Source organism: Kibdelosporangium banguiense (assembly GCF_017876405.1).
Taxonomy (GTDB): Bacteria; Actinomycetota; Actinomycetes; order Mycobacteriales; family Pseudonocardiaceae; genus Kibdelosporangium; species Kibdelosporangium banguiense.
Genome location: NZ_JAGINW010000001.1, coordinates 12627126 through 12684410, shown reverse-complemented (window position 1 = coordinate 12684410; position 57285 = coordinate 12627126). Strand labels below are relative to the sequence as shown.

55 protein-coding genes (2 of these 55 running past the window's edge) are annotated in these 57285 nt (G+C 66.9%); 32 read left to right on the top strand and 23 right to left on the bottom strand.

Features of this window, described 5'->3' with window-relative positions:
* The 4 genes from cobU to JOF56_RS56825 all read left to right on the top strand — a co-directional run.
* Positions 1–516 carry the 3' portion of a bifunctional adenosylcobinamide kinase/adenosylcobinamide-phosphate guanylyltransferase gene (gene cobU / locus JOF56_RS56840; protein ID WP_209647789.1) on the top strand. It extends 12 nt beyond the left edge of the window, so only the last 516 of its 528 coding nucleotides appear in the window; its start codon lies beyond the left edge, outside the window; its stop codon occupies positions 514–516.
* Between the two features lie 18 nt (positions 517–534).
* Positions 535–1575: a nicotinate-nucleotide--dimethylbenzimidazole phosphoribosyltransferase gene (gene cobT, locus JOF56_RS56835; RefSeq protein WP_307855752.1), complete on the top strand. Its 1041-nt coding sequence runs from the start codon at positions 535–537 to the stop codon at positions 1573–1575.
* On the top strand, positions 1575–2285 hold the full coding sequence (locus tag JOF56_RS56830) for an adenosylcobinamide-GDP ribazoletransferase (protein ID WP_209647788.1): 711 nt from the start codon (positions 1575–1577) through the stop codon (positions 2283–2285). Before cobT ends, JOF56_RS56830 begins: the two co-directional genes overlap by 1 nt.
* A 97-nt stretch (positions 2286–2382) precedes the next feature.
* Positions 2383–3369 (top strand): aldo/keto reductase family protein, encoded by a 987-nt coding sequence (locus JOF56_RS56825; RefSeq protein ID WP_209647787.1) that lies wholly within the window; start codon positions 2383–2385, stop codon positions 3367–3369.
* Positions 3370–3415: 46 nt separating this feature from the next.
* Here the strand turns inward: JOF56_RS56825 and JOF56_RS56820 are convergent, their stop codons facing one another.
* On the bottom strand, positions 3416–4057 hold the full coding sequence (locus tag JOF56_RS56820; RefSeq protein ID WP_209647786.1) for a DUF3043 domain-containing protein: 642 nt from the start codon (positions 4055–4057) through the stop codon (positions 3416–3418).
* Positions 4058–4112: 55 nt separating this feature from the next.
* On the opposite strand from JOF56_RS56820, the gene JOF56_RS56815 reads away from it, so the two are divergent.
* Together JOF56_RS56815 and JOF56_RS56810 are read left to right on the top strand one after the other, a co-directional pair.
* A complete protein-coding gene (locus tag JOF56_RS56815) occupies positions 4113–5123 on the top strand; it encodes a glycerate kinase family protein (protein WP_209647785.1) in 1011 nt (336 codons plus the stop codon).
* 91 nt (positions 5124–5214) lie between these two features.
* Positions 5215–5580: a HesB/IscA family protein gene (locus tag JOF56_RS56810; protein WP_209647784.1), complete on the top strand. Its 366-nt coding sequence runs from the start codon at positions 5215–5217 to the stop codon at positions 5578–5580.
* 62 nt (positions 5581–5642) lie between these two features.
* Here JOF56_RS56810 and JOF56_RS56805 read toward each other — a convergent pair whose 3' ends face one another.
* Entirely contained in the window at positions 5643–5813 is a 171-nt protein-coding gene (locus JOF56_RS56805; protein WP_209647783.1) for a hypothetical protein, read from the bottom strand.
* A gap of 180 nt (positions 5814–5993) precedes the next feature.
* Between JOF56_RS56805 and JOF56_RS56800 the strand changes: the two genes are divergently transcribed.
* Together JOF56_RS56800 and JOF56_RS56795 are read left to right on the top strand one after the other, a co-directional pair.
* Positions 5994–6926, top strand: coding sequence for a carbohydrate kinase family protein (locus tag JOF56_RS56800; protein ID WP_209649115.1), 933 nt, complete (start codon positions 5994–5996; stop codon positions 6924–6926).
* The gene (locus tag JOF56_RS56795) at positions 6923–7390 is read left to right on the top strand and encodes an XdhC family protein (protein ID WP_209647782.1); all 468 of its coding nucleotides are present in this window, start codon (positions 6923–6925) and stop codon (positions 7388–7390) included. The genes JOF56_RS56800 and JOF56_RS56795 overlap by 4 nt, the downstream gene beginning before the upstream one ends.
* 118 nt (positions 7391–7508) lie before the next feature.
* On the opposite strand, the gene asnB is transcribed toward JOF56_RS56795, so the two are convergent.
* Complete coding sequence (gene asnB, locus JOF56_RS56790) at positions 7509–9434, bottom strand: asparagine synthase (glutamine-hydrolyzing) (RefSeq protein ID WP_209647781.1); 1926 nt, start codon at positions 9432–9434, stop codon at positions 7509–7511.
* A gap of 152 nt (positions 9435–9586) precedes the next feature.
* Between asnB and ctaC the strand changes: the two genes are divergently transcribed.
* Positions 9587–10525 carry an aa3-type cytochrome oxidase subunit II gene (gene ctaC, locus JOF56_RS56785; protein WP_209647780.1) on the top strand — a complete coding sequence of 313 codons (939 nt, stop codon included), beginning with the start codon at positions 9587–9589 and terminating at the stop codon, positions 10523–10525.
* 14 nt (positions 10526–10539) lie between these two features.
* On the top strand, positions 10540–10938 hold the full coding sequence (locus JOF56_RS56780) for a cytochrome c oxidase subunit 4 (RefSeq protein WP_209647779.1): 399 nt from the start codon (positions 10540–10542) through the stop codon (positions 10936–10938).
* A gap of 126 nt (positions 10939–11064) precedes the next feature.
* On the opposite strand, the gene trpD is transcribed toward JOF56_RS56780, so the two are convergent.
* The gene (gene trpD / locus JOF56_RS56775) at positions 11065–12114 is read right to left on the bottom strand and encodes an anthranilate phosphoribosyltransferase (RefSeq protein WP_209649114.1); all 1050 of its coding nucleotides are present in this window, start codon (positions 12112–12114) and stop codon (positions 11065–11067) included.
* A gap of 14 nt (positions 12115–12128) precedes the next feature.
* Complete coding sequence (locus JOF56_RS56770; RefSeq protein ID WP_209647778.1) at positions 12129–12539, bottom strand: response regulator transcription factor; 411 nt, start codon at positions 12537–12539, stop codon at positions 12129–12131.
* A gap of 130 nt (positions 12540–12669) precedes the next feature.
* On the opposite strand from JOF56_RS56770, the gene ctaE reads away from it, so the two are divergent.
* The 5 genes from ctaE (at position 12670) to qcrB (JOF56_RS56745) (ending at position 18763) form a co-directional block, all read left to right on the top strand.
* Positions 12670–13299: an aa3-type cytochrome oxidase subunit III gene (gene ctaE, locus JOF56_RS56765; RefSeq protein WP_209647777.1), complete on the top strand. Its 630-nt coding sequence runs from the start codon at positions 12670–12672 to the stop codon at positions 13297–13299.
* A gap of 60 nt (positions 13300–13359) precedes the next feature.
* Positions 13360–14235, top strand: a complete 876-nt coding sequence (qcrC, locus tag JOF56_RS56760; RefSeq protein ID WP_209647776.1) for a cytochrome bc1 complex diheme cytochrome c subunit — start codon at positions 13360–13362, stop codon at positions 14233–14235.
* A gap of 47 nt (positions 14236–14282) precedes the next feature.
* Positions 14283–15422 (top strand): cytochrome bc1 complex Rieske iron-sulfur subunit, encoded by a 1140-nt coding sequence (gene qcrA, locus JOF56_RS56755; protein WP_209649113.1) that lies wholly within the window; start codon positions 14283–14285, stop codon positions 15420–15422.
* Positions 15419–17071, top strand: a complete 1653-nt coding sequence (qcrB, locus tag JOF56_RS56750) for a cytochrome bc1 complex cytochrome b subunit (protein ID WP_209647775.1) — start codon at positions 15419–15421, stop codon at positions 17069–17071. The genes qcrA and qcrB (JOF56_RS56750) overlap by 4 nt, the downstream gene beginning before the upstream one ends.
* A gap of 135 nt (positions 17072–17206) precedes the next feature.
* Positions 17207–18763: a cytochrome bc1 complex cytochrome b subunit gene (qcrB, locus tag JOF56_RS56745; RefSeq protein WP_209647774.1), complete on the top strand. Its 1557-nt coding sequence runs from the start codon at positions 17207–17209 to the stop codon at positions 18761–18763.
* A 4-nt stretch (positions 18764–18767) separates the two neighbouring features.
* Here qcrB (JOF56_RS56745) and JOF56_RS56740 read toward each other — a convergent pair whose 3' ends face one another.
* The 3 genes from JOF56_RS56740 to JOF56_RS56730 all read right to left on the bottom strand — a co-directional run bounded on the left by JOF56_RS56740 (position 18768) and on the right by JOF56_RS56730 (position 21156).
* Complete coding sequence (locus tag JOF56_RS56740; protein WP_209649112.1) at positions 18768–19055, bottom strand: Lrp/AsnC family transcriptional regulator; 288 nt, start codon at positions 19053–19055, stop codon at positions 18768–18770.
* 153 nt (positions 19056–19208) lie between these two features.
* Complete coding sequence (locus tag JOF56_RS56735) at positions 19209–19358, bottom strand: hypothetical protein (RefSeq protein WP_209647773.1); 150 nt, start codon at positions 19356–19358, stop codon at positions 19209–19211.
* Positions 19359–19452: 94 nt separating this feature from the next.
* The gene (locus JOF56_RS56730; RefSeq protein WP_209647772.1) at positions 19453–21156 is read right to left on the bottom strand and encodes a DEDD exonuclease domain-containing protein; all 1704 of its coding nucleotides are present in this window, start codon (positions 21154–21156) and stop codon (positions 19453–19455) included.
* Positions 21157–21215: 59 nt separating this feature from the next.
* Between JOF56_RS56730 and JOF56_RS56725 the strand changes: the two genes are divergently transcribed.
* The 4 genes from JOF56_RS56725 to JOF56_RS56710 all read left to right on the top strand — a co-directional run bounded on the left by JOF56_RS56725 (position 21216) and on the right by JOF56_RS56710 (position 28241).
* Positions 21216–22547 carry an NYN domain-containing protein gene (locus JOF56_RS56725; protein ID WP_372448354.1) on the top strand — a complete coding sequence of 444 codons (1332 nt, stop codon included), beginning with the start codon at positions 21216–21218 and terminating at the stop codon, positions 22545–22547.
* A gap of 161 nt (positions 22548–22708) precedes the next feature.
* A complete protein-coding gene (locus tag JOF56_RS56720; protein WP_209647771.1) occupies positions 22709–25462 on the top strand; it encodes a glycosyl hydrolase family 95 catalytic domain-containing protein in 2754 nt (917 codons plus the stop codon).
* 36 nt (positions 25463–25498) lie between these two features.
* Positions 25499–26272, top strand: coding sequence for a Tat pathway signal sequence domain protein (locus tag JOF56_RS56715; RefSeq protein WP_209647770.1), 774 nt, complete (start codon positions 25499–25501; stop codon positions 26270–26272).
* Positions 26273–26282: 10 nt separating this feature from the next.
* Positions 26283–28241, top strand: a complete 1959-nt coding sequence (locus tag JOF56_RS56710) for an NPCBM/NEW2 domain-containing protein (protein WP_307855750.1) — start codon at positions 26283–26285, stop codon at positions 28239–28241.
* On the opposite strand, the gene JOF56_RS56705 is transcribed toward JOF56_RS56710, so the two are convergent.
* The 6 genes from JOF56_RS56705 to JOF56_RS56680 all read right to left on the bottom strand — a co-directional run bounded on the left by JOF56_RS56705 (position 28238) and on the right by JOF56_RS56680 (position 36859).
* The gene (locus JOF56_RS56705; RefSeq protein WP_209647769.1) at positions 28238–30811 is read right to left on the bottom strand and encodes an HET-C-related protein; all 2574 of its coding nucleotides are present in this window, start codon (positions 30809–30811) and stop codon (positions 28238–28240) included. The two genes, JOF56_RS56710 and JOF56_RS56705, sit on opposite strands and share 4 nt — an antisense overlap.
* Before the next feature lie 118 nt (positions 30812–30929).
* Positions 30930–32552, bottom strand: coding sequence for a glycoside hydrolase family 13 protein (locus tag JOF56_RS56700; RefSeq protein WP_209647768.1), 1623 nt, complete (start codon positions 32550–32552; stop codon positions 30930–30932).
* 16 nt (positions 32553–32568) lie between these two features.
* Entirely contained in the window at positions 32569–33438 is an 870-nt protein-coding gene (locus tag JOF56_RS56695) for a carbohydrate ABC transporter permease (protein WP_209647767.1), read from the bottom strand.
* Entirely contained in the window at positions 33439–34413 is a 975-nt protein-coding gene (locus tag JOF56_RS56690; protein WP_372448353.1) for a carbohydrate ABC transporter permease, read from the bottom strand. It abuts the gene before it with no gap.
* Entirely contained in the window at positions 34391–35740 is a 1350-nt protein-coding gene (locus JOF56_RS56685) for an ABC transporter substrate-binding protein (protein ID WP_209647766.1), read from the bottom strand. The genes JOF56_RS56690 and JOF56_RS56685 overlap by 23 nt, the downstream gene beginning before the upstream one ends.
* 111 nt (positions 35741–35851) lie before the next feature.
* Entirely contained in the window at positions 35852–36859 is a 1008-nt protein-coding gene (locus JOF56_RS56680; RefSeq protein ID WP_209647765.1) for a LacI family DNA-binding transcriptional regulator, read from the bottom strand.
* A gap of 233 nt (positions 36860–37092) precedes the next feature.
* Between JOF56_RS56680 and JOF56_RS60625 the strand changes: the two genes are divergently transcribed.
* The 6 genes from JOF56_RS60625 (at position 37093) to JOF56_RS56650 (ending at position 44993) form a co-directional block, all read left to right on the top strand.
* Positions 37093–38601 carry a D-alanyl-D-alanine carboxypeptidase family protein gene (locus JOF56_RS60625; RefSeq protein WP_307855749.1) on the top strand — a complete coding sequence of 503 codons (1509 nt, stop codon included), beginning with the start codon at positions 37093–37095 and terminating at the stop codon, positions 38599–38601.
* A gap of 57 nt (positions 38602–38658) precedes the next feature.
* Positions 38659–40638, top strand: coding sequence for a HelD family protein (locus tag JOF56_RS56670; RefSeq protein ID WP_209647763.1), 1980 nt, complete (start codon positions 38659–38661; stop codon positions 40636–40638).
* A 158-nt stretch (positions 40639–40796) separates the two neighbouring features.
* Positions 40797–40955 (top strand): hypothetical protein, encoded by a 159-nt coding sequence (locus tag JOF56_RS56665; RefSeq protein ID WP_372448352.1) that lies wholly within the window; start codon positions 40797–40799, stop codon positions 40953–40955.
* Between the two features lie 366 nt (positions 40956–41321).
* Positions 41322–42401 carry an NlpC/P60 family protein gene (locus JOF56_RS56660; RefSeq protein WP_245378825.1) on the top strand — a complete coding sequence of 360 codons (1080 nt, stop codon included), beginning with the start codon at positions 41322–41324 and terminating at the stop codon, positions 42399–42401.
* A gap of 93 nt (positions 42402–42494) precedes the next feature.
* Positions 42495–43829 (top strand): hypothetical protein, encoded by a 1335-nt coding sequence (locus JOF56_RS56655; protein WP_209647761.1) that lies wholly within the window; start codon positions 42495–42497, stop codon positions 43827–43829.
* A 9-nt stretch (positions 43830–43838) separates the two neighbouring features.
* A complete protein-coding gene (locus JOF56_RS56650) occupies positions 43839–44993 on the top strand; it encodes a glycosyltransferase family 4 protein (protein WP_209647760.1) in 1155 nt (384 codons plus the stop codon).
* 292 nt (positions 44994–45285) lie between these two features.
* Here the strand turns inward: JOF56_RS56650 and JOF56_RS56645 are convergent, their stop codons facing one another.
* From JOF56_RS56645 to JOF56_RS56620, 6 genes are read right to left on the bottom strand one after another with little or no spacing between them, the layout of a single operon-like run.
* Entirely contained in the window at positions 45286–46242 is a 957-nt protein-coding gene (locus tag JOF56_RS56645) for an ROK family glucokinase (RefSeq protein ID WP_209647759.1), read from the bottom strand.
* Entirely contained in the window at positions 46236–46613 is a 378-nt protein-coding gene (locus tag JOF56_RS56640; protein ID WP_209647758.1) for a hypothetical protein, read from the bottom strand. Before JOF56_RS56640 ends, JOF56_RS56645 begins: the two co-directional genes overlap by 7 nt.
* On the bottom strand, positions 46610–47788 hold the full coding sequence (locus JOF56_RS56635) for an ArsA family ATPase (RefSeq protein WP_209647757.1): 1179 nt from the start codon (positions 47786–47788) through the stop codon (positions 46610–46612). The genes JOF56_RS56640 and JOF56_RS56635 overlap by 4 nt, the downstream gene beginning before the upstream one ends.
* An 8-nt stretch (positions 47789–47796) precedes the next feature.
* Positions 47797–48234 (bottom strand): SRPBCC family protein, encoded by a 438-nt coding sequence (locus JOF56_RS56630; protein ID WP_209647756.1) that lies wholly within the window; start codon positions 48232–48234, stop codon positions 47797–47799.
* Between the two features lie 23 nt (positions 48235–48257).
* On the bottom strand, positions 48258–49046 hold the full coding sequence (locus tag JOF56_RS56625; RefSeq protein WP_209647755.1) for a metallophosphoesterase family protein: 789 nt from the start codon (positions 49044–49046) through the stop codon (positions 48258–48260).
* A 10-nt stretch (positions 49047–49056) separates the two neighbouring features.
* Positions 49057–49437, bottom strand: a complete 381-nt coding sequence (locus JOF56_RS56620) for a polyketide cyclase / dehydrase and lipid transport (RefSeq protein WP_209647754.1) — start codon at positions 49435–49437, stop codon at positions 49057–49059.
* A gap of 33 nt (positions 49438–49470) precedes the next feature.
* Between JOF56_RS56620 and JOF56_RS56615 the strand changes: the two genes are divergently transcribed.
* A complete protein-coding gene (locus JOF56_RS56615) occupies positions 49471–51270 on the top strand; it encodes an AMP-dependent synthetase/ligase (RefSeq protein ID WP_209649107.1) in 1800 nt (599 codons plus the stop codon).
* Between the two features lie 134 nt (positions 51271–51404).
* Here JOF56_RS56615 and JOF56_RS56610 read toward each other — a convergent pair whose 3' ends face one another.
* Positions 51405–52022 (bottom strand): hypothetical protein, encoded by a 618-nt coding sequence (locus JOF56_RS56610; protein ID WP_209647753.1) that lies wholly within the window; start codon positions 52020–52022, stop codon positions 51405–51407.
* Between the two features lie 151 nt (positions 52023–52173).
* Here JOF56_RS56610 and JOF56_RS56605 point away from each other — a divergent pair, with 151 nt between their 5' ends.
* Genes JOF56_RS56605 through JOF56_RS56595 form a run of 3 tightly spaced genes read left to right on the top strand, consistent with a single transcriptional unit; the run spans position 52174 to position 54518 of the window.
* Positions 52174–52920: a lysophospholipid acyltransferase family protein gene (locus JOF56_RS56605; RefSeq protein WP_209647752.1), complete on the top strand. Its 747-nt coding sequence runs from the start codon at positions 52174–52176 to the stop codon at positions 52918–52920.
* Positions 52921–52940: 20 nt separating this feature from the next.
* A complete protein-coding gene (locus tag JOF56_RS56600; RefSeq protein WP_209647751.1) occupies positions 52941–53444 on the top strand; it encodes a polyadenylate-specific 3'-exoribonuclease AS in 504 nt (167 codons plus the stop codon).
* Positions 53445–53492: 48 nt separating this feature from the next.
* Entirely contained in the window at positions 53493–54518 is a 1026-nt protein-coding gene (locus tag JOF56_RS56595) for a 6-phosphofructokinase (RefSeq protein WP_209647750.1), read from the top strand.
* 65 nt (positions 54519–54583) lie between these two features.
* Here JOF56_RS56595 and map read toward each other — a convergent pair whose 3' ends face one another.
* On the bottom strand, positions 54584–55351 hold the full coding sequence (map, locus tag JOF56_RS56590; RefSeq protein WP_209647749.1) for a type I methionyl aminopeptidase: 768 nt from the start codon (positions 55349–55351) through the stop codon (positions 54584–54586).
* Between the two features lie 60 nt (positions 55352–55411).
* Between map and JOF56_RS56585 the strand changes: the two genes are divergently transcribed.
* The 3 genes from JOF56_RS56585 to JOF56_RS59340 are packed head-to-tail and all read left to right on the top strand — an operon-like array spanning position 55412 to position 56972.
* Positions 55412–55642: a helix-turn-helix domain-containing protein gene (locus tag JOF56_RS56585; protein WP_209647748.1), complete on the top strand. Its 231-nt coding sequence runs from the start codon at positions 55412–55414 to the stop codon at positions 55640–55642.
* The gene (locus JOF56_RS56580) at positions 55639–56379 is read left to right on the top strand and encodes an aminoglycoside phosphotransferase family protein (RefSeq protein ID WP_209647747.1); all 741 of its coding nucleotides are present in this window, start codon (positions 55639–55641) and stop codon (positions 56377–56379) included. The genes JOF56_RS56585 and JOF56_RS56580 overlap by 4 nt, the downstream gene beginning before the upstream one ends.
* Positions 56376–56972 (top strand): pentapeptide repeat-containing protein, encoded by a 597-nt coding sequence (locus JOF56_RS59340; RefSeq protein WP_209647746.1) that lies wholly within the window; start codon positions 56376–56378, stop codon positions 56970–56972. The genes JOF56_RS56580 and JOF56_RS59340 overlap by 4 nt, the downstream gene beginning before the upstream one ends.
* Here the strand turns inward: JOF56_RS59340 and JOF56_RS60620 are convergent.
* Positions 56969–57285: the final stretch of a group II truncated hemoglobin gene (locus JOF56_RS60620; protein WP_209647745.1), read on the bottom strand. 427 nt of this gene lie beyond the right edge of the window; only the last 317 of its 744 coding nucleotides appear in the window; the start codon falls outside the window, past its right edge; its stop codon occupies positions 56969–56971. The two genes, JOF56_RS59340 and JOF56_RS60620, sit on opposite strands and share 4 nt — an antisense overlap.

The window sequence follows — 57285 nt, the reverse complement described above, 5'->3', positions numbered from 1 at the left end:
ACATTGGTGCTGGGCGGTGCCCGGTCTGGCAAGTCGGCACACGCCGAAGGACTGCTGCCGGCCGACGAGGAAGTCATGTACGTGGCCACCGGCCGCCGCGACCCGACCGATCCAGAGTGGACGGCCCGGATCGATGCGCACATAGCGCGTCGTCCGCACACGTGGCGCACGGTCGAAGCGTCGCGTGAGCTGGCCGACGTGGTGCGCGCGGCCAAGGGCGCGACGCTCGTCGACGACGTGGCAACGTGGCTCACCGGAGTCATGGACGCCGCGGGTGCGTGGGAAGGCGCAGGGCTCGATTTAGTCCGCCGGGAAGGCGCGATGCTCGTCGAGGCCGTAGCCGCGACGGAGGCCCGTGTCGTGCTTGTGTCGTCCGAAGTCGGCCTGGGCGTCGTGCCCCACACGCGCTCTGGCAGGCTCTTCCGCGACGAGCTCGGCGCCCTCAACGCCGCGTTGGCGCAACGCTGCGACGAGGTCCTTCTGCTCGTAGCCGGTATTCCGATGCGGTTGCGTTAGATCTTCGGAGGTTCTGGGGTGTTCCCCTACGTTTCCCCACCTGACGAGTCGGCCAAGCGGGACGCACTGGCCCGGCAGGACCAGCTGACCAAGCCGTCCGGAGCACTCGGCCGGCTCGAGGACCTCGGCGTGTGGGTGGCCTCATGCCAGGGCGTGTGCCCGCCGAAGCCGTTCACCCGGCCCCGGGTGGTGATCTTCGCGGGGGACCACGGAGTCGCGGCCAACGGCGTGTCGGCGTACCCCTCCGAGGTCACCGCGCAGATGGTGGCCAACTTCCTGGCCGGTGGCGCGGCGGTGAACGTGCTCGCGGCGACCGCGGGCGCGACCGTGCGTGTGGTCGACATGTCGGTGGCGGGCGAGCTCTCCGCGCCGGAGCAGGTCACCGAGTTCAAGGTCCGGCAGAGCTCCGGCTCGATCGACCGCGAGGACGCGCTGACCGAGGACGAGCTGAAGGCCGCGGTCGAAGCCGGCAAAACCATCGCCGACCAGGAGGTCGACGGCGGCGCGGACGTCCTGATCGCCGGCGACATGGGCATCGGCAACACCACTCCGGCGGCGGTGCTCGTGGCCGCGCTGACCGGCGCGGAGCCGGTCGCCGTCGTCGGCCGTGGCACCGGAATCGACGACAGGACCTGGATGCGCAAGACAGCCGCGATCCGGGACGCGCTGCGTCGCGCCCGCCAGGTCAGCGCCGACCCACTCGCATTGCTGCGGACGTCCGCCGGTGCCGACATCGCCGCCATGGCAGCGTTTCTGGCACAGGCAGCGGTTCGTAAGACGCCGGTCATCCTGGACGGGGTCGTATCCACGGCGGCTGCCCTGGTGGCCGAGGAACTCGCGCCGGGCGCCCGGCTGTGGTGGGTCGCCGGGCACCAGTCGACCGAGCCGTCCCACAAACTGGCGCTGGAGCAGCTGGGGCTGGAGCCGATGCTGGACATGAAGATGCGCCTGGGCGAGGGCTCCGGCGCGGTGGCCGCGTTGCCGCTGCTGGCGATGGCGACCCGCGTGCTGGCCGAGATGGCGACCTTCCAGGACGCCGGGATCTCCGGACCGGAGTAATGCGCCTCGCCCTCTCCTGGCTGACAGTGCTGCCGATCGGCTCAGGCCAGGTCGACCGGCGAACCGCGAGCAACGCGATAGCCCTCGCCCCACTGGTCGGCCTGCTCCTGGGCCTGGCGGCCGCAGGACTGTTACAGGGAGCCCACGGCCTGCTCGGCGGCTTCCTGTGCGTCGGCCTCATGGCGCTGGCAACCCGCGGCATGCACCTCGACGGCCTCGCCGACACAGCCGACGGCCTGGGCTGTTACGGCCCGCCCGAGCGAGCTCTGGCCGTGATGAAGGATGGCGGTGTCGGGGCTTTCGCTGTGGTGGCGTTGATCGTTGTGCTTGGGCTGCAAGCGGTTTCGATCGGGTCTGTCCATTGGGGAGCGGTCGTTCTCGCGTTTGTCGTGGGGCGTGCGGCTTTCTCGTGGTGCTGCCGTAGCGGCGTTCCTGCGGCGCGCCCTGACGGACTCGGCGCTTTGGTGGCCAGCACGCAGCCTGTGTACGTGCCCGCCGGCTGGTTCTTCTTCCTGGTCTTCGCCGCAGTCCCGGTGGTGCCCGGCAAACTCTGGGCGGGCCCCGTCTCGGTGATCGTTGCCGCCGTGGTGCTGATGCTCTTCACGTGGCACATCCGGCGCAGGCTGGGCGGGGTGACGGGCGACGTGCTGGGCGCCGCCTGTGAGCTCACCACCACCGTTGTCCTCGTGGTCTGTGCCATGGCCGGCTAGGAGAACCTCCGTAGGCTTGAAGCCCACGTTCGTCGTACCTGATTGCGGCTATTCCAGTAGTTAGCCCCGCAAAGGACCTTCGGGCTAGGTTGTGCGCATGGAGTTTCGGAGACTTGGCCGCAGTGGGCTGTCGGTCAGTGAGATCTCGTACGGCAACTGGATCACGCATGGATCCCAGGTCGAGGAGGATCAGGCGCATGCCTGTGTCCGGGCGGCGCTGGATGCCGGGATCACGACGTTCGACACGGCCGATGTGTATGCCAACACCAGGGCCGAGGAGGTGCTCGGCCGGGCGCTGGCCGGGCAGCGGCGGGAGAGCCTGGAGATCCTGACCAAGGTCTACTGGCCGACCGGGCCGGGCGGCCCCAACGACCGGGGCCTTGGGCGTAAGCACATCCTTGAGTCCGCGCATGGGTCGCTCAGGCGGCTGCAGACCGACTACATCGACGTCTACCAGGCGCACCGGTTCGACCGCACTGTCCCGCTCGAGGAGACGATGCTGGCGTTCGCCGACCTCGTCCGGCAGGGCAAGGTGCTCTACATCGGGGTCTCCGAGTGGACGGGTGAGCAGATCACCCGGGGTGCGGCGCTGGCCCGTGAGCTGAACGTGCCGTTCATCTCCAACCAGCCGCAGTACTCCATGCTGTGGCGGGTCATCGAGTCGCAGGTTGTGCCCGCGTCCGAGCGGGAGGGCATCAGCCAGGTCGTGTTCTCGCCGATCGCGCAGGGTGTGCTGACCGGCAAGTACCTGCCTGGGCAGCCGGTTCCGGCCGGGTCGCGGGCGACCGACGAGTCGGGCAAGAACTTCGTGCAGCGCTGGTTGCGTGACGACGTGCTCGAGCGGGTACAGCAGCTCAAGCCGATCGCCGATGAGGCTGGGCTCAGCCTGGCGCAGCTCGCGGTCGCGTGGGTGCTGCAGAACAAGAACGTCGCCTCGGCGATCATCGGCGCCTCCCGGCCCGAGCAGGTCACCGAGAACGTCAAGGCGTCCGGCAAGGTCCTTGAGTCCGACCTGCTCGACAAGATCGACGCCGTGCTCGACGACGCGGTCATCACCGACCCGCGGCTGACGCACACGCCGTGAACGCCAAAGGGGCGCCTCGCGGGAGGCGCCCCTTTGGGGAAAACCACTAGTTCGGGATCGGATCCCCGGGCCGCAGGCGCGGCTTGGGCACGCGCAGCTTGCGGATCTGGCTGCCGCGCACGAACGCGTACCAGCCGATCGACGCGCCCTTGATGGTCTCCTTCGGGAACTTCTCGCGCGCCAGCTTCGCCACCCGGCGGCCGTTGAGGAACCCTTCGAAGATCATCATCAACAGCATCGCCAGGCACAGCAGCGTGGCGTAGTTCTGCACCAGCGGGTTCGGGATCAGCAGGGCCACGAACACCACGATCGCCAGCGGCATGAACAGGCCGAGCAGGTTGCGGCGCGAGTCCACCAGGTCCCGTACGTACGCCTTGACCGGTCCACGGTCACGCGGCATCAAGTACTTGTCGTCGCCGGCCATCATGCGCTCACGGCGCTCCCTGGCCGCCTCGCGACGATCTTCCTTCGACCCGCGCGTGGCACGGGCCCGCTTCATCGCCTCACGCGTGGTTTTCGGCGCGGGTGCGACCGGACCGCGCCTGCGGGCCTCGGCCTCACGCCGCTTCGGCGTCGGTTTCCCTTTGCCGGCAGTGAAAGCCTTGTGCGTGGGCTCCTCGACGTCCGCTGGCGTCTCCTCGACGGCGGCGTCGTTGTTCTCGGCTGAGTTGCGGCGAAGGAACCTCACTTCTATAGGTTATGGCAAGCCCTGATCGGGTGGTTCGCCGGATACGCTGCGATCCGTGCGCGTACTGATCGCTCCTGATTGTTTCGGCGGCACGCTGACCGCCCCTGAGGCCGCGCAGGCGATGGCCGACGGGTGGCACGCGTCCGCGCCCGGCGACGAGCTGGTGCTACGGCCGCTCACCGACGGTGGACCAGGTTTCGTAGACGTGCTGCACACCGTGCTCGGCGGCACCTTGCACACCATGGAGGTAACCGGCCCTCTCGGCGCGCCCGTGACGGCCACATGGCTCGAGCACGACGGCACTGCCTACGTCGAATCGGCGCAGGCGAACGGCCTGCATCTGGTACCGAAAGCCGACCGCCGCCCGCTGGACGCCACCACGCGTGGCGTCGGCGAGCTGATGGTCGCCGCGCGCGACGCAGGCGTTGACAGGATCGTTGTCGGTCTCGGCGGGTCCGCCACGACCGACGGCGGCAAAGGCATGCTGGAGGTCACGGCGGGCGACTGGCCCAAGCTGATCGCGGCGACCGACGTGGAAAACCCCCTGCTCGGGCCGCACGGCGCGGCTCACACGTTCGGACCGCAGAAGGGTGCGTCCCCGCAGGACGTGCAAGAGCTGGAACGCCGGCTGGAGGCGTTCTCCGCTGACAAGAACGTGGAGCTGAGAGACGAACCGGGAGCAGGCGCGGCGGGCGGTCTGGGATACGGACTGTTCCTGCTCGGCGCCACGCGGGTGTCCGGCGCCGGTCTGGTGCGGGACCTGACAGGGCTGGACAAGGCCATGGCCGACGCCCAGCTCGTGCTCACCGGTGAGGGAAGCTTCGACTGGCAGTCGCTGCGCGGCAAACTTGTGACGTCCGTCGCATCTGCCGCGGCCGAACGCGGCCTGCCTTGTCTCGTTCTGGCCGGTCAGGTCAGCGTGGGCCGCCGGGAAGCGGCCGCGGCGGGCATCGAGGCTGCGTTCGCCGTGGTCGAGCACGCCGGATCGGTCGAGGCGGCGTTCGCCGACCCTGCCGGCACGCTGGCCGAGCTCGCGCGCTCGGTGGCGTCCCAGTGGTCGGCGTGACAGTTGGCCGCCCCGGCATATGTGTCAACATGGAATAAGACAAGACGGCAGTGTGTTCGCACGGCTGTAGTCGGATCTTCAAGGGAGTGCCATGACGACCGCGCAGGAGAACACGACCGAAGCGGCGACCACGCACGGTGTGACGCTGACCGAGACTGCCGCGAGCAAGGCCAAGGCGCTGCTCGAGCAGGAGGGCCGCGACGACATGCACCTGCGGATCGCCGTCCAGCCTGGTGGCTGCGCCGGTCTGCGGTACCAGCTGTTCTTCGACGAGCGCTCGCTCGACGGTGACCTCTACCGGGACTTCGGTGGCCTGAAGGTGGCCGTGGACCGGATGAGCGCGCCGTACGTGGAGAACGCGGTTATCGACTTCGTGGACACGATCGAGAAGCAGGGTTTCACGATCGACAACCCGAACGCCACGGGCTCGTGTGCCTGCGGGGACTCGTTCCACTGAGCTGAGCCACAACGCAGGAAGGGCCGCCCAGCCGGGCGGCCCTTTTTCGTGGTCGCTGCTGATCAGACGTATTCGTCGAGATCCGCCACCTGGGCCTGAAGGCCTTCGGTGACCTCCCAGGCCGGCGCGAGCCTGGGCAGCGGGGCGTGCGGCGAGCTCTCACGCACGGATTGCGGGATGTGGGCGCAGTCGGCGATCAGCTCGTCGATCGAATCGGCCTCGGTGATGTGCACTCGCGTCACGTTATTGAGCGACGTTTGAGGTGCATAGGGGTACCAACCGGTAGTGTGCTGAGGCAGCCGCTGAAACCACCCGGATGGGTGGCGGTGCTGGCTGCCCGACTTGTTGTCCCGCGAGACAGGAGGGCCGCTGTGCCCGTTGCCGTGTCCGGAAGCATCGCCAGCGATCACCTCATGCACTTCCCCGGGCGGTTCGCCGAGCAGATCATTCCTGACCAGACCCACCGGCTGTCGTTGAGTTTCCTCGTCGACGACCTGCAGGTCCGCCGGGGCGGGATCGGCGCCAACATCGCGTTCGGGATGGGGGTGCTCGGCTGCCGGCCCGTGCTGGTGGGAGCCGCGGGGGCAGACTTCGCGGACTACCGTTCCTGGCTGGAACGCCACGGCGTGGACTGCCGTGGCGTACGCATCTCCGAAGTCGCCCAGACCGCGCGCTTCGTCTGCACAACCGACGAGGACATGTGCCAGATCGCCTCGTTCTACGCGGGCGCGATGTCCGAGTCGCGGATGATCGAGCTGAAGCCGATCGCCGACGTGGTGGGCGAACTCGACCTGGTGCTGATCAGCCCGGACGACCCCGAGGGCATGGTCCGGCACGCAGGCGAGTGCAGGCAGCGCGGATACACCTTCGCGGTGGACCCCTCCCAGCAGCTGGCCCGGATGAACGGCGAGCAGGTCCGTGAGTTCATCGTCGGCGCGAAATACCTCTTCAGCAACGACTACGAATGGGAGTTGCTGCTCAAGAAGACCGGCTGGACCGAAGCCGAAGTACTCGACAAAGTCGGCATGCGGATCACAACGCTGGGCGAGAAAGGCGCGGAGATCGTCGACAGCAAAGGCCCGGTCGTGCACGTCGCGGCCGTCCCCGAACTGTCGAAGACAGACCCGACCGGCGTCGGCGACGCATTCCGCGCGGGCTTCATCGCAGGTCTCGCCCACGGCCTCGACCTGGAACGAGCCGCCCAACTCGGCTCATACGTGGCAGTCCTGGTGCTGGAAACGGTCGGCACCCAGGAATGGCTCTTCGACACAGCGGAAGCCATCACCCGCATAACCGGCGCCTTCGGCGAAGAAGCCGCGAAAGACATCGCGGCCGTCCTGCCATGACCGACGCCTGCGACGTCGCCCACGGCGGCGCCCCCGTGGAGATCGAACACCGGACCCTCGTCGCGGTGTTCGACTCTCCGGTCGCCGGGTTCCTGGTCCGGTACGCCACAGATCTCGGTTATGCGGCCTCGATCTACGAACCCGGCGAGCCATTGCCAACCCTGGACAGTTCCTGCGACGTGGTGGTGACCGACCACCATCGCGAGGAACTCGGTGTGGTGCTCAAGGACGTACTCGCGTTCCCGGTCAGGTGGGTTGGCGTACTGGGAAATCCGCGTCACGAAGGCCCACATGTGCGCCTGCTGACCGAACTCGGCGTGTCCGAAGAGGACATCGCCCGAGTACATCGGCCAGTCGGCCTCAACATCGGCTCCCGCACCCCCGCCGAGATCGCCATAGCGACAATCGCCGGACTGATCGCCGACCGCAACTCGAGACCCGGCGGCTTCGAGTTCAAAGTCTGATCCGCAATCCGAGCCGCTTGCTGTCCCGCCGACGGGACAGCAAGCGGCTCGGATTGCGCCGCAACGTAACTCGAAGGTTGAGGACGCGCTTCACCCTGGAGAGGCGTGCCGGACCGGGTCAGAGGCGGACGGGGTAGTGGGGCTCGGGGATCTGGGGGCGGATTCGGCCTTCGATGAAGATTCCGTGCCAGAGCATGAAGACGATCAGGGCCCAGATTCGGCGGCTGTGGTCCAGGTCGCCGGTGCGGTGCTCGTCGAGCATGGCCATGATCGCGGCTTTGTCCAGCAGTTGGTCTGTGCCGGATTCGCGGATGATGGTCGCGGCCCACTCGTAGAGTTCTTCGCGCAGCCAGTGGCGGACTGGGACTGGGAAGCCGAGCTTGCGGCGATTCAGCACGTGCGCGGGGACGATGTCGCGCAGGGCCGCGCGCAACGCGAACTTGGTTGTCTCCTTGGTGATCTTCTGCTCGAGCGGGATCTTCGCGGCGATCTTGAAGACCTCGGGGTCCAGGAAGGGGACCCGCAGCTCGAGTGAGTTGGCCATGGTGACTTTGTCGGCCTTCACCAGGATGTCGCCGCGTAGCCAGGTGAAGAGGTCCACGTGCTGCATCCGGGTCACGGGGTCCCAGTCGGCGGAGACGCGGTAGTGCGGCGCGGTGATCTCCTGGTGCCCGACGCCCGGGGTGAACGTCCGCAGCACGCGCTTGATCTGGTCGTCGCGGAAGATCCGGGCGTTGCCGTAGTAGCGCTCCTCAAGCGACAGTGCCCCACGGCGCAGCAGGTCCTTGCCGCGCTGGCCTTCGGGGAGCTTCGTCGACAGGTTGCCCATCGCCTTGCGCAGGGCTCCGGGCACCTTTTCGAAGGCGGCCAACGAGATCGGCTCACGGTAGATCGTGTAGCCGCCGAAGAGTTCGTCGGCTCCTTCGCCGGAAAGCACCACTTTCACGTACTGCCGGGCTTCGCGGGCGATGAACCAGAGCGGCACCAGGGCGGGGTCGGCCACCGGGTCGTCCAGGTACCAGACGATCAGCGGCAGGTAGTCCATGATCTCCTGCGCGGTCACCGTCCGCACGACGTGCTTCACGCCGATCGCTGCCGCGGACTCCGCAGCCACGTCTACTTCGGAGTAGCCCTGACGATCAAAACCTGTGGTGAACGTGATCAGGTCCGGGTTGTGCTGTTTGGCCAGCGCCGCGATCGCGGTCGAGTCGATGCCGCCGGAGAGGAAGGAGCCGACGGTCACGTCCGCGCGCATGTGCTTGGCGACTGAGTCGCGCATCACGGCGGCGATGTCGGAGTGCAGCCTGCCCGACTCGTACTGACTCACCGAGAGTGGCCGGAAGGTCGGGTGGAAGTAGCGCTCGGTCGTCAGCTTGCCGTCCGGCGTCACCGTGAAGGATGTGCCGGACTCGATTCGCCGGATAGTGTCGTGCATGGTCTCGGGCTCAGGCACGTACTGCATCACCAAGTAGTGCTGCAGGGCCGTGCGGTCCAGGCGCGGGGCGTTGCCGATCGCGCGGGACAGCTGCAGCAGGCTCTTCTTCTCGCTGGCGAAGGCGACACCGCCCGGGCCCTGCGTGTAGAACAGCGGCTTGATGCCGAACGGGTCGCGGGCGCCGAAGAGCGTCTGACGGTGCGAGTCCCAGATCAGGAACGCGAACATGCCACGGAACTTGCTGACGATGCCGGGGCCGTAGAAGTGGTAGGCCGCCACCATCGCCTCGGCCTCGCCGTCGGTGGCGAACTTCAGGTTGAACTCGCGCTTGAGGTCCGCGCGCAGCTCCAGATAGTTGTAGACCTCGCCGTTGAACAGGATCGTGTACCTGTTCGGTGCGTCCACCGGGCCCCAGTGCAGGGGCTGGTGGGAATGCGCGATGTCCACGATCGACAGCCGGTTGAAGCCGAAGACCACCCCACGGTCGGCCCACGTGCCGCTCTCGTCGGGACCGCGGTGCCGCTGGCAGCGCAGGGCGGCGTCGACCGCGGTACGGGCCGCGTCGGCGTCGAGTTCAGATGGGCATACCAGGCCAAGCAGACCGCACACGCTCTCGGGAACCTTCCGGTCGAGGAGTGTTTGAAGGGCCAGTATGCCCGTTGCACGAAAGCCACCGGCGCGCCCCGGCCCCTGATCCGCGTCACATATGTCGCTGAGCTACGCTCCCGCAGGAGCGGATCGCCTGAGGAGGAGAGCGAACGGTGAGCCAAGAGGAGCGGTCGCGAAAGCGACGGCTGGCCAAGGTCGTCGGGCTGGTCGGCCTGGTCGCGTTCGCGGCGACCGGTTGCTCGACCGATGAGGTGCTGCGGTTCGGCTGGCCTGAGGGTGTCACCCCGCAGGCCGACGACATGCGCGCGCTGTGGACCGGTTCGGTGATCGCGTCACTGATCGTCGGTGTGTTCACGTGGGGCCTGATGCTGTGGCCGGTCGCGTTCCACCGCAAGAAGCCGGGCGACACCGCGCTGCCGCGCCAGACGCAGTACAACAACGTGCTCGAGGCGGTCTACACCGGCATCCCGGTGATCATCGTCGTGGTGTTGTTCGTCTTCACCGCGAGCACCGAGAACCGCGTGCTGGCCGAGACCGACAAGCCGGACGTCAAGGTCGAGGCGCTGGCCTTCCAGTGGAACTGGGACTTCAGTTACAAACAGGTCGGCGGCAGCACGCCCAAGACCCCCGACGGCGGCGAGATCCACACGGTCGGCAGCACGCGGGAGATCCCGCTGCTGGTCCTGCCCGCCGGCCGGACCATCGAGTACCAGCTGCGGTCGCGTGACGTGATCCACTCGTTCTACGTGCCTGAGATGCACTTCAAGCGGGACGTCTTCCCGTACCCGGAGAAGAACAACCAGGACAACACGTTCCAGAACAAGATCGACCGCCCGGGTTCGTTCGTCGGCCGCTGCGCCGAGCTGTGCGGCTCGTACCACGCGTTCATGAACTTCGAGGTGCGCGCACTGCCCGGTGAGCAGTTCGACCAGTTTGTGCGGCTGCGTACCCAGATCAACCCGACCAGTGGCAAGACGTACACCACGGCCGAGGCGCTGAGCCAGATGAACTGCGGCCAGCTCTGCACGCCGTACGCGGTGACCACATCTCCGTTCAACCCCGACCGCACCGCGCGGACGGCTTCGGGCTGAGGACAGGCGAAACGATGAAGGTCGAAGCCAAAATCTTCCACATCTGCACAGCGTTCTTCTTCTTTGCTGCGATCCTGTACGGCCTGTGGGCCAAGGAGGTCGTGGGCATCGTCGGGCTGACGCTGACCGGTGGGCTGTCGCTGATCATCGGCAGCTACTTCAGCTTCGTGTCCCGCCGTGTCGAGCAGCGGCCGGAGGACAACCCCGAGGCCGAGGTCAGTGACGGCGCCGGTGAGCTGGGCTTCTTCAGCCCGGGCAGCTACTGGCCGGTGGGCCTGGCCGCGTCGGCCGCGCTGACCGGGTTCGCGCTGGCGTTCTTCCACATCTGGCTGCTGGTGATCGGCATCGTCTGCATCCTGCTGACGGTCGGCGGCCTGGTGTTCGAGTACCACACCGCGCCCGACAAAGACTGAAAAGTTTTGCCCCCAATGTGGCATTCGTAGCATCAGATGCCCCCAATGTGGCATTGGGGGCACACCAAAACGCCCCCAAAGTGGCTTTGGGGGCGTTTTCGCGTGTGCGGGGTTGGGCTAGTTGGGCTAGGCCTCGGCGGCGGCGAGTTCGGTGGAGCGGGCCGCCCAGCGGGTAAGCAGGTCGGCCGCTGCGCCGCTGTCGATCGCTTCGGAGACCTGCTTGAGGCCAGCGGCCAGATCGGCCGTCAGATCGGCTGTGAAGCCCCGGTACGCGGCCGCTGCGCCGGCTGCGTTGAGGACCACCGCGTCCCGGATCGGGCCCTGCTCGCCCGCCATGATCCGGCGGACCACGTCCGCGTTGTGCTCTGCGTCGCCGCCCAGCAGGTCCGCGGAGGTCACGATCGGCAGGCCGAACGCCGCCGGGTCGATCCGGTCGGGCCGGACCTCACCGTTCTCCACGACCCATGCCGAGGTCAGGCCGCACGTCGTGATCTCGTCCAGGCCGTCCTCGCCACGGACCACGAGCACCGAGGCGCCCCGGCTCGCGAAGACCTCGGCCAGCACGGGCGCCAGCCGCTCGAACGCGCACCCGATCAGCCCACCGCTGGGCTGGCCTGGGTTGGTCAACGGGCCCAGCAGGTTGAACGCGGTCGGGATGCCCAGTTCACGGCGCGGCCCGGCGGCGTGCCGGAACGCCGGGTGGTACACCGGCGCGAAGCAGAACCCGATGCCCAGCTCCTCGACGCACTGCTCGACGCCCTCAGGGCCCAGCCCGATCGCCACGCCGAGCACTTCGAGCACGTCGGCGGTGCCCGCCTTCGACGAGGCCGACCGGTTGCCGTGCTTGACCACGGGAACACCCGCCGCCGCGGCGACGATCGCGCTCATCGTGGAGATGTTCACGCTGCCTGACCGGTCACCGCCGGTGCCGACGACGTCCACGGCGCGCTTGTCCACCGACACTCGGCGTGCGCGTGCCAGCATTCCCGCCGCGATACCGGCGACCTCGTCCGGCGTCTCGCCCTTGGCCCGCAGGCCGACCGCGAATCCGGCGATCTGGGCGGGTGTCGCGTTGCCGGACATGATCTCGCCCATCGCCCACGCGGTATCGTCGGCGGTCAGGTCACCGCCGTCGACTAAGTGGTTGAGCAGCGCAGGCCAGGTGTCGCGCCGCATAGGGTTCATCACTGTCACCCTCGGACGACGGGCAGCTGGCGGGATCGCAGCACGTCGGCGACGGTCTCGGCCGCGGTCAACGGGTCGAGCGGGTGCACGAGCACCGCGTCGGCCTGTGACCAGGTGGCGAGCCAGCGGTCGTCCTTGCGGCGGACCGCGATCACGATCGGCGGGCAGTCGTCCAGCTCGTTCTTGAGCTGACGGCACACGCCCATGCCGCCGGTGGGCTGCGCCTCGCCGTCCAGGATCGCGAGGTCGATCTCGCCGGCGTCCATGTGGTAGATCACGTCGGCCACGCCCGCGGCCTCGATGAACGTGACCCGGCCGAGATCTGCGGCGGGCCGGCGCCCGACGGCTGTGATGATGCTCTCGCGCACCTCCGGCCGGTGGCTGAAGACAAGGATCGTCAGCGGCTGCGTGCTCATCTTTTCCGCGCCCTCCGGCAGTCTCACTAGGCCTGATCACGACTAGTGGGATGCTATCGCCAAGGCGGTGAATGACACGCCACGGCCCAATCGAGACCCGACAAGGCGAGGCGGATAACCGCAAGCCATAATGCGTCGCGTGACAACAGCTACGCCTTCGATCAGCCAGCGTGTGCACTCGCTGAACCGGCCGAACATGGTCAGTGTGGGCACGATCGTGTGGCTGTCCAGTGAGCTGATGTTCTTCGCCGGGCTGTTCGCCATGTTCTTCACGGTGAAGGCGCAGAACTCCAGCGGGCACTGGCCGCCGCCACTTGTTCCGGGTGGCGAGCCGATCCACCTGAACCTGCCCTTCGCCACACCGTTCACCGTGATCCTGGTGGCGTCGTCGATCACCTGCCAGCTCGGTGTGTTCGCGGCCGAGAAGGGCGACGTGTTCGGGTTGCGCCGCTGGTACACGCTGACCCTGGTGATGGGCGCGATCTTCGTCGCCGGTCAGGGCATCGAGTACGTGAACCTGATCCACGAGGGCGTCACCATCCCGTCCGGCGGGTTCGGCACGGTGTTCTTCCTGACCACCGGCTTCCACGGGCTGCACGTGATCGGTGGTCTGATCGCGTTCGTGTACCTGCTGATCCGCACCAGGATGAGCAAGTTCACGCCGGCCCAGGCGACCGCGGCGATCGTGGTCTCGTACTACTGGCACTTCGTGGACATCGTGTGGATCGGCCTGTTCGCCGTCATCTACCTGGTGCCCTGACGCTTTGCCTGGTTGACACCAGAAACCCGAACTGACTTCTCCAGCAAGGTTGCCCATCACATGACGAGCAGTAAAGCCGAGGACCTGCCTGCCGGGTCGAGCGTCGGTACTGCGGACGCCGCCGGGGAGAGCAAGGCGGCGCGGAAACGAGCCCGCTCCTCCAAGCGCCGCCGGCGGATCTCCGGCCTGCTTGCGTTGGGCGTGGCGCTGATCGGGGTCGGCGCGTTGTACAGCGCGATCGCACCTGAGCCGCAGACCGCGAACGCCGCGCAGGACCCCGCGTTGATCCGCAAGGGCGAGCAGATCTACAACAACACCTGCATCACCTGCCATGGCGAGGGTGCCGAGGGTGTCAAGGACCGTGGTCCCAGCCTGATCGGCATCGGCGAGGCCTCGGTCTACTTCCAGACCTCGACCGGCCGGATGCCGCTGGCCGCGCAGACCGCGCAGGCCGAGCGCAAACCACCGAAGCTGTCCCCGGACGAGATCGACGCGGTCATCGCGTTCATCGAGTCCAAGGGCGCGGGCGGCCCCAAGCTGCCGTCCGAGACGGGCGCCCAGTTGCGCGGTGACAACCCCGCGCGTGGTGGCGAGCTGTTCCGGATGAACTGCGCCTCCTGTCACAACTTCACCGGCCGCGGCGGTGCGTTGTCCTCCGGCAAGTTCGCGCCGGAGCTCGACCCGGCGACCGAGGAGCAGCTTTACGCGGCGATGCTGTCCGGCCCGCAGAACATGCCCAAGTTCTCCGACCGCCAGCTCTCGCCGGAAGAGAAGAAGGACATCATCGCGTACGTCAAGTCGGTGACCGACGGGAACAACAACCCGGGTGGCGCGCCGCTGGGCGGGCTCGGGCCGCAGTCCGAAGGCCTGATCGCGTTCATCGTGGGGATGGCCGCGCTGGTGGGTATCACGTTGTGGATCGGAGCCAAGTCGTGAGCGGGCAAGAAAAAGAAGGCCTCCCGACCGAGGCCGAGCTTGCCGAGATGGACCGCGATCAGCTGCTGAAACTCGGCGGCAAGCTCGACGACGTCGAGCTGGTCGAGTACACCGAGCAGTGGCCGGTCAAGGGCACCAAGGCCGAGAAGCGGGCCGAGCGCTCGGTGGCGGCCTGGTTCACCCTGTCCGGCCTGTCGGGCCTGGCGTTCATCGGTGTGTTCATCTGGTGGCCGTGGCACTACGCCCCGGCCAACACCGACCGGCACCTGCTGTACCTGCTCTACACGCCGTTGCTCGGCCTCACCCTCGGCCTGGCGATCCTCGGCGTGGGTGTCGGCGTCGTGATGTACGCCAAGAAGTTCCTGCCGCACGAGGTCGCTGTCCAGCAGCGGCACGACGGCATGTCGCCGGAGATCGACCGGCAGACCTTCGTGGCGCACCTGGCCGACGCGGGCGACCGCAGCACCATCGCCCGCCGTTCGCTGATCAAGCGCACCGCGCTGTTCGGTGCGGGCACGTTCGGCCTGGCCGCGGCCGTGCTGCCGCTCGGCAGCATGATCAAGAACCCGCACGCCGACTCCACCAATGAGAACGGCCTCTGGCACACCGGGTGGCTCGCGCACGACGGCGAGCGCGTGTTCATGCGCCGCGACACCGGTGACGCACACGCGCTTGAGCTGGTCAAGCCGGAGGACCTGGACGCGGGCGCAATGGAGACGGTGTTCCCGTTCCACGCCCCGAAGACCGCATCGGGCGCCGTGGACTACGCCCGGCTCGAGAAGATCCTGGCCGGTGAGGAGCGGGTCGACGAGCACGAACTGCTCGAAGCCCTGCGCCGCTCGGACAACCCGGTCATGCTCATCCGCCTGCGTCCCGAGGACGCCAAGCGGGTGGTCAAGCACCAGGGCCAGGAGGACTTCAACTTCGGCGACTTCTACGCCTACACGAAGATCTGCAGCCACCTGGGCTGCCCGACTTCGCTGTACGAGCAGCGGACCAACCGGATCCTCTGCCCGTGCCACCAGTCGCAGTTCGACGCGTTGCACTACGCCAAGCCCATTTTCGGACCGGCGACCCGCAAGCTGGCCCAGTTGCCGATTCAGGTCGACGAGGAAACGGGTTACTTTTACGCGACGCACGACTTCAACGAAGCGGTCGGCCCGGCTTTCTGGGAGCGTAAGTCATGAGCGGCATCACGACCCCCACAAAGCAGCAGAACCCGGCGGCCAAAGCCGCCGCCGCTGCCGGCAACTGGGCGGACGAGCGCCTGCACGCCGCCGGTGGCCTGCGCAAACAGATGAACAAGGTCTTCCCGACGCACTGGTCGTTCCTGCTCGGTGAAGTCGCTCTGTACAGCTTCATCGTGCTGCTGCTGTCCGGTACGTACCTCGCGCTGTTCTTCGACCCGTCGATGCAGCACGTGGAGTACCAGGGTTCGTTTGTGAACCTGCGTGGCCTGGAGATGTCGCGGGCCTATGAGACGGCGCTGAACCTGTCGTTCGACGTGCGCGGTGGCCTCTTCGTCCGTCAGGTGCACCACTGGGCGGCGCTGCTGTTCATGGCCGCGATCGTGCTGCACATGTTCCGGGTGTTCTTCACCGGCGCGTTCCGCAAGCCGCGTGAGACCAACTGGGTCATCGGCATCCTGCTGTTCATGCTGGGCGCGCTCGAGGGCTTCGCGGGCTACTCGCTGCCGGACGACCTGCTCTCAGGTGCCGGCCTGCGGATCATGTCCGGCCTGATCCTCTCCCTGCCGGTGATCGGCACCTGGATCAACTGGTTGTTGTTCCGGGGCGAGTTCCCCGGCGAGGAAGTCATCCCGCTGCTGTACACCGCGCACATCCTGCTGTTGCCGGGCATCCTGCTCGCGCTGGTCGCGGTGCACCTCGGGCTGGTCTGGTACCAGAAGCACACGCAGTTCCCCGGCGTGATGAAAAAGGAGACCAACGTCATCGGCGTGCGGATCATGCCGTACTTCTCGCTGAAGGGCGGCGGCTTCTTCGCCATCGTCGTCGGCGTGATCGCCATGCTCGGCGGGCTCTTCCAGATCAACCCGATCTGGAACTTCGGCCCGTTCAACCCGGCGCACATCTCCGCGGGCACGGTGCCTGACTGGTACATGGGCTGGACGGACGGCTTGATCCGGCTCTGGCCGGCGTGGGAGGTCTACCTCGGGGACTACATGATCCCGGCGGCGTTCTTCCCGTTCATGCTCGGTTTGCCGCTGCTGACCGGTATCGCCGCGGTCTACCCGTGGATCGAGAAGAAGTTCACCAAGGACAACGCGCGGCACAACCTGCTGCAGCGGCCGCGGGACGTGCCGGTCCGGACGTCGCTCGGTGCCATGGCGATCACCTACTTCATGGTCTCGCTGCTCTCGGCCGCGAACGACGTGCTGGCGGAGAAGTTCGACATCTCGCTGAACGCCACCACGTGGATGGGCCGGATCGGCCTGCTCGTGCTGCCGCCGTTGGTCTACGCGATCACGTACCGCATCTGCCTCGGCTTGCAGCACGCCGACCGTGAGGTGCTCGCGCACGGTGTCGAGACCGGCATCATCAAGCGGCTGCCGCACGGCGAGTTCATCGAACTGCACCAGCCGCTCGGCCCGGTCGACGACCACGGTCACCCGATCCCGCTGGCCTACCAGGGTGCCGCTGTGCCGAAGAAGATGAACAAACTCGGCTCCGCGGGACGCCCGGTCGCCGGAACGCTGCTGAGCCCGGACCCGGTCGAGGAGACCCGGGCCCTGGAGGCAGGGCGTGCCGCCCAGCACAACGGGCACGGCAACGGCCACGGTCCCGACGCCCCCGGTGGCGGCGGTACGGCCGGCTGAGCCGGAGTAATACCCACCAGGACCCCCTTTCGGGCAACTCGCCCGGGAGGGGGTCCTGGTCTGTTCGGGACCTAGGTCCCTGGTCTGGTGCTTTCCGGGATCCAGAATGGAAGTGGGGGACCTGGGGAGGCGCCGATGAGTGGGTTGACCACACCGACAAAGGGACAGAACCGGGCCGCCAAGACCGCGGCCGCCGCAGGCGACTGGGCGGATGAGCGATTGCACGCGGCCGGTGGCCTGCGGCGTCAGTTGAACAAGGTCTTCCCGACGCACTGGTCGTTCCTGCTGGGTGAAGTCGCTCTGTACAGCTTCATCGTGTTGCTGTTGTCGGGGACGTATCTGGCTTTGTTCTTCGATCCGTCGATGCAGCATGTGGAGTATCAGGGTTCGTTTGTGAACCTGCGTGGCCTGGAGATGTCGCGGGCCTATGAGACGGCGTTGAACTTGTCGTTCGACGTGCGTGGCGGTTTGTTCGTGCGTCAGGTGCACCACTGGGCGGCGCTGCTGTTCATGGCATCTCTGGTGTTGCACATGTTCCGGGTGTTCTTCACGGGTGCGTTCCGCAAGCCGCGTGAGACGAACTGGGTCATCGGCATCCTGCTGTTCCTGCTCGGCACGATCGAGGGCCTGAGCGGTTATTCGCTGCCGGACGACCTGCTGTCGGGTGCGGGCCTGCGGGTCACGTCGGGTCTGATCATGTCGATTCCGGTGATCGGGACCTGGGTGAACTGGTTGTTGTTCCGGGGTGAGTTCCCCGGCGAGGAAGTCATCCCGCTGCTGTACACCGCGCACATCCTGCTGATCCCGGGCATCATCCTGGCCTTGATAGCGGTGCACGTCGGGCTGGTCTGGTACCAGAAACACACGCAGTTCCCTGGTGTGCTGAGAAAAGAGACCAACGTCGTCGGTGTGCGGATCATGCCGTACTTCTCACTGAAGGCCGGTGGGTTCTTCGCGATCGTGGTCGGCGTGATCGCGTTGCTGGGCGGGTTCTTCCAGATCAACCCGATCTGGAACTTCGGCCCCTTCAACACTTCACACGTCTCCGCGGGCACGGTGCCCGACTGGTACATGGGCTGGACCGACGGTTTGCTGAGGTTGTGGCCGGCATGGGAGATCTCTCTCGGGGACTACACGATCCCGGCGGCGTTCTTCCCGTTCATCCTGGGACTGCCTCTGCTGACAGGTATCGCCGCGGCCTACCCGTGGATCGAGCGAAGGTTCACAAAGGACTACGCACGGCACAACCTGTTGCAACGACCGCGTGATGTGCCTGTGCGGACGTCGTTGGGCGCCATGGCCATCACGTACTTCATGGTGTTGTTGCTGTCCGCGGCGAACGATGTGATCGCGGAGAAGTTCGACATCTCGTTGAACGCGACGACCTGGATGGGCCGGATCGGGCTGCTTGTGCTGCCGCCCTTGGTGTACGCGATCACGTACCGGATCTGCCTCGGTCTGCAGCACGCGGACCGTGAGGTGCTGGAGCACGGTGTGGAGACCGGCATCATCAAGCGGTTGCCGCACGGCGAGTTCATCGAGCTGCATCAGCCGCTCGGCACGGATTTGAAATATCAGGGCACAGCCGTGCCGAAGAAGATGAACAAGCTCGGTTCCGCGGGACGCCCGGTCGCCGGTTCGCTGCTCACTCCGGACCCGGTCGAAGAGACCCGGGCCCTGGAGCGGCAGTAGGTGTTCAGTCGCTGGATTCCGAGCCGATCGCGAACGCGGCCTCGGTGTCCTGGCGTGAGTAGGACCGGAATGCGATGTGCGTGTCGGTCGCGACCACGCCTGGGATCTTGCTGATCCGGCCGGGGATCAGGGATGCCAGCTGCTCGTGTTCGGTCACCTGCGCGATGGCGATCAGGTCGACGTCGCCGGCGCACGAGTACACCTCGGTGACGCCGTCGACGTCGGCGATGGCCTGTGCGGTCTCCGGGATGCTGTCCGCGTTGACCTGGATCATCACGATCGCCTTGATCACCTGGCTGTCCTGCTTCCTGATCATTGCTCATCGCGGAGCATTGGTCTGGATCTTTCGCTCTCCGCATCGGCAAGCCGGTACTGGAGTCCTGGTCCGGCAGTCTGGACCGTTGGTGGCCGTCCACTGTCCGCAGGATCGTGATGGTGTCGGCCATCACCTGCGGAATGTCGACCACACGCGCACATCCGCCTGCGGTGCCACCCCGCCACTCTGGCGGTAAAGCCAACCACCGCGGACGGTGACGTGCTTGCGAGGCATCACAAGCCAGATATGCGCGAACCCGAAACCTTCGGGTTCCGACACTTGGCCATCGTACCCAACAACAACCAGGTGTGATCCAGAACCCCGCTCCAGATCGCTCTTTCCTGACCGGTCGCTGCTGATCAATGTGGACGCCCTAGTCCGGCAGGCCGCCGACCAGGCTGCGAGCGGATTCGGCGCGGTCAAGCCACGGACGCCAGCTGGCCGCGGCGGCTGCGGGGACGGTCCAGGGGGTGGTGCAGCGGACCATTCGCGTTCCGGGGCGTTCGAGCCAGCGCAGGACTGCTCCGACCTCTTCGTGTGGGGCGCCGAAGAGCGGGCCGGGTTCGGGGATGACGGTCTCGGCGGAGGAGACGAGCATCTCGACGACGGGCATGGGGGAGACGCCGCGGGGTGCGCTGCCTGCGGAGGCGAGGCGCCCGTGGCGGACGACGGCGAAATCCCAGCCTCCGGTGCCGTCGGGGCGGGCAGCGACGAGCTCGGTGATCGCCGCGAGTGAGGCGAGGCGTTGGCCACGGTCCAAGGCGCGCACAAGCACTGCGAGGCGGTCACGGCCCTCGGCGGCCTGTTCGAAACGTTCGGCTTCGGACAGGTGTGAGAGGCGCCCGGCGACGCGCCACAAGGCGTCCACGCGGTGTCCTGCGACGAGCTCTTGCAGTGACGAGATGTACGGCCGGTACTCCTCGACGGTCTGGTGCCCGGCGCATGGGGCTGCGCAGCGACCTATCTCCGCCAAGACGCACGGCGTGCCCTTGGGGGAGCGGGCGGGGATGCGTTGCGAACACGGACGGATGCCCGTGCCCTCCTGCAAGGCCGCTGCGGCGCTCTCTGCTGAGCGGTGAGACCGGAACGGTCCGACCGCGCCGTCACGGGGCGTACGCACCACTGAGAGCCTGGGGAAGGCTTCCTCAGTGAGCGTCAGCCACCACGCTTCGTGCTTGTTGCGCGAGCGACGGTTGTACGCGGGCTTGTGCGCGGCTAGGAGACGTAACTCACGGACCTCCGCTTCGAGGGCGTGCGCGCAGGTGACGGAGTCGACGCGGATGGCTAGGGCGACCATTTCCCGCAGGCGACGCCTGGTCTCGCTGGCCGTGAAGTACTGGCGGACGCGTCGGCGCAGGTTGGATGCCGTGCCGACGTACAGCACCTCCTCCTTGGGGCCGCGGAACAAGTACACGCCAGGCGTGTCCGGCAGATCGGCCGCGAGGGTGCGCTTGCGGCGCTGCTCAGGCGTGACCTCGGGGATGAAGTCGAGCAGCTCCTCCAGCGACTGCACGCCGACCGAACCGACGCGTTCGAGCAGGCCGTGCAGCACGTCGACGGTCGCTTTCGCGTCGGCGAGGGCGCGGTGGATGGGCGTGGTGCCTGCCCGAAACAGCGTCGCCAAAGCCGACAGGCGGCAGCTGGGCGCCTCCTCACGGCTGAGCACGCGTCGCGCCAGACGCACCGTGCAGACGACTGCTGGGCGCGGCCAGTGGTAGCCGTAGCGCTGGCACGCGGCCTTGATGAAACCGACGTCGAAGCCCGAGTTGTGGGCCACGAGCACCGAGCCCGCGGCGAACTCCAGGAACGCCGGCAACACTGTTTCCAGCGTCGGCGCCTGGTAGACCATGGCGTCGGTGATCCCGGTGATCGCCACGATCTCCGGCGGGATGCCCCGGCCGGGGTCCACGAGCGTGGCGAACTCGCCGACCACCTCGCCGCCGCACACCTTCACCGCGCCGATCTCGGTGATCGCGTCCTGCTCGGCGCTGCCACCGGTCGTCTCCAGGTCGAAGACCACGAAAGTGGTGGTGCGCAGGGGCGTGCCCAGTTCGTCGAACGAAAGCTGCGTGCTCATCGAGCGGGACACTAAGGGTCCACACCGACAATTCCGCTCCGGCCAACTAACCTGGAGGGATGGCGCCGCAGGAGCAGGACGAAACCGACGAGCTCGTCGAGTCGTCCGAGATGGACTGGGACGGCATTCCGGATGCTGTCCGCTCCAGGCTGGCCGAAATAGGTGCCGAGGCGATCAGCGGCCTCAACAGGGTGGACATCCCGCAGTCGCTGCGCGCCGTGGCGAAGTTCGCGCCGGCCAAACGCGCCCGCCTCGGTGGGGCGTCCATCATGGTCGCGCTGCGTGACTCGACCAGCTTCCGTACGGCCGTCGTCGAGTGGTGCCGTGAGCACAGGCCCGGCGCGCTCGAAGTCAGCGGTGCCGAGCCTGTCTCCGCGGCGGCCGCAGCTGTGCTGATGGGCGACGAAACAGCCATCCACTACCTTGAGCTCGTCTCCCGCCGCGCCGGTGACGCGGTGTTGCGCGCCGAGCGCGACTCAGCATTGACGCGCGCCGACCGTCTGGAGAACGAACTCAAACAGACCCGCGGCGAACTCGAGATAGCCCAGGGCGCGGCCGACATCATCCGAGCCGACGCCGAAGTAGAGCTGGACCGTCTGCGCAAACGTCTGCGCGAACAAGGCGTCAAACTCCGCGAAGCCAAGGACGCAGCCGCGGCAGCCGCCGACGAGATGGAACGCCTCCGCACCGAGGTAGCAGCCCAGCTCGCCGACCTCACAGCCCAACGCGATCGCGAACGCGAGCGTGCGGAAACCGAACGCAAGAAGGCCCGCCGCGCGGAGTCCGATGCCGAAGTCGCTCGTCAATCCGCCCGCGAAGCCCGCCAGGCCGACGAAGTCCGTCTCGCCCTGCTGGTGGACACATTGGACGGAGCCGTCACCGGCCTTCGCCGCGAACTGGCCTTGGGCGGAGGCGGCCCACGCCCCGCAGACCTGGTCCGTGGCGCCACAGCAGCCCAGGGCACGGTCGGTCGCGTCGAAGACCCGGCCGCGTTGGACCGCTTGCTCGCGCTGCCGTCGGTGCACCTCGTGGTCGACGGCTACAACGTCACGAAGACCGGCTACCCAGACCTGCCTCTCGCCGATCAACGCGATCGTCTGACGCATCAACTGGCCTCGCTCGCCGCGCGCACATCAGCCGAGGTCACCCTCGTGTTCGACGGCGCCGGCGTGGTCGCTGTGCCTGCTGCGGCCCCTCGCGGAGTCCGGGTCTTGTTCAGCGACCCAGGTGTGCTGGCTGACGACGTCATCCGCGCTCTGGTCGCGGCCGAGCCCGAGGGCCGTCCGGTCGTCGTGGTGACGTCCGACCGCGCGGTGGCCGACTCGGTCCGGCGCCGGGGTGCTCACCCCGTGCCCTCGGCGGTGCTGCTGTCCCGCCTCGGCCGCGTGTGATTGCAAACGTGTACATCCGATCTTTTTAACGGGACTACCTGTGGGTTCATCCACGTGAAGTGCTGCTTGTTGGCGGGTTATTGACTGACCGAAAGCGTTTCCATACAGTCGGGTTTGGCTAGACATCCGATCTTTCGGGCCTGACTCAGTGTGGAGTGCGGATGCGGATCTCGAGGCGCGGGCTGCTGGGCGGGGCCGCCGCTGGGGCGGTGTTCGGGGCTTTGCCCGCGACCGCGAATGCCGAACAGGGCCTTAGCCAGGATGATCTTCACTGGGCCGATTTCCTCGGTGCGCAGGACATGGTGTGGCAGCGGATTCCGCGTGCCTGGTACGAGGGCCCGTTTCTGGGCAACGGGTTTCTGGCGGCCGCGCTCTACAAGGAGCCTGGGGCCAACGCGATCCGGATCACCGTGGACCACAGCCAGGTCCAGGATCACCGGCCGCAGTTCGGCAACGAGTGGGGCGTGGCGCGGCTTGCGGTCGGCAAGCTGCTGCTCAAACCCAAGGCGCAGATCACCGGCGTCGACCTGAGGCTGCACCTGTACGACGCCGAGCTCAACGGCAGGATCCTCACCGACAAGGGTGAGATCGGGCTCAAGCTGTTCGTGCACGCGACGACCGATCTGCTTGTGCTGGAGGTCGACGGTGACTGCGAGGTGGAGTTCCAGCCGGCTGAGGCGCTGAGCCCGCGCACGATCCGGGAGAACCCGCCGGCGAACTTCCCGCGCAACCCGCCTGCGGTGACCAAAACCGAGCGGGACATCACGATCGTCAACCAGCCGATGATCGCGGGCGGGCCGACCGCAACCGCGTACCGGACCCGTGGCCGGACGCTCCTGCTCTCGGTGGCGCACAAGAAGGACGCTGAGGCCGCGGTACGTCAAGCGGTCAAATTCGCTGGGCCGGAACGGTTGCTCAGGCAGCAGCACCAGCAGTGGTGGCACGCCTTCTACCAGAGGAGTTTTCTGTCCATCCCGGACTCGCTGCTGCAGAGTTTCTACTGGATCCAGCTGTACAAGCTCGCGTCGGCGTCGCGGGAAACCGGCCCGATCATGGCGACGACCGGGCCCTGGATCGAGCCCACACCGTGGCCGTCATTGTGGAACAACCTCAACGTCCAGCTTGAATACTGGCCGGCGTACGGCTCGAACCACCTCGAACTCGACCCGATCCCGCGGACGATCAAGGACACCCAGAGGATCCTGATCGACGCGCTCCGGCCACAGTTCCGGGGCGATTCGATGGGGGTGCGCCGGAGCACCGACGCACAGTTCGACGACGCGGGTTTTGTCGGTGCCCCAGGGTTCTCCTCGCCGGACCCGGAGATCGGTGACCTGCCGTGGATCCTGCACAACGTGTGGCTGAACTACCGGCACAGCATGGACGAACGCATCCGTGACGAGGTGCTCGTACCCACGCTGCGCAAAGCGATGAACTACTACCTGCACTTCCTCAGCGTGGGCATGGACGGCAGGCTGCATCTCGCGCCCACGTTCTCGCCGGAGTACGGCACCGCCCCCGACTGCAACTACGACCTGGCGTTGATCCGTTGGAGCTGCCGGACCCTGCTGGAACTCACCGCGGACGACCCGCTGGCGCCGAAGTGGCGTGAAGTCCTGGACAAGCTCGTCGACTATCCGGTCGACCAGAACGGGTTCATGATCGGTACGGGTGTGCCGTTCGCCAAGTCGCACCGGCACTACTCGCACATGCTCGCGGTGTACCCGTTGTACCTGGTCAACGGCGAGCAGCCGGAGCGGCGCGAGCTGATCGAGCGGTCGCTGGACCACTGGATCAGCTTCGAGGGTGCGTTGCGCGGCTACAGCTTCACCGGTGCGTCCTCGATCTCGGCCGGCCTAGGCAAGGGCGACGACGCGCTGAAGTACCTCAGGGAGTTCGTGGCTCGCTTCGCGCAGGCCAACACGATGTACTTCGAGGCAGGCCCGGTCATCGAGACGCCTCTGTCCGGCGCGCAGTCGTTGCACGACATGCTGTGCCAGAGCTGGGGCGGTGTGCTGAGGATCTTCCCCGCGCTGCCGGCGAGCTGGCGGGACGCGGCGTTGCAGGACTTCCGGACCGAGGGCGCCTTCCTGGTCACCGCATCCAAAAAGGACGGAAGGACCCAGTTCGTGCGGGTCCGCAGCCTTGCCGGGCAGCCGTTGAAACTCAGGCCGGGCATCGAGGGGCCGTTGCAGGTCCGCGGTGCGAGAAGCTGGCGGCAACTGCCCGACGGCACCCTTGAGATCGACCTGGAGCGAGGCGGGGAAGTCCTGGTTCACGGGCCCAGCCCGGATCTCGGCATCGGCCCGGTCCCGATCAGCACCCCAGCGCCCAGGTGGGGCCTGCCCGCGCTGCCTGACGGCGGCCAGACAGTGATCGTGGACCTGGCCGCGGCGCTGAACAACGACGCGATCACCAGCGAGTTCCACATGGGAGACGGCGACTTCGACGGCGCGGGCAACACGTATCCCGCCGCGCAACTCCCGCAGACCGGCCAGACGACCGACGACGGCATCCCGTTCGAGTTCGTCAACGGCAGTGAAGGCACGCCGAACAACGTCATCCCTGCCGCGCAGACCATCACGCTGCCACCCGGCAACTACATGACTCTGCATCTGCTGGCGGCCAGCGACAACGGAAACACCAACCGCTCCATGACGATCACCTACGCGGACGGAACGAGCCAGGTTCCGTTGCAGATCACGGACTGGCGTACATCGCCCGCGTTCGGTGAGACGGAAGCCTTGCGTACCAGCCAGATGCACGCCCGCACTGGGCCGCAACCAGTGCGGCTGTCGATCTTCCACCAGAAGATCCCGCTCGACCCCGCCAAACAGCTGGTGTCCATCACGCTTCCCGGTGCGGCAACGCCCAGGCCGCATCTGTTCGCGATCACCCTGGAAAAACCGAAGTAAACCTCCGCCGCCTCCACCCTGCCCAAGGAGGCAAGAATGACCGAGAACATCAACCGTCGCCGCGCACTCGCCCTGGGAGCCGGGGCCGTGGGCGCGTTGGCCGTCGGCGCAGGCACGGCGTCGGCTGCGGAATGGCAACTGCGCTGGAGCCCGAATCCGGCCACCGACGGCCTGAACGCGTTCGAAGGACTGGAAGACGACCGGGCGAACTCGCACTCCGGCACGAAGCACATCTATGTCGAAGGCGACCACTACCGGTTCGACATGCACACCCGGGACCGGGACGGCTCGGACCGGCAGCGCAACGAGTGCAAAGGCATGCGCTCGAACGGCAGCGTCCTGAAAATCAACAAGGACACCACCTGGCGGCTGTCCTACCAGGCGTTCTGGCCCAGCTCGCTGACCGCGACCACCAAGTTCTCGCACATCATGCAGATGAAGGTGCAGGACGTCGGTGGTCCACTCTGGACGCTCACGCCACGGGCGAAGAGCAAGCCGACGCTGACCATTCTCACGCTCAAGGACAACGACGCGAACACCGAGCACATCGTCGGCGACTACGCGCCGCTGCAGAACAAGTGGATCGACGTGGAGTTCGAGTTCAAGGCGTCCAACAGCGGCGGCTACCTCGCCTGGACCTTCAAGGAAGGCGGCACTGTGCGGGGAAGCGGCCGTACGACCAACGTGGACCTCTGGCGGGACAAGAACTACCTGCGGCCCAAGTGGGGCATCTACCGCAGCATCGAGAGTTCCGGGCTGCAGAACACCTACCAGCTGATCCGCAACTACAAGGCCTACCAGCTTGTCTGAGAGGAGATCGGTGAAGACGCTTGTAGCGCTCGCGCTGGGGGCTGCCTTTGTGGCAGTCCCCGCCGCCCCGGCCCAGGCGCTGCCGGACGGCCTCGCGCTGACCCCGCCGATGGGGTTCAACAACTGGAACGCGACCGGCTGCGCGATCGACGAGAAGCTGATCAAGGACACCGCGGACATCTTCGTCTCCCGCGGTCTGAAGGACGCCGGCTACGAGTACGTGAACATCGACGACTGCTGGGCGGCGCCGCAACGCGACGCGTCCGGCAGGCTGACCCACCACCCGGAGCGATTCCCCAGCGGTATCAAGGCGATCGCCGACTACGTCCATTCCAAGGGCCTGAAGCTGGGGATCTACACCAGTGCCGGTACGCAGACCTGCGCCAAGACCATGCCCGGCGGACTGGATCACGAACAGATCGACGCCCAGACCTTCGCCGACTGGGGCGTGGACTATCTCAAGTACGACAACTGCAACAACGAGAACCGGCCCGCGCTCGAGCGGTACACGAAAATGCGGGACGCGCTGAAGAAGACCGGCCGGCCGATCGTGTTCTCGATCTGTGAATGGGGCCAGAACAAACCGTGGGAGTGGGGCGCGGACATCGGCCACCTGTGGCGCACCACCGGTGACATCAACGACACCTGGCCCAAGGTCGTGGAACTGCTGAAGAAGAACGCCCCGCTGGCGCCGTACGCCAAGCCGGGGGCGTGGAACGACCCGGACATGCTCGAAGTCGGCAACGGCGGCATGACCGACACCGAGTACAAGTCGCATTTCAGCCTGTGGGCGATGATGGCGGCACCCCTGCTGATCGGCGCGGATCTGCGCAAGATCTCACCCGCGAGCCTGGACATCCTGCGCAACAAGGAAGTCATCGCACTCGACCAGGACCGGCTAGGTGTCCAGGCCCGCGTGCTGTCCCAGGCAGACGGCAAATGGGTGTTCGTGAAACCGTTGGCCAACGGCGACAAGGCAGTCGCGCTGTTCAACGAGAACGCCACAGCCACCACCATCGGCACATCGGCTGCCGCGCTCGGCCTGCCTCGACGGCCTGGCTATGTCGCCAGGGATCTCTGGCAGCACAAAGACTTTCAGACCGCCGGGGAACTCTCCGCAGTAGTTCCGCCGCACGGCACCGTGGTGTACCGGGTTTCCACCGCGAAGTGGTGGCAGGCAGAGCCTTTGGTGAGCGCCGGCCTGCAGCTCACGACGTCGACACCTGGCATCCCGGCCAACATCACCCCGGCCGGGCGTCCGTTCGAGGTGACTGTCACGGCGACCAACCACGCGGTGGTCCCGGTGATCGACCCTCGTGTCCGGCTGACGGCACCGCCTGGCTGGCAGGTCGAAGCGCTCAACCAGCCACGTGAGTGGGTTCTGCGAACCGGTGAGTCGATATCCGGGCGATGGCGGGTCACACCGGCCGCGACCGGGACACCGGAACTGACCGGCGGAGTCGATTTCGGTGGCGCCTCGGTGCTCCAGCGAGCCGAGTTGATCGTGCCGCCCGAGATCCCCCGCGGGTCGCTCGTCCTCGGGGACGTCCGCTCGGCCTGGGAAAGCGGCGGTTACGGGCCGGTCGAACGGGACATGTCCAACGGTGGCTGGCAGCCGCGGGATGGAAAGCCGTTGACCATCAACGGAAGGACGTATGCCAAGGGCATGGGTGCGCACGCCCCGACCGAGATCGTCTACTACGTCGGCGGCAACTGCTCGGCTGTGACCTCGATCGTGGGCATCGACGACGACCGTGACGACGCACGTCAAACCGGGACCGCGTCGTTCCAGATCTGGGCCGACGGCACCAAGGTCGCCGACAGCGGCGTCCGGACCTGGCGTGACGACCCGATCTCGATCACCGGTCAGATCGCGGGCGCGACCTACCTGCGCCTGGTCGTCACCGATGGCGGTGACACCAACAGCTACGACCGTGGCGACTGGGCAGAGCCGATTCTCACCTGCTAATGCTGATGATCCCGTTCGCCGGGGCGCCGCAGCACGGCGTACCCGGCGTTACGGGCCTCGATGTCGGCGGCGATCTGCTGTTGGTTACGGCCGATGTGCTCGCGGACGATAGGCACCCACCACGTGCTCTCGTACGGGTGGTTCATCAGGAGCCGGGATTCCTCGATGACAGCGACAACCTCTGGTGGGCGGACTCCGCCATGCCAGGCTGGGTCGGTCGCGCGGGACGCAGGTCCCAGGTCGATCACCGCCCGGGGCAGGTCGCCCCGCGGCCCAGTGTGTTCACGGAACCTGTCCGTCTGACCGCTTTCCAGGATGGCGCGCTGCTCACCGGTGTACGCGGGTGCCGTGTCGGCAATCTGCCGATCGATCAGGGCGATGACTGCGAGAGCCAGTGCGGACCGGGCGCTCGGAGAGTTTGCGACCTCCCGCACCGCCCGGTCACGCGCTGCCCGCAGATCGTTGTTGACGTCCTCCCTGGATGCATGGGTGGTGGCAGTGTTGATGGTCGACGCGTAGCCGTCGATCTCGGTGGCCAACGCGTCCAACGCAACGGCATTGGATGCCTGGCCGCCACCGGACCGGACACCGGCAGCGGCCCTGTCGATCGCCTCGCGAGCACGGGAAAGCCGCTCGTTGGTCTGGCCGTATCGCGACAGCACCCCGTTGATCATGGCCAAGGCCGATGCGACCTGGGCTGGACTTCCGTGCAACGCACGCAGTCCCACCGCGATGGCTCGTACTTGCGACGACGAGTCTGCCCGCATGGCCGCGATGTCGTACGGCTTGAACACGCCCATTCCTTCCGCGAGGCCGCCTTCGGCGACGATGCGGTTGCCTGTCGTCAGCGATTCCCTTGCGGCGCGGTCGCGTCGGGCGCGGGTCTCGTCGTACAGGTCCCGGGCTTGGGTGGTCTCTTCGCGGTCGTTGGGTGATACCGCGGGGAAGTGCCCTCGGGAGAAGTCGAACGGCGTGGTGTGCCCACCGTCGAGGGCGGCCCACGCGACCACCATCCGTTCCCGCATCCGCCGGACCGCCTCGGTGGCCATCCGGAATGCCAGCCCGAAGAACGGGCTGTTGGCGTGGTCCTTGGCGATCTGGCTGTGGGTCGGCCCGGCGACCACCCGTTCCGGCGTGTGCTGCAGTGCGTCCACGTGCCGTACCGCGGAATCGTGATCGGCCTGGGTGTTTCCCGGGCCCACCGGCGCGGCGGCCGCCTGTTGTTGCTGGCGAAGGACATTCACCAGGCTGGTGTCCGACACCCGGGCGTTGATGCCTTCCGACATGACCTGGTTGCCGATCGGCTGCAGGATGTGCGTGGAGACCAGGCCGTGGATGAAGTCCTGGATCGGGTTGAGCACACGTTCCCTGATCGCGTCGGGAATGGGGATGTTGGTGAGGTTGTAGATGGCCTCCAGCGGGGCGCTCTCCAGCGCCGACGCGACCACGCCCGGCACGCCGTTCTGCTCAAGCACACGCCGTACTCCGGTGCGGAAATCCGGATTCGAGCTGAGCTGCTGTTCGAAAGTACGCAGCAGCACTGAAACCATGCGGCGCTGTGCGTCTCGCTCAGCCCCGCCGGGTGCGGGAGGCAACGGGTTGCTGAGGAATTTGCCGAACTCGCTCGCCAACGACACCTGTGTGTCGCCACCGGTGAACGACCCGGTCATCAGCACCGGGCGGCGCACCGCGTGGCCACCCTGCGTCCGCACAGTCTGCTCGACCGAGTAGGTGAAGGCCTGCCTGGCCGACCCGCTGAGCGACGGCACGAGGCCGGGATTGTCAGCGAGCACCTTGTTGACCGCCATCTCGACCCAGTTCGAGTGCGCGAACAGGTCCTCGATCGCGTGCAGTGCCGCACCGAAGTGCAGCATGCCGTCCGGATTGCGGCCACGTCTGGCCGCGAGTTCCAGCCTTCGTTCGACGTGCTCGTCGGTGCGCCTGATCCATCCGGCGACACCGGCCTGGTCCACGGCGAACAGGTTGGGCGCGGTCGAGGGGTTGAGGTTCTCCTGCGGTGTGATGTAAGGGTCCGGCCGGTCCTGGGCACCGGGCACCCGGGGCGCGGCGATCCCGGGCTGGCGGGGCAGCACGTCGTCCTGGTTGGTCAGCCCGGCCGGGCTGTCGATGTGTTCGGCCGGGATGTAGTACCCGAGTTGCTCGGGCGTCATCGCCATGCCGAACTTCCGTGCCGCCATGTAGGACAACGCCGCGAACGCCGCCTCGGGAGGCATGTGCCGCACCACAAGCGGTACAAGAGCCTGGTTGACGTCACGCATCCAGTTGCCCCGATAGACGGCACTGGCTTCCTCGTCGGTCAGCCCTTGCGCCGCCCGCGCACCGCTTGCCTGCGAGGTCAGGCCCTGCCGCTCGGCGGCCTCGTGCATGGGCGCCTCTAATCGCTGCACTGTGATCATCCGTTGGACGGCTGCGGTTGTCGCGGCGTTGCCTGCCTTTGCCTGCAGGTCGAACACCATCCGGGCGCCGGGGCCCGGCTCGCGTGACTGTTCCGGTATGGCAGCACTTTCGTCGGATGTCAGCCCCCGGGACGTCCGCTCACGTGCAGCCATGTCAGACCCCTCCATGAAACGGTCAAATACATTCCCATCCTGTTGTACGGAGCCAAGCGACCGTATGGCTGCCCAGCGGACCGGAAGGGAAGCCGTTGCTGCCCTTAGGGGCGATTCGTCAGAACGTACGCAGCCACACTGCGGTATCCGGCGCAAGCATCTCGTCCGAGATCGGCCCGCTGGCCAGCAGGACTGATTCGTGCCGTGGCAACGTGACGGGTTCGCTCGACAGGTTCACCACGCACGTGAACCCCGGGCCACGGGTGAACGCGATCACGTCGGCCAGCGACACAACCCAGCTCATCTCGCCGTCACCGAGCCCCGGTTCGTCCCGGCGAATGCGCAATGCGGCTTTGTAGAAGGAAAGCATGGAGCCAGGGTCGGCGGCCTCGGCCTCCGCGGTGTAGCCCGCCCACTCCTGCGGCTGCGGCAGCCATGTGTCGCCCGTGCCGAAGGTGAACGGTGGTTGTGTTCCACCCCAAGGGATCGGGACACGGCAGCCGTCCCGGCCGGGGTCGGCGTGCTTGGTCCGTTCGAAGACCGGGTCCTGGCGCAGCTCGTCCGGGATGTCCTCGATCTCCCAGAGGCCAAGCTCTTCGCCCTGGTACACGTACACGCCGCCGGGCAACGCCATGGTCAGCAACGCGGCTGCGCGAGCGCGGCGCGTGCCCAGCTCGCGGTCCACGGGTGTGCCGTGGCGCCGGTCGGCGAACTCGAATCCGGTGTCGCCCGACCGGCCGTACCGGGTGACGTGCCTGGTCACATCATGGTTCGACAACACCCAGGTGGGCGGGGCGCCGACCGGTGCGTGGGAGTCCATACTGGACTGAATGACCTCGCGCAGCCGCTTGGCGTCCCACGGGCAGGACAGGAAATCGAAGTTGAACCCCGAATGCAGTTCGTCGGGCCGCAGGTAGCGGGCGAACCGGACCGGGTCGGGCAGCCACATCTCGCCGACGAAGATCCTCTCGCCCGGGTAGGAGTCGGAGATCCTGCGCCATTCGCGGTAGACGTCGTGCACGCCGTCCATGTCGGAGAACGGCAGCTGGCCGGTGGTCGCCCCGTGCACATCCGGCAACCGCGGGTCCTTGATCAACCCGTCGGCCACGTCGATCCGGAAGCCGTCGATGCCGCGGTCGAACCAGAACTTCAGGATGTCGATGAACTCCGTGTGCACCTCGGGGTTGGTCCAGTTCAGGTCCGGCTGCCGCGAGCTGTAGAGGTGCAGGAACCATTCGCCGTCCCCAACCTGGGTCCAGGCCGGGCCGCCGAACCGCGACTGCCAGTCGTTCGGCGGCAGCTCGCCGTTCTCGCCCCGGCCTGGCCGGAACCAGAACCGTTGCCGCTCAGCCGATCCCGGGCCCGCGGCGAGCGCCGCCCGGAACCAGGGGTGTTCGTCGGAGCAGTGGTTGGGCACGATGTCGATGATGATCCGGATACCCAGTTCGTGCGCCTCGGCGATGAGCAGCTCGGCCTCCGCCAGCGTGCCGAAGGACGGTTCGATGTCGCGGTAGTCCGAGACGTCGTATCCGCCGTCGTCCATCGGGGACGGGTACCACGGGCAGAACCAGATCGCGTCGATGCCGAGGTCGGCCAGATACGGCAGCTTCGTGCGCACACCGGCCAGATCGCCGATGCCGTCGCCGTTGCCGTCCGCGAAACTGCGGATGTAGACCTGGTAGATCGCCGCACCACGCCACCATGCGGTGGACGCGTCCGGGGAAAGATCGGAAACGGACACGGTTGGGTCCTCCCTGTCAGCCCTTGAGGCTGCCGGCGGTCAGGCCGGCCAGAATGTGACGCTGGAAGAACAGCAACAGCGCCACCATCGGCACACTGGCCAGCACGAGCGCGGCCAGCAGAAGGTTGAGCGGCATGTCTATCTCCATGCGCTGCAGGGCCACCGACAAGGTCTGCCTGGCGGGGTCGGGGAACACCAGCAGCGGCCAGATGAAGTCCTTCCAGGCGGCCACGATCGCGAGAATCGAGACGACGGCGAGAATCGGCCTGGAGATCGGGAGCACGATCCGCCAGAGGATGCGCAGCTGGCCGGCACCGTCCAGCACCGCCGCCTCGAGCAGCTCACCGGGGATCTGGTCGAAGAAACGTTTCAACAGATAGATGTTGAAGGCGTTGGCCGCGGCGGGAAACCAGATCGCGGCCGGTGAGTTGATCAGGTTGACGCCGAAGACGGGCAGATCCGTGATGGTGACGTAGGTCGGCACCAGCAGCGCGGACGCCGGCACCATCAGGGTCGCGAGCATCAGCGCCAGGATTTTGTTGCCCAGCACCGGTCGTAGCTTCGACAGTGCGTACGCGGCGGGCACGTCGACGGCGAGCTGGATCAGCCACGCGCCGACCGCCACGAGCACGGTGTTGCCGAAGTATGTCAGCAGGTTCAGCCGTGACCAGGCCTCACCCCAGGCCTCCGGATGCCACTGATCGGGGATCACGGTGGGAGGCGTGCGGGCAAGTTCGGCTGGGTCCTTCATCGCGCCGGTGACGGCCCAGTACATCGGGAAGGCGAACGCGGCCACGAACAACAGCATCACCACGGTGAACACCAGCCAGTAAATGGCTTTGCCCCTGGGGGTACGCAGTTGTGCCGGGGAGATCAAGGTGCGCATCTACTCGCTCCTCGCTCTGGTCAGCTTCAGGTACAGCCCGGAGAAGATGCCCAGGGCGACCAGTAGCAACAGGCTCATCGCGCTCGCTGAGCCGAAGTCGTTGTAGGTGAAGGCATAGCGGTACAACAACAGCAACACGGTGACTGTGGAGTCCTCCGGGCCGCCGCCGGTCATCACGTACGGCTCGGTGAACACCTGCATGGTGGCCACGACCTGCAACAGCAACAACACGAGCAGCACGAACTTCGTCTGCGGGATGGTCACATGCCACAGCCGTTTGAACAGCCCGGCGCCGTCCAGTTCGGCCGATTCGTAGAGCTCACCAGGGATCGTCTGCAACGCCGCGAGGTAGATCAACGTGGTGCTGCCCATATTGGCCCAAGTGGACACGATTACCAGCGAGACCATTGCGGTACTTGAGGAATCCAGCCACGCGCTCGCCGGCAGCCCGACTGAGCCGAGGGCCGCGTTGGCCAGACCAGGGCCCGGGTTGTAGATCCACTTCCAGAGCATCGCCACGACCACCGGCGGCAGCATCACCGGCAGGTACACCGCGATCCGGAAGAACGCCTTGGCGTGCCGCAGTTCGTTGAGCAGCACCGCGGTCACGAACGGCACAGCGAACCCCAGCACCAGCGCGATCGCGGTGAACTCCAGCGTGTTCAGCCACGCCCTGCCGAACAACGGGTCGGCGAACAGCCTTTCGAAGTTCTCGAACCCGACCCAGCGTGGCGGATCGACGAAATTGACCTCCTGGAAGGACAACAGGATGCCACGCACGATCGGGTACCAGGAGAACAGTGCGAAGACCACCAGTGCCGCCGCGAGCAGGCCGTAAGCGGTGAGGTTGTCGTTGAGCTTCCGGCGCAGCCGGGTGGTGGTCTTGACTGCCGGTGTCTCCTCGACCGGACTCAGCGGGCCGGCCGGGGAGACTGCGCAGGCCGTCGGAGCCTCACTTGACTTGAGCGAGGGCACTGTTGACCTTGGCTTCCGCGTCGGACAGCAACTGGTCGATGTCGGCGTCCTTGTTGGTCAGCACACCCTGCATCACGCTGTCGAGCACGGCGTAGACCTGCTGGGCGTTCGGCGGCTCGAGGTTGCCCTTGAGCTTGGTGTTCCCGTCCAGATAGGACTGGAAGTTCTTCTGCGGGACGTTGGCGTACTTGGTCTTCAGCTCGGTCTGCCGGGCGCGGACGTCACCGGTCCAGATGTCCGGGGTCGGGATCGCGGGCAGGCCGATCGGCTGCTTCTCGTCCAGGTAACGCTTGATCTGAGTCTCGATCCGGTCCGGGTTGAGGTATTTCCACTGGATCCAGGTCAGCCCGGCCTTGATCTTCTCCGGCGACGCCTTCGGGTTGATCATGTAGCCTTCGCCGCCGAGCAGGGTTGCATGCCCACCAGGCATCGCGGCGACGCCGTAGTCCTCATAGCGGCCTTTGAACTCCTTGACCAGCACAGGCACGTTTTCCGGGGCGGCCAGGTACATCCCCAGCTGGCCGGCGCCCATCATCCGTTGCAGGTCAGTGGCTTCGAGCAGTTGCTTCTCACCCATCGAGCCGTCGGTCCAGCGCATGTCCTTCAACTGCTGCAGGGCCTGCTTGACCTTGCTGTTGTTGAAGTCGGCGGTCCACTTCTCGCCCTGCTGGCGCGCGATCTGGCTGCCCATGGCGTACGACCAGGTGACCAGGTGCCAGCCACCCTGGTTGTTCTTGCTCGCCTCGGCGAATCCGACCGTGCCGTTGCCCAGTGCGGCGATCTTCTTCGCGGCGTCGCGGACCTCGTCCCACGTGGCTGGCGCCTTGTCCGGGTCCAGACCGGCCTTGGCGAACAGGGTCTTGTTGTAGAGCAGGCCCATCGAGTAGTTCGCCGTGGGCAGGCCGTACAGCTTGCCGGTGCGGTCCTTGAAGATGTCGATCAGAGGCTGCTGCAGCTGCCTGAGCACCGGCAGGTCCTTGGCCGCCTCGGTGATGTCGGCGGCCTGCCGGCGGGCGATGATCGTGGCGGGGTCGGTGAAGTAGACGTAGTAGACGTCCTCCAGCTGGCCGCCGGCGAGTTTGGCCGAGAAGGTCTTGGGGTCCATGAACCCCTCGTGCGGCACGATGTCGATGTTCGGGTTGGCCGCCTCGAACTCGGCCACCTCCTGGTCGAACAGCTTGCGTTCGACCGCCTGACTGGTCGGCGGCTGGCCGGTGACCGTGATGCTCACCTTGCCCGCGGCGGCAGGTGGATCCTGCGCCGGGGTCCCGCAGGCCGACAGGCATAAGGCCGCGACGATGACCAGGCCGGTGAGGGTTCTGTGCATGGCAAGCGCCTCATCTCAGCTGTAAAACGACGCTGTGTGATGGCGCTCACCTTAAGAGGTTCGAACGAGCGACCGCAATATGTCGATGAGATTTCGCAAGTAACGAACAGCTCACCTCGCTCGGGGCGCGGTCGAGCCGCGCACGACCAGTTCCGGCTCGAACAGCAACTCCTCGTCGGTCACCGAGGCGCCATTGATCTGCATCGTGAGCAGGTCGACCGCGGCGCGGCCCATCGCCTCGATCGGCTGGCGGATGGTCGTCAGCGGCGGATCGACGCAGTTCATGAACGCCGAGTCGTCGTAACCGATCACTGAAACATCTTGCGGGACCGACAAGCCTTGCCTGCGTACCGCGCGGATCGCGCCGAGCGCCTGCGGATCGCTTGCGCAAACGATACCGGTGATCCCGCGCTTGACCAGGCGCGCGGCCGCGGCCTGACCGCCTTCCAGGGAGAACATGGCGTGCTCGAACCAGTCCGGCTCCACCGCGAGGTCCGCGGCCTTGGCTGCGGCTGCGAACGCGTCCTGTTTGCGTTGGGACGGAACGTGATCCCTCGGGCCCAGCACCATCCCGACCCGGGTGTGGCCCAGCGAGATCAGGTGCGTCAGCGCCTGCTCGGCCGCGACCGCGTCATCGCACGACACCCTGGGGAAACCCAGGTGCTCGATGGCCGCGTTGACCAGCACGGTCGGCAGGTTCCGCTCAGTGAGCCGGCCGTAGTGCTCGTGGCTCGCGTCGGCCTGCGCGTACAGACCGCCGGCGAACACGACACCCGAGACGTGCTGCTGCAACAGCAGTTCGACGTAGTCCGCCTCGGACACGCCGCCCGCTGTCCGGGTGCACAGCACGGGCGTGAAACCTTGCTGCGCCAAGCCGTTGCCGATGATCTCGCCGAACGCCGGGAAGATCGGGTTCTGCAGTTCCGGCAGGACGAGCCCGACCAGGCGGGCACGTTCACCGCGCAGCTGGGTGGGGCGCTCGTATCCGAGCACGTCAAGGGCGGTGAGCACGGCGGTCCGGGTGCTCTCCGAGACACCTGGCTTCCCGTTGAGCACACGGCTCACAGTCGCCTCGCTCACCCCAACCTTCCGGGCAACCTCAGCAAGTCTTCGCGTCATGGTCGCAACTATATGACAAAGCTTGCACTCGGCTTGCGGCCATTTGCAGTCACGTTCACTGAATTGTGGCCGTGACTGTTTCGCGCGGCCCGCGTTGTTCCTGGTGAGGGCTGACGAGGAAGGCGTGAGGGTTGCGGGTCTGCGCTGCTGCTGCAATCGCTGCTGTCGTTGTTCTGCAAGCGCAGCCACAGTACGAAGCAGGGCAGGAAGCAGGAGTTGCGCCGGGCGCTGTCGTGCCGGACGCCCGGCCTGGCGAGGCGTTCGCCGATTCGAAGGTCGCCGAACTGCAGCGGACCGCCTCGGATGTCCAGCGGGAGCTCGGCTCGCTCGCCGGTGAGATCCACAACGCCGAGCAGGCTCTGCAGGACGCATCGGCCGCGCTCGGCACTGCGCGGACCGTGCGGGAACAGGCCGATGAGGCTGTGCGGGCTCGTCAGGCGGACGTCGACCAGTACGTTTCGGCGCTCTTCGGCTCTTTCGGCCGACCCAACCAGCTGCAGGTACTGCTACTGGCCCGTTCGCCGGAGGACTTCCTGGACGGTTCCAGCCTGATGGCCCGGGTGCAGGAAGCCGAGGCCAAGGAACTCACCGGCGCGACTCGCCGCCGTGAAGCCGCTGTCACCGCTGAACAAGCCGCGGAAGCCGCCGCGAAGGCCGCCACCGATCGCAAGGCGGATCTGGATCGCCGCAATGGCGACGCGACCAACCGGGCAGCCGCGATCACCAGTGAGTTCCGGGGCAAGCTGGCGTCCGCCAACGCCGCCGTCGTGGCGATGCAGCAGGCCCAACGCACCCGCAACGAACAGACGGCAACGAATTGGCGTGCCTACACCGACAAACTGGCCGTCGCGGGGATCAAGCCGGGCGCGGACGCTTTCGAAGCCACACTGCAGTCAGGCGAACGATTGCTTGTGCTGCCTGCTGTGACTATTCAGGCCGTCACCGCAGCGGTGGGAGCGCTTGGCAAACCGTATGTTCCGAGAGGTGACGGCCCGGATGCGTACTCGTGTGACGGTCTGACGCGATCGATCTACGGTCTTGCGGGGTCGGCGGCGGAGCAGATGGCTGTGCTGCAGCCTGTGCCTGACCCGCAGCCGGGTGACCTCGTATTCGTCGGGCCGGAACGGTACGGCGTGCAGAGCGTCGGTGTCGCCCTCGACCCACGCACGATGATCACGGCGGACGCTCGGCTCGTTGGTGTTGTCGTCACCGATATCCCCCCAAGCGTGCTTGGGTACGCGCGGCCTGCGTTGCCTCGCCGTCCGGCGCAGCCTGTGCCACAGCGCACGGACAACGGTCTGGTGTGGCGATGCGGGGGAGTGGATCTGCCGTCCGGGGGTTGGAGCGGCTACCCGAACGGTCTCATCCCGCCTACTGCTCTTTGCGGCGTAGGTATTGGTACACACGCGCTCCGCTGTGACGCGGCGCAGGCGTTCCGAGCGCTTGCCGCAGAGTTCTCGGCGGCTTTCGGACGGACGGTATGCGTCACCGACTCGTACCGCACATTCGACGAGCAGGTCCGGCTGTACGGCGTGAAGCCTGCGCTCGCCGCTGTGCCGGGGACCAGCAACCACGGTTGGGGCCTGGCGGTCGACCTGTGCGGCGGTGCGCAGTCGTACGGCACGCCTGAATACGCGTGGCTACGGGCGAACGCGGGCCGCTACGGCTGGTCGAATCCTGTCTGGGCCTTGCCAGGCCGTGGCCGTGAAGAGCCCTGGCACTGGGAATTCGGTGGCGACTGACGCGGCGGCAAAGAACAAGACTGTTTCTTTGCTGTCCCGACCGGCACTCTCGGCCGGGTGTCCGCGCAGATTTCCCTGGAACAAGACCACCTGGCGACCCTGTACGCACGACTCGACGAACTGCACGCCGACGCCACTCGTCATCTGAGCGATTCCGACCCCGCTGACCGGGCCTGGTGGGCCGGTGAGGTGGCGCGGCTGGAGGCGGTGGCCGACGGGCTGTGCTTCGGCCGGCTCGACCTGGCCGACGGCCGCCGCGTCTACATCGGACGGATCGGCCTGTTTCGCGAATCGGACGACGAGCCGCTGCTGATCGACTGGCGCGCACCCGTGGCGCGGCCGTTCTACACCGCCACCGCCGCAGCACCAGAAGGCGTTCTGCGCCGCCGACGCATCACCACACGCGGCCGTACGGTCGTCGACCTGAATGACGAGGTCCTGGACGGCACCGGGGGAGACGGGCTGACGGGTGACGCGGCGCTACTCGCGGCTGTGACTGCAGGCCGGACCGCGCACATGTCCGACATCGTCACGACCCTGCAGGCCGAACAGGACCGGATCATCCGCGACCCGCATCTTGGCGTACTGGTTGTGCAAGGCGGTCCCGGGACGGGCAAGACGGCGGTCGCGCTGCACCGCGTCGCACATCTGCTTTACACACATCAGCATCTGCGTAGCCGTGGCGTGCTCGTCGTCGGGCCCAGCCGGATCTTCCTCGAGTACATCGGTCAGGTGCTGCCCGGTCTCGGTGAGAACAGTGTCGTGACCGCGACCATCACCGAGCTGTATCCCAAGGCGTCGATCGAACGTCCGGACACACCCGAGGCCGCGCGGCGCAAGGGCGAGGCCGCCATGGCCGGCAAGCTGGCGGCCGCGGTCCGCAGGCGGGTCACGATCCCCGACGACGCAGTGGTGATCGAGTTCGAGCGCGAGGTGCTGCGGCTCGACCCGGAGGAATGCCGCAAGGCTGTCCACCAGTCGCGTCGTGCAGGCCTGCCGCACAACCAGGCGCGGCTCGTGTTCCAGCAGGAGATCATCGCCCTGCTCGCGGCCCGGATGACCGCGCGGATGGAAGCCGTGGTGCTCACCGAGACCGGTGAGGCGCTCGACGGCGGTGACCCCAGTGGCCGGCTCAGTGACGCCGACCTGCGTGCCCTGGAGGCGGCCGGTGTGGTGGTCGACTGGAGCGACACCGGCCCCAGGCAGCTGCTCGACAAAACCGACGCGATGAACCTGCGCGACAGCCTGCTGGCCGACATCGGCGTCCAGACCGCACTCGACTCGATCTGGCCGGCGCTGTCGGTGACCGACGTGATCACCTGGCCGATCAGCCCAGCGGACATTCCCCTGCTGGACGAGGTCGCCACCCTGATCGGCACCGCCGACGGCGCCACCTTCGGCCATATCGTCGTCGACGAGGCACAGGAACTGTCCGAGATGGCCTGGCGGATGCTGATGCGCCGCTGCCCCAGCCGCTCCATGACAATCGTCGGCGATCTCGCCCAGACCAGCGAACCCGCCGGTGCCACCGCCTGGGACCCAGTCCTGCGACCGCACGTGGCAGACCGTTGGAAACTCGCTGAGCTCACCGTGAACTACCGCACCCCCACCGAGATCATGGCTGTCGCCAACCGAGTCCTGGCCGCACACCAACCCGGCATCCAGCCGTCCTCGTCAATCCGGTCAACCGGCACCCTGCCGTGGCGAGTCCGGACAACCCCAGACGACATCCCTATTGCGGTCACAACCCAGCTCAGAACAATGCCGGGCCGCACGGCTGTCATCGCCCCGCATCACCACCTGCGTCGCCTGTCGGACGCCGACGCGGTCCTGATCACCCCCACCGAGGCCAAAGGCCTGGAATTCGACTCGGTCCTGGTGGTCGACCCGGCCGCGATCCTGGCCTCCTCACCCCGCGGCCACAACGATCTCTACGTGGCCCTTACCCGGGCCACGCACCGTCTGGGCATCCTGCATCCAGGCCCGATCCCGCTGGAACTCGATCTCGTACCCGAACTGGGTGATCCATCCGGGTGATCGGTCCGGAAGATCGATAGCCCGCCCAAAACTGTCAGGGGTGCACGCTAGGGTGACCTCAATCGATCGAACATACGATCGAACGACTGGCTTGGGAGCTGGAGATGGTCGTTGACTGCGACAGCTGTGAAGTGCGGGGCAAGGCTTGCCAGGAGTGTGTGATCAGCGTTCTGCTCGGGCCGCCGTGCCTGGAGAAGAACACAGTCGAACTGGACGCTTCCGAACAGCGGGCCATCGATGTGCTCGCGGGTGCCGGAATGGTCCCGAAGTTGCGGTTGATTCCCATCTCGCGCATGAATACGCCCGAGGTCGCCTGACCGGGCGCCGAACGGTACCCATTGGGCGATGAGCGGCAACGCACTGTGGTGACCTGGGTGTTGTTGTGATCACACCGGGCTGTCGGCACTGCTCCATTGGGGTTTAGCGGTCAGCACGGTGAGTTTTTTCCTCAGGCCGCTGGACGCGTGCCGTGTCCTTTCGTAACCTGTCCGAGATCTCGCGGCCGACCAGTTGCCCATCATGGACGACGACGCGAGATCGCCGCCGAGTCAGCCCGTCGGGGAGCTGAACCGGAAACCCCACCGGTTGGGAGAACAGTCGGCATTGAGTGCGTGTCCACTCCGATCGCCGACCGTCCTCAGGGTGCCCCCGCGCCCTGAGTTCACGTCCCTTCCCTCGGCGGTATGGAGAACGAAGGAGACACGCGCGACGTGGCGTCGCAACGACTCAAGCGCGGCATGCGTGGAGCACTGACAGCGTCCGCCGTCATCGCGATGGTCAGTACCTCCCCAGCTCCGGCGATCGCGCAGCCCCCCGCCCAGAACTCCGAATCGGACGCGCTCAAGAAGTACCGCGAGCTCAGCGAGGAAGCGGAGAAGGTCAACGAGGACTTCCTCAAGGCCACCGACGACAAGAACGCCAAGCAGGCCGAGCTGGACAAGGCCACCGCCGAGCTGGCCGAAGCCGGCAAGTCCAAGGACGCCGCGCAGGCCAAGGAGAACGAGTTCCGCGGCCAGGTCGAGGACCTGAGCTCCGCCTCGTTCCGTGGTGCCCGGTTCAACAAGCTGTCGGCCCTGCTCACCGGAACCTCCGCACAGGACTTCCTGGACCGCTCCACGGCCCTGAACGTGCTGGCGACCGACAACAACAAGGCGCTGACCGAGCTGCACAAGGCGGTCACCACCGCCGCGGACTCGGCCACCAAGGCCGCTGACGCACAACGTCGTGCCACCGAGGCCCGTGACGCGGCAGCCAAGCTGTCCGCCGACATCGAGGCTCGTAAGAAGGATCTGGCCAGCCAGATCAAGCAGGTCGAAAGTGCGGCCAGGACGCTCAGCGCCGCCGACAAGGCGAAGCTGAACCCGCCCGCCGACAACGGCGTGTACTTCGGCCCGCCCGGTGCCGCCGGTACGGCCATGCAGGCCGCACTGAGCATGCGTGGCCAGCCGTACGTCTGGGGCGGTGCCGCTCCTGGCGGCTTCGACTGCTCCGGCCTGACCTCGTGGGCGTACAAGCAGGCGAACGTCGTCCTGCCGCGATCGAGCCGTGCGCAGTACGGCGTCGGCAAGCCGGTCTCCAAGGACGCCCTGATCCCTGGTGACCTGCTGTTCTACGGCAGCAGCGCGTCGTCGATCCACCACGTTGCCATGTACATCGGCAACGGCATGATCGTGCACGCGTCCACTTCGGGCACTCCGGTCATGTCGGTCCCGATGGAGAAGGGTGGCAAGGACTTCTTCGCCGCCAAGCGCGTGGTGGGCTGACCCACCGGACAACACCGCAGCTCAGACAACCCCTCGTGCCCCCGGCGCGAGGGGTTGGCGGCGTCTTCACCTCACGGGACATACGATCTGATCGTGGCCCGGATGCGAGCCCTGCTGGTCGCCGGAGTAGCGATAGCGCTGCTCGGCGGCCTCACACTGGTCTCGGCACCCTTCACCCGCAAAGAGTCCTTACCTGCGCAGACCATCGCGCCGGAGCAAAGCCCGCCCAGCCAGGCCGCGATCGCGCCACCTGCCTCGGCCCGCACGGACGCGGTACGCACCCTGCTCGCCGATCGCGCGCACGCGCTTCAGCGCCGCGACGAGAAGGCGTTCATCGCGAGCATCGACCCGCAGGCGGATCCGGCCTTCCTCAAGGCCCAACAGGACCTGTTCACCAACCTCGCCGGTGTGCCGCTGCGTGAGTGGTCGTACACCCTGCAGCCGCAGCGTGCGATCGACCCGGCAGTGCTGCATGGCGTGGCCGGCGCGGAGGAACTGTGGGCGCCGGAGATCGAGTTGGTCTACGCGTTGCGCGGCTCCGATCCGCTGCCGACCAGCCGGCCGATGGGGTACCTGCTGGTCAAGCGGGCTGGGTTGTGGTTCATCCGGTCGGACAACGACCTGCTCGAAGTGGGCAGGCGAACATGGCGCGGCCCGTGGGACTTCGGGCCGTGCTCGGTCATCACCACCAGTCGCGGCCTGGTGATGAGCCACCCTGCGCGGGCGACGATGGCGAAGCGGATCGCGTCCGAGCTGGACTCGGCCGTGCAGGAGGTCACCGATGTGTGGGGGTCAGCCTGGTCACAGCAGGTGGTCGTGCTGCTGCCGGACACCTCCGAGGAGATGCGGGCGCTGGTCGGCCCGAACTTCCCCGTCGACGCCGTGGTCGCGGTCTCGGTCGCCGACCGGGTGGACGTGGAACGCAACACCGCCGAAGGACAACGGGTGGTCATGAGCGCGACCACAGCCGACGCACTTTCGGTGGCCGCGCTGAAGATCGTGCTGCGGCACGAGTTCACCCACATCGCCGCCCGCGGGTCCACAGTAGACGGATCGCCGATGTGGCTGCTGGAAGGGTTCGCCGACTACATCGGTTACCGGGACAGCGGCATCCCGCTGGCCCAGGCCACGCCCGACCTCAACGCCCAGATGATCGCCTCCGGCCCGCCGTCGCGGCTACCGCCGGATGAGGACTTCCGCAGCCAGGGCCGGACATTGGACCTGGCCTACCAGCAGTCGTTGTCCATCGCCCGGTTCGTGGCCGAACGGCGTAGCGAGGCCAAGCTGATCGAGTTGTACCGGGTGCTGGCCAAAGCCGGCCGGGTCGGCGGCGAGGAGATCGACAGGCTGATGGGATCGGTGCTCGGCCTCAACCGTGAGGAGTTCACCGCGGGCTGGCGCGAATATCTGCGCGAGACGCTTGGATAGAGTGCGCCGGTGGCTCGCACGCTTCTCGTGACCAACGACTTCCCGCCGCGCCCAGGTGGCATCCAGGCATACCTGCAGGCCCTGGCGACCAGGCTGCCCGTCGGCGAGCTGGTCGTCTACGCCCCGGCATGGCCCGGCGCCGCCGAGTTCGACGCGGCCCAGCCGTTCGGTGTGGTCCGGCACCCGACCTCGCTGATGCTGCCGACCCCGGACGTGGCCAAGCGTGCCCGCGAGATCATCGCCGCGGAGTCCTGCTCCACTGTGTGGTTCGGCGCGGCCGCCCCCCTTGCTTTGCTGGCACCGTCCTTGCGGGACGCCGGAGCGCACCGCGTGGTCGCGTCCACGCACGGTCACGAAGTCGGCTGGTCGATGCTTCCGGTGTCCCGTCAGGCTTTGCGCCGGATCGGGTCGACAACGGACGTGGTCACCTACGTAAGCAAGTACACCCGCGGCCGCTTCGCCGCGGCCTTCGGCCGGTTCGCGGCACTCGAGCACCTCCCCTCCGGTGTGGACACTTCGGTGTACCGGCCGGATCAGGCAGGCCGGGACGTGATTCGTAAGCGGCACGGCCTGAGCGACCGTCCGACTGTGGTGTGTGTGTCGAGGCTGGTTCCCCGCAAGGGACAGGACATTCTGATCCGAGCCCTGCCGGAGATCCGCCGCCAGGTCCCGGACGCCGCTCTGCTACTGGTCGGCGGCGGCCGCGACGCCGACCGGCTTGCCAAGCTGGCCAGGCAGAACGATGTCGCCGACCATGTGGTGCTGACCGGATCTGTTGAGTGGGAAGAACTTCCGGCGCACTACGCCGCCGGAGACGTGTTCGCCATGCCGTGCCGCACGCGGGCCCGCGGCCTGGACGTCGAAGGCCTGGGCATCGTCTTCCTCGAGGCATCCGCCTGCGGTCTGCCTGTCGTGGCCGGTAAATCCGGCGGTGCGCCCGAAACCGTCCGCGAAGGCATCACCGGCCACGTCGTCGACGGAACCAATGTGTCCCAAGTGGCTGATCGTGTCGCAAGTCTGCTCGCCGACCCCACCGCGGCCGCCGCCATGGGCCAGGCAGGCCGTGACTGGGTGACATCCCGTTGGCGCTGGGACACTCTGGCAAGCAGGCTGGGGACCTTGCTGTCGGGCGAACCTTCCCGGCTCTCGGCCTTCCGGGCCTGAGTACCGCCTGGATCAGGCGGTCGCAACTGGCGGAGCCGGGTCAGCAGCCGTGCGTTCCGTGCCGCGTAGTGGGCGATCGTGCTTTCGGCTTCCGCCAACCCTTCCAGGCACTGCTCTGCGGTCATCTGCTCGATGGGGATGGCTGTCGGTCGGGTGTGGGCCATAGGGGCCGGCTGTTTTTCGCTCATGTGTTCACATTAGCGGAAAAGAGGTGTTCGGAGGTTCACTCGATCGTGGCATTAAGGACTTCGCGGGTCCTGGATTGTCGGTGTTGAAGGAAAAGCGGGATGAACTAGGCGGTCCGGCCGTTGGCGACGTCGCGAGCCAGGGTCGCGGCGCCCACCAGGCCTGCGTCGTCGCCCAGCTGAGCCGTGCGGATGCGGGCGAGCGGGCGGTAACCGGCGCCGGTGATCGCATCACGGTAGAACTCGCGGGCGTCGTCCAGGAACAAGGGAGCGGACTCGGAGACGCCACCGGCGATGACGATCACTTCCGGGTCGTAGATGTCGGCCACCAGGGCAAGACCCTCGCCCAGCCAGCGGGCCAGTTCGGCCATCGCGCGCAGTGCCACGGGATCTCCGTCCCGGGCCGCGCCGGCCACCTTGCGGCCGGTGATGGATCGGGCGTCGCCCGCCGATTCACGGGCCAGCACAGTGGACTGGCCGGGGTGGCTGGCCAGCAGTTCGATCGCGGTCGTGCTCAGTGCCGTCCCGCTGCAATAGCGTTCCCAGCAGCCCGACTTCCCACAGGAACAAGGCCGGCCGTCCGGGACTATCCGCAGGTGACCAAGCTCAGGGGCAACGCCGTGGGCGCCGCGGAAGATCCTGCCGTCCAGCAGCAGGCCCGCGCCGATCCCGGTACCGATCGCGATCAACGCCGCCACCTTCGCGCCCCGCGCCGCGCCGTATCGGAACTCGGCAAGGGCCGCGGCGTTGGCGTCGTGTTCCAGGACCACCGGCAGATCGAGCTTGCGGGAGATCCGGTCGGCCACGGCTGCCCGGCGCCAGGCCAGATGCGGGGCGAACATCACAGTTTTGAGGTCCGTGGCCACGAAACCCGCCACGGCCAGCCCGACAGCGGAGACCGGGTGGCGTTCGGACAGGGAGCTGACCACCGACACGATGGCGTCGTTCAGCGCATCCGCACCCGATGGAGTGCCGATGCGTGCGGTGTCCAGGATGGTTCCCCGTTTGTCCACGACACCGGCACGCACACTCGTTCCCCCGATGTCGACGCCGACCGTCAACATCTGGGCGGGCCGAAACCGGGGCGCACCTTGATGTGTTCCACCTTGCGATTGTTGCCCCGGCTGGGCTCGCCCGCTCGGCCGGGCCGGTGCGCGGGCCGGAATCCGGGCATATGCGGCACACCGGGTTCCCAACGGTCGGCCAGCACGGCCCGCAGCAGCGCCACGATGTCCGCGGCACGATCAAGCGAGGCCGCGGCCAGCTCGTTCGGCTCACCGCGCAGCAATGCGGAGACCGCACACAGTGGACAGTTGTCAGGCGGCCCGTCGTGCTCGGCTGCGACTCGGTCCAGCACGGGGCCCAGGCGTTCGGCCACCGCGTCCAGCAGCAACACGATCTCCTCAAGCAGCCGGGTGCCCGGTTCGGCGCTCACAGCGGGCTCTCCGAAGACCGTACGGTCTGCGCGAACTTCAGCAACAGGCCTTCGGCGTCGACAGAGGCGTCGGCGACTTCATAACGCCGCAATACAGCGGGCAACGGCACCAAACGGCGCATGCCGTCGACGGTCACCGCGAGGTCGTCGCCGACTCGCGCGAGGTCTACATCGGACTGCTCGGTCAACGGGATCGCCACACGCAATGCGTACCCGTTTCCCTCCGGCCTTATCTGCAACAGCGAAGGCGGCCGGGAAGTGTTGCAGGTCAATGGGTCTGACCGGCCGTAGAGCTCGTCGGCCAACGAGGCCAAGGCCTCCGGCCCGACCGGCTCGGCAGCCCTGTGCTCGACCACATGCAGCTCGATCGGCGTCGAAGCCCGCAGCTCGGTCAGTACTTCGTCCTGCTCGCCGCGCCGGGTGCGCAGCCAGGTCGCTGCCGGGCCACGCCGCATCCCGGCCTTGGGGACGAGCCGGTTGGCGATCATCCCGTCGACCCGGATGTCCCGCAGCGCCAACGCGGCCAGGGTGCGTTTGCTCTCGGCCACCACCAGCCGTTCCGGCGTGAGCACCAGGCGCACGCTGGTCACCTGCGGATCGGCCAGCAGCCCGCGGAGTTCGGTCAGATGGGACGCGAGCCGGCTGATCGCCTCGGCCCAGCCCTGCTTGCCCACCCCGCTGACCATGCCGCGCACCGACCGCGCGGGGAAAGCCCGCTGCAGGTAGGTCGCGATCGCGTCCGGCAACGCCAGCAGCCGCAACGTTTCCGCGGTCGGGCCGCAGTCCACGACGACCGCGTCCCAGGTGCCGGTCTTCGCCAGCCGGGCCACCTCGGTCAGCGCCAGCAGCTCGTCCAGGCCGGGAACGACCGTCAGCTCCTCGGCGTCCAGCTCGTCCACCCCGGCCCCGGCGAGCACGGCTCGCAGCTGCGAACGCAGCTCGTCCCAGGCCGAATCGACCAGGCCACGGGTGTCCACGTGCGCCGCGTGCAGCTTGCTGTCCACTGGGGACGGTTGACCGGAAAGCCTGACACCGAAGGCGTCCGCCAGCGAATGCGCGGGATCGGTGGACACGACGAGTGTCTCGCGCCCACGCCCGGCCAGCGCTACCGCGGTGGCCGCGGCCAGGGTGGTCTTGCCCACCCCGCCCTTTCCGGTGAACAGCAGGATCCGCAAGGCGCCGACTACAACCCTTCGGCCCGGCGCTTGAGGTCCTTCAGCGCGATGTCCATGATCATTTTCTCGGCCTTGCGGCGGAACAGCCCGATCATCGGGACCGCCAGCTGCACCGACAGGGTGTAGGTCACCTTGGTCGCGTCGCCCTGCGGCTGCAGGGCGTAACGGCCCCGCTGCGACTTCTGCATCTGGCCTTTGACCAGGTCCCAGCTCACCGACAGGCCGTCCTCGGCCCACTGGTACGCCAGGGTGTAGGTGTCCTTGAACATGCCCGCGTCGATCACGAACCGGACCTGTTCGGCCTGCCCGTCGGCGTCCTCGGCGATGATCTCGACCTCTTTCACCGCCCCGGTCCACTCCGGGTACGCGGGGAAGTCCGCGATCACGCCCATGATCGTGTCCGGGTCTGCCTCAACGGTGATGGACTGGGTGGACTCGTCGGCCATGCCGGGCAGGCTACCTGGTCAGCTCACCACCGCAGTACGTGCGGCACCTGCGTGCGCTGGAAATGTCCGACATTGATGCAATCGGTCATGCCCACTCGCATCCGTGCAGCCAGCGGCTGGTGCACATGGCCGAACAGCGACCACCGCGGCCGTTGCTCGGTGATCAACTCCAGCAGCGCCCGCGAGCCCAGCTCCGCGCGACGGGCGACCACGTCATAGGTGAGTTCCGGCACAGCCGGCGGGATGTGCGTGCACAGCACGTCGACATCGGTGAGCTTGCCGACACCGGCGTTGAAGTCGTCCTCGGTACGCAGGTGGGGAAGCCACACGCCGGACCGCCGGACCCGGCCGCCCGGGGCCAGCAACGCCCCGCCGACGAACCCGAACCGCAGCCCGCCGATCTCCGCGACGGCGCCGTCCAGGATCGTCAGGTCGTCCCTGGCGAACTGCGACCACAGTTCGGGCACGTCCACATTGCCGGGCGTGGCGTACGTCGGCGCGGTCATCGCCACGAACAGCCGGGCGTACTGCTCTAGGATCGCCTCCTGCACGACGTCGGCCGCGTTGTCCAGGCTGGCCCACAGCTCGCGGGCGAACACGGCCAGCTCGGCGTGCATCCGGCTGCGCCGGAAATACGCGAACTTGGCGACCTTCTCCGGGCCGAACACGCGGCCGAGAATGCCGCCGCTGTGATCGTGGTAGTCCACGAAGTCGATCAGATCGCCGAGGACCACCAGCGCGTCGGCACCTTCGCCGGCCCTTGCCAGAGCGTCCGAATTGCCATGGACATCGGAAACCACGTGGACCCGCACCAGACCTACCTTACGGCGGGCAGCCGGGGCGGCGTCCATCCTCCAAGACGGTCTTGAGATCCAGGGCGATGCTCTTGGCCGCCCGCTGGCGGCGGTTGATCTCCCGCTGGATCTGCCGCGGCTGCGCCGGCCGGGGCAGATCCGCGCGCAGGAAGTAGTGCAGGAGCGTGCCGTCCAGCATCGGCTCCAGCCACACCTCCATGCTCCCGGTCAGCGCGCCCTGCACAGTCCAGCGCAGGCCTTCGTCACCCCGGTCGAGGTACACCTCAAGAGTGAGATCCGGCCAGAACCCACGCCACGCCCGCCGGTCGGCGAAGGCGGCTTTGACCACGGGCGGGGGCACGGCGAGGAAGGTCTCGTCGACGACGTCCACAGCAGGCACAAGGTGCATGGTGTCATGCGGTCTGTACTAAGTTCACGTGACGTGCGGGAATACAGTGCTCCGGCCACGATCACGGTGACCGGCGAAGAGAACCTCACCGACATGATCTGGGCGAACGCGGACCGGTTCGGTGACGCGGTCAGCTTCCGGCGTCAGATCGACGGCTCATGGGTGGACGTCACCGCCCGCGAGTTCGCCGCGCACGTGCTCGCTGTCGCGAAAGGACTGATCGCCTCCGGGCTCCGGCCAGGCGACCGGGTCGCGCTGCTGTCCAAGACACGGTACGAGTGGTCACTGCTGGACTTCGCCATCTGGACCGCGGGCTGCGTGACCGTCCCGATCTACGAGACCTCGTCGGCCGAGCAGGTCGAATGGATCCTGGCCGACTCCGGCGCCCGCGCACTGGTCGTGGAAACCGCCGCCCACCACGAACTGGTGGACAGCCTGGTGGACCGCCTGCCCGAACTGGCCCGGGTCTGGCAGATGGACGCGGGGCCTGAGCTGGCCCCGGCCGTGGACGAGCTGACCGCACTCGGCTCGGATGTCGACGACGACACCACGCACGAACTGCGCCGCGGAGTGCGTGCTGATTCGACGGCGACGCTCGTCTACACCTCAGGTACGACAGGACGCCCCAAAGGCGTCGAGCTGACACACCGCAATCTGCTCGCCGAAGTCAGGGCCGACATCCAGGCGTTCCCACAGTTGCTCCGGGCAGGCAACTCGATGCTGGTGTTCCTGCCACTCGCGCACGTGTTCGCCCGTGCGATCGCGATCTGCTGCGTCTACGCGCGGACCACGCTGGGGCACCTGCCGGACGTCAAGACCCTGGTCCGTGACCTAGGCACATTCCGGCCGACATTCGTGGTGGCAGTGCCGCGCGTGTTCGAGAAGGTCTACAACTCCGCCAAGCAGAAAGCACACGCGGAAGGCAAAGGAAAAATCTTCGACGCGGCCGAGGAGCTGGCGCTGGAATACAGCCGGACAGACAGTCCAAGCCTGGCCCTGAAAGCAAAGCACCTGGTCGCCGACCGGCTAGTCTATGGAAAACTCCGTACCGCCCTCGGCGGCCGATGCGAGGCAGCAATCTCGGGTGGAGCACCACTGGGGGAACGGCTCGGCCACTTCTTCCGTGGAATCGGCGTCCCAGTTTTCGAAGGCTACGGCCTGACCGAGACATCGGCAGCGATAGCGGTGAACACATCCACTGGTTTCAAGGTCGGCACAGTCGGCAGGCCAGTCGCAGGCGCATCAGTGCAAATCGCGGGCGACGGAGAAGTACTGTTGTCCGGCGACATGGTGTTCCGCGGCTACTGGCACAACGAAGCCGCCACCAAGGAATCCCTGCAAGAAGGCTGGCTGCACACCGGAGACCTCGGCACACTCGACGACGACGGCTTCCTCGTGATCACCGGCCGAAAAAAAGAAATAATAGTAACGGCGGGCGGAAAAAACGTAGCGCCCACAGTATTGGAAGACAGGCTGCGTCTACACCCCCTGATAAGCCAATGCCTGGTGGTAGGCGACCGAAAACCCTTCATCGGAGTCCTGATCACCCTCGACACAGACTATTTCACACACTGGAAAACCCGGCGCAGTAAACCGTCCACCGCCACCCCCGCAGATCTGGCGGACGACCCAGACCTGCGCGCGGAACTCCAGAAGGCAGTAGACGACGCGAACAAAGCGGTCTCCCGCGCCGAATCAATCCGCACCTTCGCAATCCTCCCCGAAGACTTCACCGAAGAACGCGGCGAAATAACCCCCAGCCTGAAACTCCGCCGCGAAGTAATCACAACAAAATACGCCGACCGTATAGAATCCCTCTATACCGGCCACTGACAGACCCAGTCGGCACTTGGCGAGGAAAAGACACTGGGACCAGATTAGCAAAGGCGGCTGTGGACAACCGGGCGAGAATTGATCTTGGGGAGCCGGTTTTGTCAGGGGGTAGGACTAGGGGGCCGGAGGCTGTGTCAGACCTGGGCGCCGTTGTCGTCGCCGGGTGGGTTGTTCTGGCGGATGCGTAGGACTACCAGGCCTATGCCGACGGCTGCTGAGACCAGGGCGATGGGGGTGGCCACGCGGGTGGCGAGGCCGATGACGCTGGGCGCTACCAGTAGGAAGAGCGCTATCAGCATCAGGACCAGGGCGAGGATCGTCAGGGCGCTCGGCTTGGGCAGGGGTGGTGGCTCGGGCGGGACGTAGTGGTCGTCCTCGGTGCTCCAGGCCCAGTCCATTTCGGTTTCGTGGCCGCGCCAGCCCGCTGTCGCAGGCATGGAGATTTCGGGCAGGTCTGGTTCGTCGAGCAGGTCGGCTCTGGTGGAGCGGGCGACCGGTTTGTCGTCGTCCGGGTCCTTGTCCGTTGCCTTGCCGTCGTCGTCGGGCAGGTCCTGGGGCGGGTCGCGTTCCAGGTCGAGATCAGCCGACACCGTCGAACCGAGGCCTTCGCGTTCCAGGTCGGCGACGATCTGAGCGAACGCGGCGTCGACGTCCTCCGGTCCGTCCGCCCCGCCCTTCACGACGCGCTCCCGACGAGCTCGCAGCGCACCCGACTCCTCCTCGTCTTGGTCCTCGTAGGGCCATCGTCGCACGGACCACCACCCGGTTGGCCAGTAACTTCGGGGTCTTTTGCGCGTTGTTATCCCGGACAATGCCCTACCAGCCGCGTTGTGCCTGACCGGCGACTGTTCGTAGGCTGTTGCGCGGGCCACGGAGGAGTCAGGGCAGGAGGCGCTCTACACGGTGCTGTACTTCGTCATGAAAAATGTCCTGATAGGGCCGATTCTCCGGCTGTTCTTCCGTCCGGAGGCCGAGGGGCTGGAGAACATCCCGAAGACCGGCGGCGCCATCCTGGCCAGCAACCACCTCGCGGTGTCCGATTCGTTCTTCATGCCGCTGGTGATCCCGCGCCGGCGGGTGACGTTCCCGGCCAAACTGGAGTACTTCACCGAGAAGGGCATCAAGGGCGCCTTCAAGAAGTGGTTCATGACCGGCATGGGGCAGATCCCGATGGACCGCACCGGCGGCTCGGCCGCGCAGGCCGCGCTGGATACCGGCATCCGGCTGCTTCGCGAAGGCAACCTGCTGGGGATCTACCCGGAGGGCACACGTTCGCCCGACGGCCGGCTCTACAAGGGCAAGACCGGCATGGCACGGATCGCGCTCGAGGCGGGCGTGCCGATCATCCCGGTCGCCATGTTCGGCACTGACATCGCCAACCCGATCGGATCCAAGATGTGGAAGCCGACCAAGATCCGGGTGAAGTTCGGCGAGCCGCTGGACTTCTCCCGCTACGAGGGCCTGTCCGGCGACCGGTTCGTCGAGCGGTCGATCACCGACGAGGTGATGTACGCGCTGATGGAGCTCTCCGGCCAGGAGTATGTCGACATGTACGCGGCGAAAGTCAAGGAGCTGCAGACCGCGCAGCCGTCGGACGGCGTGCCGGCCCAGCGCGAGCCCGACCGCATCCCCGAGACCAAAGCCGGATGATCCGCAACTAAGGTTGCCGGGTGCGATTTTTTTACGACACCGAATTCATTGAAGATGGGGTGACCATCGATCTTGTGTCCATCGGTGTCATTTGCGAGGACGGCAGAGAGTTCTACGCGGTGTCCACCGAGTTCGACCCGGACAAGGCCGGTCAGTGGGTACGCGAGAACGTGCTCGACAAGCTGCCCTCGCCGGGCGACAAGGCGTGGCGTAGCCGCGCACAGATCCGTGCGGACCTGATGGCGTTCCTCAGCCCGAAGGGCGAGAACGTCGAGCTCTGGGCGTGGTTCGCCGCGTATGACCATGTCGCGTTGGCGCAGTTGTGGGGTGCGATGCCGGCGTTGCCGCGTCAGCTGCCGCGGTTCACGCGTGACCTGCGTCAGCGCTGGGAGGACGTGGGCAAACCGCAGTTGCCGAACCCCCCGACCGACGCGCACGACGCGCTCGCGGACGCCCGTCATAACCTCGCGCGCTGGAACGTGATCGAGATCGAGCGGCTCCGCCGGGGGTTTCCCGTCCGTTAAGCGGGGGCCGGTTGCTTTACCGATCCAGCTCGTGACACCCTTTCTGTCATGCGTATAGGCGTACTCACTGGTGGTGGCGACTGTCCTGGGCTGAACGCGGTGATCAGGGCCGTGGTCCGCAAAGGCATCGAGGCCCACGGCTGGGAGATCGTCGGTTTCCGCAACGGCTGGCAGGGTCCACTCGAAGGTAAGTCGAAGCCGATCGGGCTCGACCAGGTCGAAGACATCCTCACCCGGGGCGGCACGATCCTCGGCTCGTCGCGCACCAACCCGTACAAGGTCGACGGCGGCGTCGAGAAGATCAAGAAGGTCCTGGCCGACCAGGGCATCGACGCGCTCGTCGCGATCGGTGGCGAGGACACGCTCGGTGTGGCCAAGCGCCTGACCGACGACGGTGTCGGCGTGGTCGGCGTGCCGAAGACGATCGACAACGACCTGGGCGCGACGGACTACACGTTCGGGTTCGACACGGCGGTGCACATCGCGACCGAGTCGATCGACCGGCTGCGCACCACGGCCGAGTCGCACCACCGCGCACTTGTCTGTGAGGTCATGGGCCGGCACGCAGGCTGGATCGCGCTGCACTCGGGTCTTGCAGGTGGCGCGAACGTGATCCTGGTGCCGGAGCGCCCCTTCAGCGTGGACAAGGTCGTGCAGTGGGTCGAGCGGCGGTTCGAGCGCGAGTACGCGCCGATCATCGTCGTGGCCGAGGGCGCGGTGCCGGAAGGCGGCGCTGAGGTGCTCACCAGCGGTGAGAAGGACGCGTTCGGGCACGTCCGGCTGGGCGGCGTCGGCACGTGGCTGGCTGAGGAGATCGCGCAGCGTACGGGCAAGGAGTCCCGCGCCGTGGTGCTCGGCCACACGCAGCGTGGCGGCACGCCGACGGCGTACGACCGTGTCCTGGCGACCCGGTTCGGTCTGCACGCTGTGGACGCGGTGCACGACGGCGACTTCGGTGTGATGGTCGCGTTGCGCGGAACCGACATCGTCCGCGTCAAGCTGTCTGAGGCCACCGCGGAACTCAAGACCGTCCCGCTCGAGCGCTACGAGGAAGCCGAAGTCTTCTTCGGCTGAGTTTTCGCCCCCAAAGTGGCTTTCGGAGCATCCAACGCTCCGAAAGCCACTTTGGGGGCACAGCTTTACGGCGCGGTGAGCACGACGGGGCCGTTGGGCGTGATGGCGATGGTGTGCTCCCAGTGGGCGGCGCGGGTGCGGTCGCAGGAGCGCAGGCCCCAGCCGTCCGGCTCGGTCACATAGGCGTCCCGGCCACCGGCGATGAACATCGGCTCGATCGCGATCACGAGTCCCGGCTTGAGTTTCAGCCCTCGGCCGGCTTTGCCCTCGTTGGGCACGTGCGGCTCCTCATGCATCTTGCGGCCGACTCCGTGGCCGCCGTGGTGCGCGAGCAGGCCGTAGCCCTTTGCCCGGCCGATCTTGCCGACGGCGTTGGACACGTCGCCCAGCCGGTTGCCGACGCGTGCGGCGGCGATGCCGGCGTTGAGGGCTTCCAGGGTGACCTCGATGAGGGCCGCGTCGGCTTCGGTGGGCTCGCCGATGGTGAAGCTGATCGCCGAGTCCCCGTGGAATCCGGCGACATGGGCCCCGCAGTCGATGCTGACCAGGTCGCCTTCTTGCAGCTCATAGTCGTTCGGGATGCCGTGCACGACCATGTCGTTGACCGACGCGCAGATCACGCCCGGGAACGGCGTCGGCGCGAAATGCGGGTGGTAGTGCAGGAACGACGACTTGGCGCCACGCGCCGCGATCACTTCGGCTGCGATGGTGTCCAACTCTCGCAGGGACACCCCGGGAGCGGCCGCTTGTTTGGTCGCGGCGAGCGCGGCGGCCACCACTTTGCCCGCTTCACGCATCAGCTCCAGTTCGGCCGGTGTCTTGAGTTCAACCATCACGCTCTCCAGTACGGGATAACTATCCCGGTATTCTTATCACAGTATTACTATTGCGTCATGGTGCGACCACCGCTCACCCCCGAGGACCGCGAACGCGGTGTCCGGCTAGGCGAGGCTTTGCGGGCTGCACGTGCCGACCGGACGACCGTCGAGGTCGCCGCGGCAGCGGGGATCTCCGTGGAGACCCTCCGCAAAATCGAACACGGCCGGGTGCCGACTCCGGCATTCTTCACCGTCGCCGCGATCGCGCGCGCTGTTGATGTTCCGCTGGATAAGCTCGTGGGGTGAATCTGCAACCGGCCAGGGCCCGGCTGGTACGCCGGTTCGGCGAGGACGTCAACGCGTGGGTGGACCAGTTGCCCGCGCGGATCGCCGACCTGGCCGATCGCTGGCACCTGCAGGTGGGAGAGCCCTACCCGACGGGGAATTCCTCGATAGCCATCCGCTGCGGCGCAGGCGTGCTCAAGCTGTCCCCGCAAGAGGACTTCCTCGACGAGCAGGTCGAGATCATGCAGATGTTCGTGCACAGCCGCCGCGTGCCGATGGTGTTCTCCGCCGAGCCGGGCGCTGTGTTGATGGAGACGATCGAGCCGGGCACGTTCGTGACCGAGACGCCGCCGCCGGAGGAATTCGCTGAACTGATGGGAGATCTGCACGCTGCCGGTGATCCGGCCGCGGCCCGGCGGGAACTCGCCGGCTACACCGAGGAGATCTTCGAACGGTTCGAGCGTCGCGGTGTGGACATCGGATCACCGCGCAAGCTGCGTGACGAGCTGGTCGCATCCCAGCCGGAAACCGTTCTGCTGCACGGGGATCTGCATTTCCACAACATCATCCACGGTGCCCGGGGCAAGCTGATGGTGATCGATCCCAAGGCGTGCGCGGGAGAACGGGCCTTCGACGCGATGGACTACGCGGTCGCCGAGCCGTCACAGGTCAAAGCCCTTGCCAGGGCGGCGAATCTGGATGTCGAGCGGGTCGAGGCGTGGCGCCAGGTGTTCTCCTGGGTAAGTTCACCGTTGTGACCGAAACCGTGATCGAAGGCGAGAAGTTCAACGGCGAGGACTGGTACGGCGAGGAATTCGACGGACGCGCGTACTCGAAATGCTCCTTCCAGGAAGTGGATCTGACCGAGGTCGTCAACCGCGGCAGCACCTTCCAGGAATGCGCCTTCGGCAACGTCAAGTTCAACGCCTCGAAGCACGCCAGCGCGGCCTTCATCGGCTGTACTTTCCTGCGCTGCAACTTCTTCGACGCCGAGTTCGACGGATGCAAGCTCGTCGGCAGCACATTCAAAGAGTGCACAGTCCGGCCGTTGCGGGTAAGCGGCGGTGACTGGTCCTTCGTTTCACTGTCCGGTTTGGACTTGCGCAATGCGCGATTCCACCGGGTGCGGATGCGGGAAGCGGACCTGTCCGGTGCGAACTGTGAGAAATCAGAGTTCGTGAATGTGGACCTGTCCGCCGCGCAAGTGCGTGGCGTGAAATTCGGCCAGGCTGACTTGCGCGGCAGCGATCTGTCCGCGTTCAACCCCTACGAAGTCGAGTTGAAAGGCGCGATCATCGGTGTCGAACAGGCCATGACGATCGCGCAAGCGCTTGGGCTGGAGGTCCGTTAACGGGGCCAGGGCCGTACTTCACCCCAGCCCCAGCTGGGCATTGGTTCGCTCATGGTCGCTTCGGCGCCGGGCTGCGAGAACATCAACGCCATTCGGGTGCCCCATTCCAGATAGCCGGCGAAAGCCGACCGGAACTCCGCGTCGGCCGGCAGTCCGACCTCGTCCGCAGTGTCGATCAACAGATCGACCCAGCGGTGCCGATGAGTTTCGGTGAGCGCCCTGCCGAGATGGCGGGAGATCATGTGCCGATGGCCGCCGTGCCGCTGCGAGTAGGTCTTCGGCCCGCCGAAGACCTCGCCGAGCCACGCGGCCA

Excerpts from the sequence above, each read along its gene's own strand:
- JOF56_RS56830 (WP_209647788.1), top strand. The coding sequence starts at position 1,575 with ATGCGCCTCGCCCTCTCCTGGCTGACAGTGCTGCCGATCGGCTCAGGC.
- JOF56_RS56825 (WP_209647787.1), top strand. The coding sequence starts at position 2,383 with ATGGAGTTTCGGAGACTTGGCCGCAGTGGGCTGTCGGTCAGTGAGATC.
- JOF56_RS56810 (WP_209647784.1), top strand. The coding sequence starts at position 5,215 with ATGACGACCGCGCAGGAGAACACGACCGAAGCGGCGACCACGCACGGT.
- JOF56_RS56800 (WP_209649115.1), top strand. The coding sequence starts at position 5,994 with ATGCACTTCCCCGGGCGGTTCGCCGAGCAGATCATTCCTGACCAGACC.
- JOF56_RS56795 (WP_209647782.1), top strand. The coding sequence starts at position 6,923 with ATGACCGACGCCTGCGACGTCGCCCACGGCGGCGCCCCCGTGGAGATC.
- JOF56_RS56780 (WP_209647779.1), top strand. The coding sequence starts at position 10,540 with ATGAAGGTCGAAGCCAAAATCTTCCACATCTGCACAGCGTTCTTCTTC.
- trpD (WP_209649114.1), bottom strand. The coding sequence starts at position 12,114 with ATGCGGCGCGACACCTGGCCTGCGCTGCTCAACCACTTAGTCGACGGC.
- JOF56_RS56770 (WP_209647778.1), bottom strand. The coding sequence starts at position 12,539 with ATGAGCACGCAGCCGCTGACGATCCTTGTCTTCAGCCACCGGCCGGAG.
- ctaE (WP_209647777.1), top strand. The coding sequence starts at position 12,670 with ATGCGTCGCGTGACAACAGCTACGCCTTCGATCAGCCAGCGTGTGCAC.
- qcrC (WP_209647776.1), top strand. The coding sequence starts at position 13,360 with ATGACGAGCAGTAAAGCCGAGGACCTGCCTGCCGGGTCGAGCGTCGGT.
- qcrA (WP_209649113.1), top strand. The coding sequence starts at position 14,283 with ATGGACCGCGATCAGCTGCTGAAACTCGGCGGCAAGCTCGACGACGTC.
- qcrB (WP_209647775.1), top strand. The coding sequence starts at position 15,419 with ATGAGCGGCATCACGACCCCCACAAAGCAGCAGAACCCGGCGGCCAAA.
- qcrB (WP_209647774.1), top strand. The coding sequence starts at position 17,207 with ATGAGTGGGTTGACCACACCGACAAAGGGACAGAACCGGGCCGCCAAG.
- JOF56_RS56730 (WP_209647772.1), bottom strand. The coding sequence starts at position 21,156 with ATGAGCACGCAGCTTTCGTTCGACGAACTGGGCACGCCCCTGCGCACC.
- JOF56_RS56725 (WP_372448354.1), top strand. The coding sequence starts at position 21,216 with ATGGCGCCGCAGGAGCAGGACGAAACCGACGAGCTCGTCGAGTCGTCC.
- JOF56_RS56720 (WP_209647771.1), top strand. The coding sequence starts at position 22,709 with ATGCGGATCTCGAGGCGCGGGCTGCTGGGCGGGGCCGCCGCTGGGGCG.
- JOF56_RS56715 (WP_209647770.1), top strand. The coding sequence starts at position 25,499 with ATGACCGAGAACATCAACCGTCGCCGCGCACTCGCCCTGGGAGCCGGG.
- JOF56_RS56705 (WP_209647769.1), bottom strand. The coding sequence starts at position 30,811 with ATGGCTGCACGTGAGCGGACGTCCCGGGGGCTGACATCCGACGAAAGT.
- JOF56_RS56695 (WP_209647767.1), bottom strand. The coding sequence starts at position 33,438 with ATGCGCACCTTGATCTCCCCGGCACAACTGCGTACCCCCAGGGGCAAA.
- JOF56_RS56685 (WP_209647766.1), bottom strand. The coding sequence starts at position 35,740 with ATGCACAGAACCCTCACCGGCCTGGTCATCGTCGCGGCCTTATGCCTG.
- JOF56_RS56680 (WP_209647765.1), bottom strand. The coding sequence starts at position 36,859 with ATGACGCGAAGACTTGCTGAGGTTGCCCGGAAGGTTGGGGTGAGCGAG.
- JOF56_RS56660 (WP_245378825.1), top strand. The coding sequence starts at position 41,322 with ATGGAGAACGAAGGAGACACGCGCGACGTGGCGTCGCAACGACTCAAG.
- JOF56_RS56645 (WP_209647759.1), bottom strand. The coding sequence starts at position 46,242 with ATGTTGACGGTCGGCGTCGACATCGGGGGAACGAGTGTGCGTGCCGGT.
- JOF56_RS56630 (WP_209647756.1), bottom strand. The coding sequence starts at position 48,234 with ATGGCCGACGAGTCCACCCAGTCCATCACCGTTGAGGCAGACCCGGAC.
- JOF56_RS56620 (WP_209647754.1), bottom strand. The coding sequence starts at position 49,437 with ATGCACCTTGTGCCTGCTGTGGACGTCGTCGACGAGACCTTCCTCGCC.
- JOF56_RS56595 (WP_209647750.1), top strand. The coding sequence starts at position 53,493 with ATGCGTATAGGCGTACTCACTGGTGGTGGCGACTGTCCTGGGCTGAAC.
- map (WP_209647749.1), bottom strand. The coding sequence starts at position 55,351 with ATGGTTGAACTCAAGACACCGGCCGAACTGGAGCTGATGCGTGAAGCG.
- JOF56_RS56585 (WP_209647748.1), top strand. The coding sequence starts at position 55,412 with ATGGTGCGACCACCGCTCACCCCCGAGGACCGCGAACGCGGTGTCCGG.